General features: G+C 43.0%; 50 protein-coding genes, 6 tRNA genes and 3 pseudogenes (1 of these 59 running past the window's edge). 47 read left to right on the plus strand and 12 right to left on the minus strand.

The annotated features are described in order from the left end of the window. Both H8A87_RS06285 and H8A87_RS06290 read right to left on the minus strand, forming a co-directional pair. Positions 1–280, minus strand: a pseudogene (locus H8A87_RS06285) (IS982 family transposase); the annotation flags it as partial. A 100-nt stretch (positions 281–380) separates the two neighbouring features. Continuing rightward, a pseudogene (locus tag H8A87_RS06290) lies at positions 381–848 on the minus strand (transposase); the annotation flags it as partial. 462 nt (positions 849–1310) lie between these two features. Between H8A87_RS06290 and H8A87_RS06295 the strand changes: the two are divergent. From H8A87_RS06295 to fur, 6 genes are all read left to right on the plus strand, one after another. Then, positions 1311–2417, plus strand: coding sequence for an efflux RND transporter periplasmic adaptor subunit (locus H8A87_RS06295; protein WP_198689136.1), 1107 nt, complete (start codon positions 1311–1313; stop codon positions 2415–2417). A gap of 1 nt (position 2418) precedes the next feature. After that, positions 2419–5502, plus strand: coding sequence for an efflux RND transporter permease subunit (locus H8A87_RS06300; protein ID WP_198689137.1), 3084 nt, complete (start codon positions 2419–2421; stop codon positions 5500–5502). A gap of 156 nt (positions 5503–5658) precedes the next feature. Continuing rightward, a complete protein-coding gene (locus tag H8A87_RS06305; protein WP_198689138.1) occupies positions 5659–6264 on the plus strand; it encodes a TetR/AcrR family transcriptional regulator in 606 nt (201 codons plus the stop codon). 105 nt (positions 6265–6369) lie between these two features. After that, positions 6370–6660: a LexA regulated protein gene (gene ybfE, locus H8A87_RS06310; protein ID WP_198689139.1), complete on the plus strand. Its 291-nt coding sequence runs from the start codon at positions 6370–6372 to the stop codon at positions 6658–6660. A 175-nt stretch (positions 6661–6835) separates the two neighbouring features. Next, entirely contained in the window at positions 6836–7369 is a 534-nt protein-coding gene (gene fldA, locus H8A87_RS06315) for a flavodoxin FldA (RefSeq protein WP_198689140.1), read from the plus strand. 181 nt (positions 7370–7550) lie between these two features. Continuing rightward, entirely contained in the window at positions 7551–8000 is a 450-nt protein-coding gene (gene fur, locus H8A87_RS06320; RefSeq protein WP_198689141.1) for a ferric iron uptake transcriptional regulator, read from the plus strand. 101 nt (positions 8001–8101) lie between these two features. Here the strand turns inward: fur and H8A87_RS06325 are convergent, their stop codons facing one another. The 4 genes from H8A87_RS06325 to H8A87_RS06340 form a co-directional block, all read right to left on the minus strand. After that, complete coding sequence (locus tag H8A87_RS06325; protein WP_198689142.1) at positions 8102–10813, minus strand: beta-N-acetylhexosaminidase; 2712 nt, start codon at positions 10811–10813, stop codon at positions 8102–8104. Between the two features lie 207 nt (positions 10814–11020). Further along, the gene (glnS, locus tag H8A87_RS06330; protein ID WP_198689143.1) at positions 11021–12688 is read right to left on the minus strand and encodes a glutamine--tRNA ligase; all 1668 of its coding nucleotides are present in this window, start codon (positions 12686–12688) and stop codon (positions 11021–11023) included. Between the two features lie 48 nt (positions 12689–12736). Next, complete coding sequence (locus H8A87_RS19820) at positions 12737–12988, minus strand: DegT/DnrJ/EryC1/StrS family aminotransferase (protein WP_332460341.1); 252 nt, start codon at positions 12986–12988, stop codon at positions 12737–12739. Between the two features lie 55 nt (positions 12989–13043). Further along, a complete protein-coding gene (locus tag H8A87_RS06340) occupies positions 13044–13355 on the minus strand; it encodes a phytanoyl-CoA dioxygenase family protein (protein WP_332460342.1) in 312 nt (103 codons plus the stop codon). A 741-nt stretch (positions 13356–14096) separates the two neighbouring features. On the opposite strand from H8A87_RS06340, the gene H8A87_RS06345 reads away from it, so the two are divergent. From H8A87_RS06345 to H8A87_RS06395, 11 genes are all read left to right on the plus strand, one after another. Then, the gene (locus H8A87_RS06345; protein WP_198689145.1) at positions 14097–15395 is read left to right on the plus strand and encodes a glycosyltransferase; all 1299 of its coding nucleotides are present in this window, start codon (positions 14097–14099) and stop codon (positions 15393–15395) included. 340 nt (positions 15396–15735) lie between these two features. Beyond that, positions 15736–17250 (plus strand): N-acetylglucosamine-specific PTS transporter subunit IIBC, encoded by a 1515-nt coding sequence (nagE, locus tag H8A87_RS06350; RefSeq protein WP_198689146.1) that lies wholly within the window; start codon positions 15736–15738, stop codon positions 17248–17250. Between the two features lie 372 nt (positions 17251–17622). Further along, a complete protein-coding gene (nagB, locus tag H8A87_RS06355) occupies positions 17623–18429 on the plus strand; it encodes a glucosamine-6-phosphate deaminase (RefSeq protein ID WP_198689147.1) in 807 nt (268 codons plus the stop codon). Between the two features lie 27 nt (positions 18430–18456). Next, a complete protein-coding gene (nagA, locus tag H8A87_RS06360) occupies positions 18457–19614 on the plus strand; it encodes an N-acetylglucosamine-6-phosphate deacetylase (protein WP_198689148.1) in 1158 nt (385 codons plus the stop codon). Between the two features lie 12 nt (positions 19615–19626). Further along, entirely contained in the window at positions 19627–20850 is a 1224-nt protein-coding gene (gene nagC, locus H8A87_RS06365) for a DNA-binding transcriptional regulator NagC (protein WP_198689149.1), read from the plus strand. A gap of 155 nt (positions 20851–21005) precedes the next feature. Continuing rightward, positions 21006–21082, plus strand: a tRNA-Met gene (locus H8A87_RS06370). A gap of 5 nt (positions 21083–21087) precedes the next feature. Continuing rightward, positions 21088–21172: transfer RNA gene (locus H8A87_RS06375), tRNA-Leu, on the plus strand. Positions 21173–21240: 68 nt separating this feature from the next. Further along, positions 21241–21315 (plus strand) — tRNA-Gln (locus H8A87_RS06380). A gap of 86 nt (positions 21316–21401) precedes the next feature. After that, positions 21402–21476 (plus strand) — tRNA-Gln (locus tag H8A87_RS06385). 41 nt (positions 21477–21517) lie between these two features. After that, a tRNA-Met gene (locus H8A87_RS06390) sits at positions 21518–21594 on the plus strand. 13 nt (positions 21595–21607) lie between these two features. After that, positions 21608–21681: transfer RNA gene (locus H8A87_RS06395), tRNA-Gln, on the plus strand. 316 nt (positions 21682–21997) lie between these two features. Here H8A87_RS06395 and ubiF read toward each other — a convergent pair. Continuing rightward, positions 21998–23185, minus strand: coding sequence for a 3-demethoxyubiquinol 3-hydroxylase (gene ubiF, locus H8A87_RS06400; protein WP_198689150.1), 1188 nt, complete (start codon positions 23183–23185; stop codon positions 21998–22000). A gap of 202 nt (positions 23186–23387) precedes the next feature. On the opposite strand from ubiF, the gene miaB reads away from it, so the two are divergent. From miaB to ybeD, 20 genes are all read left to right on the plus strand, one after another. Further along, a complete protein-coding gene (gene miaB, locus H8A87_RS06405; RefSeq protein ID WP_198689151.1) occupies positions 23388–24818 on the plus strand; it encodes a tRNA (N6-isopentenyl adenosine(37)-C2)-methylthiotransferase MiaB in 1431 nt (476 codons plus the stop codon). Between the two features lie 93 nt (positions 24819–24911). After that, entirely contained in the window at positions 24912–25889 is a 978-nt protein-coding gene (locus tag H8A87_RS06410) for a PhoH family protein (protein ID WP_232370118.1), read from the plus strand. Then, positions 25886–26353, plus strand: a complete 468-nt coding sequence (ybeY, locus tag H8A87_RS06415) for an rRNA maturation RNase YbeY (protein ID WP_198689153.1) — start codon at positions 25886–25888, stop codon at positions 26351–26353. Before H8A87_RS06410 ends, ybeY begins: the two co-directional genes overlap by 4 nt. Positions 26354–26432: 79 nt before the next feature. Next, entirely contained in the window at positions 26433–27311 is an 879-nt protein-coding gene (gene corC, locus H8A87_RS06420; protein WP_198689154.1) for a CNNM family magnesium/cobalt transport protein CorC, read from the plus strand. Between the two features lie 10 nt (positions 27312–27321). Beyond that, positions 27322–28851: an apolipoprotein N-acyltransferase gene (lnt, locus tag H8A87_RS06425; protein WP_198689155.1), complete on the plus strand. Its 1530-nt coding sequence runs from the start codon at positions 27322–27324 to the stop codon at positions 28849–28851. A gap of 446 nt (positions 28852–29297) precedes the next feature. After that, complete coding sequence (locus tag H8A87_RS06430; RefSeq protein ID WP_232370119.1) at positions 29298–30191, plus strand: glutamate/aspartate ABC transporter substrate-binding protein; 894 nt, start codon at positions 29298–29300, stop codon at positions 30189–30191. Between the two features lie 122 nt (positions 30192–30313). Beyond that, on the plus strand, positions 30314–31054 hold the full coding sequence (locus H8A87_RS06435; RefSeq protein WP_198689157.1) for an amino acid ABC transporter permease: 741 nt from the start codon (positions 30314–30316) through the stop codon (positions 31052–31054). A gap of 4 nt (positions 31055–31058) precedes the next feature. After that, positions 31059–31733, plus strand: coding sequence for a glutamate/aspartate ABC transporter permease GltK (gltK, locus tag H8A87_RS06440; protein ID WP_198689158.1), 675 nt, complete (start codon positions 31059–31061; stop codon positions 31731–31733). Next, on the plus strand, positions 31733–32458 hold the full coding sequence (locus H8A87_RS06445; protein WP_198689159.1) for an amino acid ABC transporter ATP-binding protein: 726 nt from the start codon (positions 31733–31735) through the stop codon (positions 32456–32458). The genes gltK and H8A87_RS06445 overlap by 1 nt, the downstream gene beginning before the upstream one ends. A gap of 200 nt (positions 32459–32658) precedes the next feature. Then, positions 32659–35241 carry a leucine--tRNA ligase gene (gene leuS, locus H8A87_RS06450; RefSeq protein WP_198689160.1) on the plus strand — a complete coding sequence of 861 codons (2583 nt, stop codon included), beginning with the start codon at positions 32659–32661 and terminating at the stop codon, positions 35239–35241. Positions 35242–35298: 57 nt separating this feature from the next. Beyond that, positions 35299–35844 (plus strand): LPS assembly lipoprotein LptE, encoded by a 546-nt coding sequence (lptE, locus tag H8A87_RS06455; protein ID WP_198689196.1) that lies wholly within the window; start codon positions 35299–35301, stop codon positions 35842–35844. Then, a complete protein-coding gene (holA, locus tag H8A87_RS06460) occupies positions 35841–36872 on the plus strand; it encodes a DNA polymerase III subunit delta (RefSeq protein WP_198689161.1) in 1032 nt (343 codons plus the stop codon). The genes lptE and holA overlap by 4 nt, the downstream gene beginning before the upstream one ends. After that, positions 36865–37599: a nicotinate-nucleotide adenylyltransferase gene (gene nadD / locus H8A87_RS06465; RefSeq protein ID WP_198689162.1), complete on the plus strand. Its 735-nt coding sequence runs from the start codon at positions 36865–36867 to the stop codon at positions 37597–37599. Before holA ends, nadD begins: the two co-directional genes overlap by 8 nt. A gap of 95 nt (positions 37600–37694) precedes the next feature. Continuing rightward, on the plus strand, positions 37695–38021 hold the full coding sequence (gene rsfS, locus H8A87_RS06470; protein WP_198689163.1) for a ribosome silencing factor: 327 nt from the start codon (positions 37695–37697) through the stop codon (positions 38019–38021). Position 38022: 1 nt separating this feature from the next. Beyond that, entirely contained in the window at positions 38023–38493 is a 471-nt protein-coding gene (gene rlmH / locus H8A87_RS06475; RefSeq protein WP_198689164.1) for a 23S rRNA (pseudouridine(1915)-N(3))-methyltransferase RlmH, read from the plus strand. A 36-nt stretch (positions 38494–38529) separates the two neighbouring features. After that, positions 38530–40455, plus strand: a complete 1926-nt coding sequence (mrdA, locus tag H8A87_RS06480; protein WP_198689165.1) for a peptidoglycan DD-transpeptidase MrdA — start codon at positions 38530–38532, stop codon at positions 40453–40455. An 8-nt stretch (positions 40456–40463) separates the two neighbouring features. Then, a complete protein-coding gene (gene mrdB / locus H8A87_RS06485) occupies positions 40464–41576 on the plus strand; it encodes a peptidoglycan glycosyltransferase MrdB (RefSeq protein WP_198689166.1) in 1113 nt (370 codons plus the stop codon). Between the two features lie 12 nt (positions 41577–41588). Next, positions 41589–42566: an endolytic peptidoglycan transglycosylase RlpA gene (gene rlpA, locus H8A87_RS06490; protein ID WP_198689167.1), complete on the plus strand. Its 978-nt coding sequence runs from the start codon at positions 41589–41591 to the stop codon at positions 42564–42566. Between the two features lie 227 nt (positions 42567–42793). Continuing rightward, positions 42794–44002, plus strand: coding sequence for a D-alanyl-D-alanine carboxypeptidase DacA (gene dacA / locus H8A87_RS06495; protein ID WP_198689168.1), 1209 nt, complete (start codon positions 42794–42796; stop codon positions 44000–44002). A 111-nt stretch (positions 44003–44113) separates the two neighbouring features. Then, positions 44114–44377, plus strand: coding sequence for a DUF493 family protein YbeD (gene ybeD / locus H8A87_RS06500; RefSeq protein WP_198689169.1), 264 nt, complete (start codon positions 44114–44116; stop codon positions 44375–44377). A 218-nt stretch (positions 44378–44595) separates the two neighbouring features. Here ybeD and H8A87_RS06505 read toward each other — a convergent pair. Together H8A87_RS06505 and H8A87_RS06510 are read right to left on the minus strand one after the other, a co-directional pair. Continuing rightward, positions 44596–44850, minus strand: a pseudogene (locus H8A87_RS06505) (SIP domain-containing protein); the annotation flags it as partial. A gap of 549 nt (positions 44851–45399) precedes the next feature. Next, a complete protein-coding gene (locus H8A87_RS06510) occupies positions 45400–46860 on the minus strand; it encodes a TrkH family potassium uptake protein (RefSeq protein WP_198689171.1) in 1461 nt (486 codons plus the stop codon). 170 nt (positions 46861–47030) lie between these two features. On the opposite strand from H8A87_RS06510, the gene lipB reads away from it, so the two are divergent. From lipB to crcB, 3 genes are all read left to right on the plus strand, one after another. Further along, entirely contained in the window at positions 47031–47678 is a 648-nt protein-coding gene (lipB, locus tag H8A87_RS06515) for a lipoyl(octanoyl) transferase LipB (RefSeq protein WP_408646870.1), read from the plus strand. 117 nt (positions 47679–47795) lie between these two features. Then, positions 47796–48761 (plus strand): lipoyl synthase, encoded by a 966-nt coding sequence (gene lipA, locus H8A87_RS06520; RefSeq protein ID WP_198689172.1) that lies wholly within the window; start codon positions 47796–47798, stop codon positions 48759–48761. A gap of 15 nt (positions 48762–48776) precedes the next feature. Further along, positions 48777–49154: a fluoride efflux transporter CrcB gene (gene crcB / locus H8A87_RS06525; protein ID WP_198689173.1), complete on the plus strand. Its 378-nt coding sequence runs from the start codon at positions 48777–48779 to the stop codon at positions 49152–49154. 93 nt (positions 49155–49247) lie between these two features. On the opposite strand, the gene cspE is transcribed toward crcB, so the two are convergent. Further along, positions 49248–49457 (minus strand): transcription antiterminator/RNA stability regulator CspE, encoded by a 210-nt coding sequence (gene cspE / locus H8A87_RS06530; RefSeq protein ID WP_198689174.1) that lies wholly within the window; start codon positions 49455–49457, stop codon positions 49248–49250. A gap of 180 nt (positions 49458–49637) precedes the next feature. Continuing rightward, a complete protein-coding gene (locus H8A87_RS06535; RefSeq protein WP_198689175.1) occupies positions 49638–50126 on the minus strand; it encodes a methylated-DNA--[protein]-cysteine S-methyltransferase in 489 nt (162 codons plus the stop codon). Positions 50127–51419: 1293 nt separating this feature from the next. Here H8A87_RS06535 and proV point away from each other — a divergent pair. From proV to proX, 3 genes are read left to right on the plus strand one after another with little or no spacing between them, the layout of a single operon-like run. Continuing rightward, a complete protein-coding gene (proV, locus tag H8A87_RS06540) occupies positions 51420–52622 on the plus strand; it encodes a glycine betaine/L-proline ABC transporter ATP-binding protein ProV (protein ID WP_198689176.1) in 1203 nt (400 codons plus the stop codon). After that, on the plus strand, positions 52612–53793 hold the full coding sequence (gene proW / locus H8A87_RS06545) for a glycine betaine/L-proline ABC transporter permease ProW (RefSeq protein WP_198689177.1): 1182 nt from the start codon (positions 52612–52614) through the stop codon (positions 53791–53793). The genes proV and proW overlap by 11 nt, the downstream gene beginning before the upstream one ends. Further along, positions 53786–54790, plus strand: a complete 1005-nt coding sequence (proX, locus tag H8A87_RS06550; protein WP_198689198.1) for a glycine betaine/L-proline ABC transporter substrate-binding protein ProX — start codon at positions 53786–53788, stop codon at positions 54788–54790. Before proW ends, proX begins: the two co-directional genes overlap by 8 nt. Positions 54791–54860: 70 nt before the next feature. On the opposite strand, the gene H8A87_RS06555 is transcribed toward proX, so the two are convergent. Further along, a complete protein-coding gene (locus H8A87_RS06555) occupies positions 54861–55049 on the minus strand; it encodes a hypothetical protein (protein ID WP_198689201.1) in 189 nt (62 codons plus the stop codon). Between the two features lies 1 nt (position 55050). Here H8A87_RS06555 and H8A87_RS06560 point away from each other — a divergent pair, with 1 nt between their 5' ends. The 4 genes from H8A87_RS06560 to emrA form a co-directional block, all read left to right on the plus strand. Beyond that, positions 55051–55782 carry an AzlC family ABC transporter permease gene (locus H8A87_RS06560; RefSeq protein WP_232370115.1) on the plus strand — a complete coding sequence of 244 codons (732 nt, stop codon included), beginning with the start codon at positions 55051–55053 and terminating at the stop codon, positions 55780–55782. Further along, a complete protein-coding gene (ygaH, locus tag H8A87_RS06565) occupies positions 55775–56110 on the plus strand; it encodes an L-valine transporter subunit YgaH (RefSeq protein WP_198689179.1) in 336 nt (111 codons plus the stop codon). Before H8A87_RS06560 ends, ygaH begins: the two co-directional genes overlap by 8 nt. A gap of 129 nt (positions 56111–56239) precedes the next feature. Then, positions 56240–56755, plus strand: coding sequence for a transcriptional repressor MprA (mprA, locus tag H8A87_RS06570; RefSeq protein WP_198689180.1), 516 nt, complete (start codon positions 56240–56242; stop codon positions 56753–56755). A gap of 246 nt (positions 56756–57001) precedes the next feature. Next, positions 57002–57671, plus strand: partial view of a multidrug efflux MFS transporter periplasmic adaptor subunit EmrA gene (gene emrA, locus H8A87_RS06575; RefSeq protein ID WP_198689181.1) — the 5' portion only. 518 nt of this gene lie beyond the right edge of the window; 670 of the gene's 1188 nt are visible here — the first part of the coding sequence; the start codon lies at positions 57002–57004; the stop codon falls past the right edge of the window.

Consider the following 57671-nt stretch of genomic DNA (forward strand, 5'->3'; position numbering starts at 1 on the left):
TAATGGCTCTTTTCGTCAATGTAATTATTCGGTTATAGCTCACCAATCCGGGAAAATCAGTGGTAAGGAATGGTTGCACGTGTTCTGCATAAAAGGCTTTGAAATGACGATAATGGCTCATGTGAAATAAAATCAGGATGGTCATCACTTCACTGAGGGACAAGGAGGTTGTGCGATGACGTTTAAGCAGATTGTTTTCGATAATCTGTTGTTCCCAAATCGGAATAAATTTTTGGCAAAAATCATCGACACAGCAATAAAGTTCTTCTAAAGTCATCATAGCCTGAGGATCCCCACGATTTTGTTTTCTAAGCAAAAACTTTGATCGTGCCTCAGGCACTTAGTTCCTTTTTTTCTTTTCTTCCTTATCCAGAGTTCAGGTTAACCATCAAGTGTAATTTGAAACCGTAAAACCCTCCCATCGAGTTCTTCCCTCGCTGCGCCACCTCCTTAAACACTTTATGGCGAGGAATACGGATGTTAGGGCACACGTGCAAACTTGTGGAATCAATAAAAGCAATTCCCGTGGGTTTTCCTTTTAATTGAGTCAGATAACTGCACAGTGGAACTAAAACGGAAGGGGCGACACTGACAAAGCGGGTATAACTGAGCAAGGTTGGAAAATCGTGATGATGATATGTCCAAATATGCTCCAGATAAAAATGTTTAAAATCACGGTAATGCGACATGTGAAAGAGGATCAGGATGGTCATAATTTCGCTGGGATACATGTGACCTTGTCTGCGGCGCAGACGATGCCCCTTAGTGAGACAAAACTGAGCCCATTGAGGAATGAAAAAACGACAAAAGTCATCGACATCGCAGAAAATTTCAATTAGTTTGTTCATTGCCTGTTCCTTTTTAGAGCATTTTTTGGTGTGCACTAAAACTTTGCTCTTGGAACAGGCACTTCGCCAGTTCTTTATCCAGAATTCGGGTTATATACCTAATGTGTTAGTATTCATGATAAGTGAAATCGAAATAAACGAAATAGATAGGTGGTAAATTATTTTTAATCATCTATTTCAATAGATTATGTACTTTTTATTCTGTTTAATGGAGATTTTCCTTACGTTAATTCGTAAGGATAATTATGAGTAATTGAGTGGCGGTAATATTTTATCGCCACGGCTTGCAGTGAATTATCGCCGTTCAGGTAGGACACAATCGCCTGTCTCCTCTGGCTTAGAAATCGGTTAAGCGCACCAGATATCCCTACAAAACACAGTTGCGCTTAAATTATAGATAGACTAATCTATCTAAAAAACTCACCACTCACTTAAGTGTTCATCAGTCAGTAAGGACGATAAATGGCAAGAAACCTACTCTCCCTTCTTGGCTTTAGTTTTTCTATGTTCATTTTTAATACAAATGCCCAGTTACCCCAAGAGCAGATGCGTGTCTCAACCACAACGATGCAGGCAGTTCCCTACGTTCCTACCATTGAAATTTTGGGATCTGTCGTTGCAAGGAATGAGATTGTGATAAGCCCAACGCTTACCCAACATATCATTACTGATGTTTTAGTCGAAGAAGGCGACTATGTAAAACAAGGCGAAGTTTTAGCAACGCTTGAAACACCCATTCAAGATGAAAAAGTCAAAAGGGCCAAGGCAGAACTGGAAAAAGCACTGGCGTTGATAAAACAGAATGAAGCGATGAATAATCAGGCCCAGTCTGAGCTTCAACGGGCAAAACCGCTGATCAATACGGGGGTTATTTCTGTTAGTGAATTTGGAAAATACAAAATGGAGGCAAATTCATCATTATCTGCCTTAAATGCAGCAAAAGCAGAATATAGGCAGTTACAGGCCCAACTACAAGAGGAAAAGACCCAACGGGCAAAAACTACGATACTCGCCCCCAAAGAAGGGGTTATCAGTGAACGCGTCGCCATGAGCGGTATGATTACTGATGATAATTACCTGTTTAAATTGATTGAAAACAATCAATATGAATTCTCAGCCGAAGCCTATATTTCTAATTTAAAACAGGTACAGGTGGGTTCATCTGCGGTTATTTCTCTTACTGAGAGAGATAAAATAACCGGCAATGTGAGATATGTATCACCGAAAATTGATCCTATTACCCAAATAGGAAAAATAAGAATCGCCCTTGAAAATTCGCCCAAAGATATCAAGCTGGGTGACTTCGGCTATGCCCTCTTTCAATTAAAACCCGAAAAAATCAATGCCATTCCTTATAGTGCCGCCACAATAACTGATAAAAATAAAGCGTATGTCTTTGTTGTCGGTAAAAACAATGTTGTCGAGAAAAAGCAAATTACCACCGGGCGTGTTTTTGATAACTGGATTGAAATAAAGTCAGGATTATCATCAAAAGATAAAGTCATTGTTTCCGCATCGCCATTCCTACAGGAAATGGATACTGTTTCTATGACATCACAGGAAAAATAAGATGAAATTCCAATTATCAGAATGGGCGATTAGAAAGCCAATTCCCACGATTGTTATTTTTCTGGCTCTCACTGTGGCAGGGCTATTTTCCTTCTTTAAATTACCCATCAATGCCAACCCAGTGATTAACTTTCCTGTGGTGACTGTCACTGTCACGCAAGATGGTTCATCCCCCTCTGAATTGGAAAATGCGGTTACACAACCTATCGAGCGCGCCGTTTCTGGATTACCCGGAATTCGGCATATTAACTCAACAATAACCGATGGCGTATCTATCACGATTGTTGAATTTAATTTAAAAGTTGACCCTAACGTTGCCATTAGTGATATTCGTGAGCAGATTACCCAGATTCGTGCGGAACTACCCCAGACAATAGATGAACCCATGATAAACCGCATTGATGTCGAAGGTGGGGCGATTCTGAATTATGCCGTTCAGTCAAAAGATAAAGATTTGACCGAATTATCGTGGTTTGTGGATGACACGTTAAGTAAAAAGTTATTGATGGTGCCGGGTGTCCAGAAAATAGCGCGATTAGGTGGCACAAGTCGGGAAATTTTGATTGAGCCGGATCCGGTAAAACTGGCTGCTTTAAAGATTAGCGTGGCGGATATTAACCAGTTATTACTTCAGAATAATGTCAATATCCCTGGCGGAAAAATGACGGTTGCCGGGCAAAGCCACACGATACGTATATTAGGTGCCAAGAATGAAGTGGATTATCTGCGCCAATTAAAACTTCCTTTAGAAAAAAATAATTGGGTCACTTTGGGGAATATTGCCACCGTCAGTGACTCACATAAAGAAACAATCACTATTGCCCGTTTGAATAGTAAACCAGTGATTGGTTTCGCTGTATTTCGGGCTAAAGGTTCCAGTGATACTGTAGTAGAAAAAGGCGTTACACAAACATTGAACGATATTGAGAAAGAGTATCCTAATATCGATATCAAATTGGTCACATCAAACGTGAAATACACAGTATCAGGTTATAACTTGACCATGCAGACCCTCATCGAGGGCGCAATATTGACCGTCATTGTGGTATTTTTCTTCCTGAAAAGCTGGCGTGCGACACTGATTGCCGCAGTTGCCTTACCATTATCTATATTGCCGACCTTTATTATTCTGCATATATTTGATTACACGTTAAATAGCATTACGTTACTGGCATTAACATTGGTTATCGGCATCTTGGTTGATGATGCGATAGTCGAAATAGAGAATATAGAAAAATATATTGAACGAGGTGAAAGACCTTATATTGCAGCCATCAAGGCTTCAAATGCCATCGGGTTTGCCATCATTGCCATTACTATCACGATTGTTGCAGTTTTTCTTCCCGTCAGTTTTGTTGGTGGCTTCGTAGGTAAATATTTTGTCCCGTTTGGCATTACCGTATCCGCCGCCGTATTATCTTCATTGTTGGTTGCCAGATTAGTCACGCCTCTGATGTCCGCTTATCTGTTGCTGCCAAAAAAACATATAAAAGTGGATGAAACTGAAACCCCCAAATGGATCCAGAAATATATATCCATTCTGGATAAGACATTAAAATTTCGCAAAACTGCCTTAGCTCTCGCTGTTGTCTTTCTTTTTGGTTCATTGGGTCTGGTTGATCTATTGCCATCCGGCTTTTTGCCTAAATCGGATGTCAGCATCGCCAAAATAGAAGTTGAAACCCCACCCGGAACACAGGCAACACGAAGTGATGAAATTTTGCAGAAGATTATTAAGAAGCTGCAAGATCGCCCAGAAGTTGTCGATATCTTTTCTGTTGCCGGCGTTGAGGGTTCATCCGGCACTATCAGTCAAAATAAAAGCAATATTCTTATCAATTTAGTCCCCATCGATGAACGTAAAGTGTCACAAAAAGAATTTGAGCAATCATTGACGCCTGTTTTGAATGAAATTCCAGATATTCGATATAACTTTGGCAATAGTGAAGGGAATCGTGACGTTTCGATTGTTCTCGCCAGTGATAATCCCAAAATTTTGTCTCAGACAACAAAACAGTTACGTCGAGAGATGATGAAGTTGAATGGATTGAAAAATATCCAGATTTCACAACCATTACCAAGACGGGAAATTATCATCACGCCGAATATAGCCGAAGCTGCCAGAGCGGGGGTAACAACAGACGCTATTGGGTCGGTGATCAAAACAGCAACAATTGGTGAGATTAATGCCAATGTCTCTAAATTCAATTTATCAGACAGGCAAATTCCGATTCGCGTCTTATTATCCAAAGAAAGCAGAGATAATCTGACCGTATTAAACGACCTCTATGTCAACAGTACATCTGGCACCAATGTGCAGGTCAGATCTGTCGCCGGTGTCTCTTTTGCTTCAGGCCCTGACAAAATAGAACGGATATCCAGACAACGTAAGGCAATAATTGAAGCCGATCTTGATGGTATTGCAATTGGAACAGCATTAGATCAAATCAATGAATTGCCATCATTGAAAAACTTGCCACCAGAAGTCAAAAGAATCGTGTATGGCGATGTTGAATACATGAATGAAATGTTTGACCGTTTCTCCACCACCATGATATTGAGTGTTCTGATGGTACTGGCCATTCTGATTGTTCTGTTTAAAGACTTTTTACAACCATTGACAATTTTAATTGCCCTGCCCTTTGCTATTGGTGGTGCTATCATCGCTCTGCTTCTCTATAATGCCGCAATTGATATGCCTGTTATTATCGGCATATTAATGTTGATGGGGATCGTCACCAAAAACTCTATCTTGCTGGTTGAATTTATTCTCGAAAGAGCTCGTTCTGGTATGTCACGGAATGAAGCGATTATTCAGGCCGGCAGAGAACGTGTCAGGCCGATTATCATGACAACGATTGCCATGATTGCGGGAATGGTTCCTCTCGTCATAACCAGTGGAGCAGATGCCAGTTTCCGGGCTCCCATGGCCATTGCAGTTATTGGCGGGCTACTCAGTTCAACGTTACTAAGTTTGCTGTTTGTCCCCGTTGTTTACAGTTATATGGATGATTTTAAAAATTTTATTACTCCATATCTTAAAAAATTGTCATCAGTAACGAAAGACGACCTCAATTTTCACTGACAGATTATTTTATGTCCGGCATAAATAGATGCCGGACATAAATCATAAATAGATTTTTCCCAGCGGTTGAATCAGAAAAATAAATACTTATAACGTTTTTATATTATAAAAATTAATTAATTTAATTTTATATCCAAAATTTTGGAGGAAGATAAAGTGAAAAAACAGACAGAAAAACAGCGAGCCAAGCGCAAGCATATTCTTGATGCTGCCATTTCCTGTTTTATAGAAAAAGGGTTCCATGCGACGTCAACGGCAGAAATCTGCAAGGCAGCAAGTATGAGTCCCGGAAACCTGTTTCACTATTACCCAACCAAAAATGCCATTATTGAAGCTATCGCAGAAGAAGACAGTCATGACTATGATGACATTTTGTCTGACTGTAATGATGAAAGCTCGGTCATCACAACATCGGCTATCGTAACAATAGAAAACATGATGTCCGCTTTGATCCATCTATATAATGAACCCGGCTATGCACGCCTTAGTATCGAAATTATTGCTGAAGCCAGCCGCAATCCCGCCATTAATAAAATATTTATCGAAAACGAAAAAAAAGTCAGGGAACGTTTAGCGTTATTAATTCACACAGGCATTGAAAACGGTGAGATTGATCAACAGATTAATGCAGAACAAGCGGCATCTTGGTTAATGGCCACCATCGACGGCGCGGTAGGAAGAAAAGGAATGGAGGTAGACTTTGATTGCGTTGAGAATCTTGATTTTCTTACCTATATGATACGAAAAACGTTTGCACCGTAAACGTGGATTCCAACAATCTCTCCCATCAACCAGTAGCGACGCGCGTCTAGCTAAGGTATTATTGCCCGCTATATTATTGGTACACGCCCTTTATCAATTGAATTTATGGCAAAAGAACAAACTGATCGCACCACGCTGGATTTGTTCGCAGATGAACGCAGGCCAGGGCGACCTAAAACAAACCCACTGTCCAGGGATGAACAGCTTAGGATCAATAAACGCAACCAGTTGCGAAGAGATAAAGTCAAGGGACTGCGTCGAGTGGAACTCAAACTCAATGAAGATGCCGTCGATGCACTGAATCATCTGGCAAAGCAGCGCAATATCAGTCGCAGTGAACTGATTGAACAAATGTTGTTAGCCCAACTGGTAGAAAAAAATCACCTTGCCGATTAACGGCTTTTACTCAACAGCAATGAAGCGGCATTACCACACAAATCTGACAGACTTGTCACTGATGTTTGGTCAAAATAACGCTTTTCATGTTACTAAAACTGACATTTTTCCTGCTGATTTCAGCGTGATGTGTATAGCCTTAATACACATATAAAATAAGAGGTTAACCCATTTTATGGCAATAATAGGTATATTCTTCGGCAGCGATACAGGCAACACAGAGAACATCGCCAAAATGCTCCAAAAAAAATTGGGTGGTGCTGATGTTGCTGAAGTCCACGATATTGCCAAAAGTAGCAAAGAAGACATTGAATCCTTTGATATCCTGCTACTTGGCATCCCAACTTGGTATTACGGCGAAGCTCAGTGTGATTGGGATGATTTCTTCCCTACACTGGAAGAGATCAACTTCGAAGGTAAACTGGTTGCTCTGTTCGGCTGTGGTGATCAGGAAGATTATGCAGAGTACTTCTGTGATGCTATGGGCACCATTCGCGACATTATTGAACCTCATGGCGCGATTATCGTAGGCCACTGGCCAACCGAAGGGTATCACTTTGAAGCCTCTAAAGGTATGGCCGATGATAACCACTTTATCGGCCTCGCTATCGATGAAGATCGTCAACCAGAATTGACGGATGAGCGCGTTGAAGCTTGGGTACAACAGATCAAAACCGAGATGAGCCTGTCAGAAATTCTGGGTGCATAAGGATAAAGTTCCCTTTCACGCAGGATTATTCTTGCATAATGTGTCATGATATCGGGGCTGGCATGGTTTTCATTTTGAATATCCATGCCTATAATCATCAACGTGAAACAGAATCATGATTCCCTCACGATACCCCAAGTATCATAAGTTCACTTAACTCAAGTTACAGGACTGAATCCGCATGACCGACAACAATAAAGCATTGAAAAATGCTGGACTTAAAGTAACACTTCCACGATTGAAAATTCTGGAAGTGTTACAGGACCCAGAATGCCATCATGTCAGTGCGGAAGATCTCTACAAAAAACTGATTGATATCGGTGAAGAGATTGGCCTCGCCACTGTCTATCGCGTGCTGAACCAGTTCGATGATGCCGGCATTGTCACACGCCACAATTTTGAAGGCGGTAAATCGGTTTTTGAACTCACTCAGCAACATCACCATGACCATCTGATTTGCCTCGACTGCGGTAAAGTCATTGAATTCAGTGACGAATTCATTGAAGAGCGTCAGAGGAATATCGCTGAACGTTATGGGATTAAACTCTCAAACCACAGCCTCTATTTATATGGTCACTGCACTGTTGGTGATTGTCGCAAAGATAGCTTGCTTCATGATGAAAAAGCATGATAGGTAAGAAGTAATTAAAATCATCCAATTTGGATATCTGATTTAGTCTGAATAAGCTACTGCCGATTAGTTTTGCACTAATCGGCAGGTTGCTTTAAACGTTAAAATTTAACTTCATTTATCCGGCTAAAACGCTTCCCATCGGTACTGGCAGAGCGAATTTTCACATTACCGCTAACATGAGGCCGCTGTCTGTCATCATAAATCTGCCATGTTTTACCATTATCCAGTGAATACTGGATAATAACTCCCGGCAAGGCAATATTGGCTTCGAATGTTTCAGAAACAATTCTGCCACCCGGTACTGGCAAACGATATGAAACTTTGGCCTTATCCAGTTTAGCTAGTTCACGCTGCCCCATCAGATTGGCAAAACGCTCCCAATCATGGCTAAGTGCATCCGTATCGACATAATGCGTTATTCCACCTTTATATTCCCTGCCCTGCTGATAATTTTGTTCCCAATCAGCTTGGTGCCATGCTCGTTCCGCCAATGGTAGTAAACGCGGGTAGATCATATATTCCATTTGGTCATCGGTACGCACAGTTTCACTCCATGATTGACCCGACATTCCATAAGCCCCCGGCCAGCGTTTATTGCTGTGGGTATTGAAGCGATTACCATCACGATCCACCGAAGTTTCGGCGTTTTGTGGCATGTTGTTCGGGGCAAAACTGAAAATTTTAGCCTCATCATTAAACCGAGTTGCCCAATAGTAGCCCCGCTCTTTCGGGCCCACTTCATACGGCATATCGAGGTAGACATAATCAGGACTGGAGACAACAACTCGATAACCCTTATTCGCCCAGTCATTCACGGAATCATAACCTCCCCAATAGAGGGTATCCCAGAAGTTCACCGCAACATGTTTAGTAGCAAAGTCTTCTGCTGATTTGGCATGTTTCAAACCATCCTGCCAAGCCTGCATCGTATCGATACCGTGGGTATTGACGATCTTACTGACCTCAATGGCAAAGTAACTGGAAAGTTCATCAACATCTTTAATGACACCTTGCGCTATCATCTTCTGGCAAACCTGAGATTTAGCCCAAGGCTTGTTTTCGATTTTCTGATTGATAATCCCCTTGCCCGGCACAATTGGCTCGTCTTTATCCTGATATCCTGCACCCAAACGGATATTCTTCGCCTCATCGCCCCCAAAATGCCACGTATTCAACGGTAGCCCGGCTTCCTTGTGCATGGAAACAATTTCACCAATAACTTTGTCAATAAACCGCTTGGAGGAATCCATGCACGGATTAAGGTAACTTCGGTGATCGTAGAACTGCACGGAGGTTGTATTTGAGGTATCTGTCGGATCAAGCAAGCGATATTCATTAGCTTCCTGCTCTTTTCCCTGATCCATTAGTTTCTTATAACGCGCTTCCATCGACACAACTGCAGCATGAGCATGAGCAGGAACATCGATTTCTGGGATCACTTCTATCTGACGAGCTTTGGCATAGTTTAAAATATCAATGTAATCCTGACGGCTAAAATAACCACTGCCCATATTATTGTTATTCGGCCCTGATCCCAGTTGTGGCAACAAGCATTGAGTCTCACTCAAGTCATGGCAACGTTGACTGCCAATTTCTGTCAGTTCCGGTAAACCGGGAATTTCCAGACGCCAGCCTTCATCATCACTCAAATGGAAATGGAATTTGTTCAGCTTATAGTTGGACATTTGATCGAGCAGACGCAGAACAGCCTCTTTGCTATGAAAATTCCGCCCAACATCGAGGAACACACCACGATATTCAAATCTCGGTGCATCTTTTGCCGTCAATGTAGCAATCTTCGGTATGCCGTTGGAGGAAAGTAAGGAGAATAGTGATTGCAGACCGTAAAATACGCCAGATTGATCAAAAGCGACAATTTGTGCTCCTTTGGTGGTAATCTCCAACGAATACGCCCCCTTGACTCGCCAATGACCCGTGAATTTATTTGCATTGACCTGAGTCGCGATCATATAGCCGCTATCCATTAATTCGATATTATGGGCTTTGAAACGTTCCATGATCACCTTAATAGATGCGTCGCTCAATCCTCCCAGTGCCAATTTGACTCCACGGGATAAATCGACATCCTGTGAATGAATGGATAATTCTTTCGGTGTCGGAATAATCTGCCCGCGCAGTTTATCCTCGCTGATTTTTGCCACCTGCTGATTTTTAACAAAGCGATTTTCAGGTGTCATCAAGATATTGTTATCCGTCGTAGTGCGTTTCCATTGCTCACCTTCCAGATCAGATAAAAATTCACTGATATTTTCAGTATCAGTATTCACCAATATCTTAGGCGTAGCATCGCCGGAAGTGGCATACCAGCGAGGCATAAAGTCCGTGCTGTAAATCTGCCAGTATTCCCCAATAATCGGTAAAACGATCTTTTCATTAGCCTTGATGCCCGTGAATTTCTCTGTCGGTTCCAGTTTATGCAAATCACCCGTAATATGGGTGATTTTGTATTGGTCATTATCGAGTTTCAGAATTTGGCGAATGCTGTGAAAATAGATCGCCCAATCAGAAGAGTCGATCACCTGACTGGCATTGCTCAAAATGATATTGACTCGATTACAGACAGCCGAATCCGCACCAAGAATGGCGCAATTTGTGCCATGTGATCCAGCCTGATTATCAATGACTTTGAAATTGACTTTTAACTGGCTCAGTGAATCCACTACCTGTTGTGGTGACATCAGCGGTGACATCAGTGGTGACATTGTTGATGTCATTTCTGCATGGGCATTGCCCATAAATCCAACTGCCGTAATGACTGCTGCCAAGGTACGTAATTTAACGATTTTCATAAATTACCTCGTCCGAATTTATTATTCTTTTCACTGGGCAAATAATATACAAATCTGACTAGGCAATAACCCTATACAATATGTGACTATAAGGCAATTTTTAATCTTAGCTGGAGGAGTTAATTTTCATTACAATGCTATTAAGCATAAAAAAAGCGTGAAAATAATCACGCTTTTTAGTGTATGAGCTAGATAACTTAGGCTACATTAGCCCTGTGAGATTTTTGCCCAAGTATCACGCAGCCCAACCGTACGGTTAAAGACCAGGTGTTCAGCACCTGAGAGACGGCTATCAGCACAAAAATAACCTTCACGCTCAAACTGATAGGTTTTTTCTGGCAGTGCATTTGCCAACCCTGGCTCCACAAACCCTTTACGAACCACCAATGATTCCGGGTTGATAGTAGACAGGAAGTCATCTTCTGCCCCTGGGTTTGCTACGCTGAACAGACGGTCATACAGGTAGAATTCCGCTGGTACGCCATGTGCAGCACTTACCCAGTGAATGACGCCCTTGACCTTGCGACCATCGGCCGGATCTTTGTTCAGGGTCTGTTCGTCGTACTGACAATAAATCGTAGTGATATTGCCTTCCGCATCTTTCTCAACACGCTCTGCCTGAATCACATACGCATTACGCAGACGCACTTCTTTACCCAGCACCAAACGCTTATATTGACGGTTGGCTTCTTCGCGGAAATCTGCACGGTCAATGTAAAGTTCACGGCTGAACGGTACTTCACGGCTACCCATTTCTGGCTTGTTTGGATGGTTAGGCATCGTCAGGATGACTTCACCTTCCGGCATGTTCTCAATTACCAGTTTCACCGGATCAAGAACTGCCATCGCACGCGGTGCATTTTCATTCAGATCATCACGGATACAGGATTCCAATGCGGCCATTTCAACGTTGTTATCCTGTTTGGTCACACCAATGCGACGACAGAATTCACGGATAGAACCCGAAGTATAACCACGACGACGTAAACCAGAGAGAGTTGGCATACGTGGATCATCCCAACCATCAACGATGTTTTCTGTCACCAGCTGGTTAAGCTTACGCTTCGACATCACGGCATATTCCAGATTCAGACGAGAAAATTCGTACTGACGCGGATGGCAATCAATCGTAATGTTATCCAATACCCAGTCATACAAACGACGGTTATCTTGGAATTCCAGCGTACAGATGGAATGAGTGATCCCTTCCAGCGCATCGGAAATACAGTGAGTAAAATCGTACATCGGATAGATGCACCATTTATTGCCTGATTGATGATGCTCTGCAAATTTGATGCGGTAGATTACCGGATCACGCATGACAATGAATGGAGATGCCATATCAATTTTGGCACGCAGACACGCCTTGCCTTCAGCAAATTCACCAGCACGCATTTTTTCAAACAGGGCAAGGTTTTCTTCTACGCTACGCTCACGATATGGGCTGTTTTTACCAGGCTCTTTCAAAGTCCCGCGATATTCACGGATTTCTTCAGCATTCAACTCATCCACATACGCCAGGCCTTTGTTGATCAGCTCAATGGCATATTGATACAGAGTATCGAAATAGTCAGAAGAATAGCGAATATCCCCACTCCACTGGAAACCTAGCCACTGTACGTCAGTTTTGATCGACTCAACATACTCAATATCTTCTTTGACTGGGTTTGTATCGTCAAAACGTAGGTTGCATTGTCCTTGATAGTCTTGAGCGATGCCGAAATTCAGGCAGATCGACTTGGCATGGCCGATATGCAGATAACCGTTGGGTTCAGGCGGGAAACGGGTATGTACGGATATATGTTTACCAGTTGCCAAATCTCCGTCAATAATCTGACGAATAAAGTTTGTCGGGCGGGCATCTGCCTCACTCATCGTTTTTTTCCTCAATGCAAAAAGCGCGTTAACATAACTCCCTATAATCTAATAAGCTGAACCGAGAAACAATACTTTGCTAGTGGGAAATGCTGGAATGGGTAAAGTTAGTGCGGAAAAGCGGGAAGCTGAAGCGCTTCCCGCTACAAAATCAACCAATTCGATGCCCCCTTCTCCACCTGTCGTAAAATGTTTTGACTGGCAAAAACTAAAGGTTCCAATATCCCCAATTGTACCGACTGATTTTCCTTTATCTTTCTTTATAGGAAAGGCCTTATCTATGTCGATGTAGTCGGTAATCTTTGTTTATACGTTTATACGCCAAGATACGCTCTTCAATTTGTTTGTTGCTCATTCAGCTCAATACACGAGAAACAGCAAAATATTGAGTTAATCTAAGCTGGTTAGAAACATTCGGCCTATTTCCATGAGGTAATGAGCTATGAAAAATAAAGTATTCCCCTGCCTGCAATGGGATTGACTCTATTTTCATTCCTGCCGTATCAGGGAATCGGCTATTGCAACCTTCAGGTTGTTCTGCTAACCATTTATCAATCACTTTATGAAAACTAGGTACGTACTGAAATCCATCAGAAGTGTCGTTATCATCTATCAAGCTTAATAAACCTTGTATGTTGGTTTCTAATGGCCACGTTGATATATTAATATCTCAATGGATAAATGTTTCATATTTCCAGTTATCTGTTACAAGTGGTTTTATATTAACCCGATCGATACTCACCAAAAAACATTATATAACATATTATTATGAAAAATATCCAAAATTAACTTTCTTACCGTAATTTTGTAAGTTTTAACCTATCTAATAGTTTAGAAAACACTATTTAGTCCATATATAACCAAACCCCGCATGCAATTTAATTATTTATATATAAACAAAATCAATAATAACACTAATTAAATCAGAGTTTAAAATATCAATGCATTCATACCAGATAGACTAAAAATAAATTAACTTAATCTAAATGAAATTAAACTAAAAAATTTAAAAAATAAATCACACACTGAACAATTCAAATAAAGTCATCTATGGCATTATTTAATATAAAAATTATTATATATCTGAAAAGTAACATATGAGAGCATTTAAAATAAAGCAATAACAAAATAAAATACAGTATTAATATATAATATTATTTAATTTCACTGGTTACATAAGTATACCTTAGAGACATCGACTACTAAGATACATAATTAATAGTATTGATGAGTTGATTTAAAATAAAAGATCATTATCGCTATTAATCTGTTTTAACTTCAGAAAACAAGTGAATTGACGCTTGATTTTTATACCTTTCAGCAGATCCGCGTAACTGGGAATTTCGCCTTTGCTATTGTTACCACCTCAATACCCAAAGAATCACGTATATATTAATAGAGAATGAAAATGAATAGTCTATCATCAAGCAATAAAAAAATGACTATAGCAATAGTCATTAATAAAAAATACATATCAAATAATTATACAGATGGATTTAAAGTAGGAGCTACGTCATTCACATTAAAAATGGCCGATTATTTTATGAAAAAACAGTTGTTTGCTGGATTTATTCTTTATAAAAGAGACGAGTCACTGTTGGTTCCTAGAATCACTCGATTAGAAAAAAATGGCATAAAATATATAAATATGTTTTTTAATTTTTCAATGAATCCAGAAGATATCAGGGACGCCTTAGATAAATGTGTATCATTTCTTTCCAAAGACAATGCCCAAAAATCGAATGTTTTTGCTTATTATCAAACAGATACTCTTCTTACCTATCATCCAACAAGTATACCATGTGGTGTAACACATCATGGGCCTTTTGTGGAAGATTTTCAGAAAAATTATTCACAAGAAGAATCTTATCAAGCATTTGAAAACAAAAATAAAGCAATTCATCTTTATAAACAACAAGCCATAGGTATTAAAACTTTAGTTGACAGAGAATATTTTGTTATACAGCACTCCAAGCTACAAGGTAATTATCTAATGAGCAAAGGCGTTCACCAAGAAAAAATAAAACAGGTAAACCCACCTATGTTCCTCAGCGAAAATTATGAATACAGATTACTAAATCAAAATACCAATGATTTTATAAAAACAAATAAAGATGAAATTCTGTTATTCACAGCCGTTGCTAGATTAGATTATTTTAAAAATATCGAATTATTAATTAATTCCTCTCTTCGTTTATTAGAAGCAGGTGTTCCAGTAAAAACATTGATTTTGGGTGATGAGGAAAAATATAATATTAGAAGAGAAATATTACAATCTATGATCCCTATACAATATAGGAAGTATTTTTTGATCTCACATAAGCTACCGCAAGTAGAGTTATTAAGTATATTTAATGTAATAAAGAAAAGAGCTGTTTTTGTATGTTCATCTCGTTATGAAACTTTAGGTATTACCCCTTTAGAAGCGGGATTAAATGGTGTCTACACAATTGTTCCAAATCTAAATATCGTGGAAGCCTCAACTTATTTCTCTTCGAAATATAAGTATGAATACAACATAATATCACTTACAGAAAAAATCACATCCATATATGCACAAAAATCATTTATATCCAATGAGCAGCAACAACATCTCAATTCTTTACTATCAAGAAATATCTTTGAAGAGAGCATAAGTAAGATTTATGATGAAATTTCAATTAGTTGTATCTTTAATCCAAACTTCATCGCTAAACATGCTTTATAATAACATAAATAAATAATTACTAATAATGAGCACAATAAGGTGCTCATCTCAATTTACTTCAAAAAAAATACGTTAATACACTAAAAAACAACATTAAATATCAAAAAAAACATTTGTAAGAAATTAAACGCTGTAAATTTACATATAACATTTTAATTCAATCGGATAAAAATAGTTTATTTTATATTCTTTCCACTAAATTTCTCACTTCTCACCAATATCGTTACAAAGATCACAATTACTTATTTATCTGTGGCTTTTTGTTATTTTTCAATTAAAAATAAGTCATATTAATCGAGACAAGTCTCCAATAATATTTACTACAATTAAGGTGAGCACCATGGGTATATTTAGTTACTTACAGCGTTTGGGGAAGGCACTAATGCTTCCGATCGCTTCGCTTCCAGTAGCCGCATTACTACTGCGTCTCGGTCAACCAGATGTATTCAACATTGCTTTTATCGCCAGTGCAGGTGGCGGAATTTTTGAAAATTTGCCTTTGTTATTCGCATTAGGTATTTCTGTCGGTCTAGCGAAAGATAATAGCGGAGCGGCGGCGCTAGCGGGTGTCGTGGGGTTTTTTATTCTGACAAAAGCAACAGCCGTTATTGATCCCACAATCAATATGTCATTTTTTGCGGGTATTATTGCAGGTATCGTTGCCGGTCATTGTTATAACCGCTTTTCTGAAACTCAATTACCGGAGTTTTTAGCATTTTTTGCTGGCAAACGTTTAGTGCCAATTATAGCCGGAGTTATTTGTCTTTTCCTTGCATGGGTCTGCGGAAATATTTGGCCATATGTACAACATGGTATTGATAACTTTAGCCTTTTAGTATCAAAAAGTGGTATAGCGGGATGGTTTACTTATGGTGTTCTTAACCGCGCACTAATTCCATTTGGCCTACACTATATCCTTCATTCCGTTTTCTGGTTTAGCTTAGGCGATTGTATAAAAATCACTTACGACCTAGCAGGTTCGATACACAATATTTGTTTGGCTCCAGATGTAGCACGCTCACTCACTATGGGAACAGCTATACCAGGAATAGAAGGTTCAAGCATCACACAAATAGCTAATGATCTCGCCCGTGGTGATCTCAATCGCTTCTTTGCAGGTGATCCCAAAGCGGGTATTTATATGGCATGGGCCTATCCAATCTTTATGGGGGGTTTGCCGGGTGCTGCTTTGGCCATGTACTTGGCCGCCCCGAAATCACGTCGTCCTCAGATTGGGGGAATGTTATTTTCCGTCGCCTTAACATCATTCCTTACAGGTATTACTGAACCAATAGAGTTTTCATTCTTGTTCTTAGCTCCTGCTCTATATGTTTTACATGCAGTTCTTGCGGGCGTGAGCATGGTAATTACTAACTCTTTGGGTGTATTGCACGGTTTCGGTTTCTCTGCTGGACTCATTGATTTTGGATTGAATTGGGGATTGGCAACAAAACCATGGATACTCGTCCCACTTATTGCCCTCTTCTTCCTAATCTATTTTGTTTCTTTTACCTTAATGATCCGCATTTTCAACCTAAATACATTAGGTAGGGAAGAGGCAAATTCGGATACAGCCATTTCTGCATCCCAAGATAAAGAAGCTATCACACATTACATCAATGCCCTCGGCGGAAGTGGCAATATCCGTACCGTTGATGCCTGCATCACTCGACTCCGTTTAACAGTGGAAGATAATACTCGATTAGATGAAGCTCAATTGAAGAAACTAGGTGCTAAGGGGATATTAAAAATAGGTAAACAGAATATTCAAGTCATTCTTGGCCCACAAGCTGAAAGCATCGCTGAACAAGTCAAAGTCCAGTTGAAATTAAGTCACGTTAATAAAACCGAATGATATTGTATACTTAACGTCAAAAAGGAACGCAATGGCGTTCCTTTTCGTTACAAACAATAAACCTAATACATTGTATTAAATCAATAAAATACTCAAAATTACTTATTTATCATTAAAAAAAAACATCTTTTAAAAACCCATTAATCAGTCAACATTCATACCATTCATACTTAAATGCTAGCCAATAAATCCATCTTATTTTATTATTAAAAATATCTTTTATCGAATTGAATGGGACAAGGCTCCACTCAGAACAGGTATGATGTGCAGTTTTATCCTACGGCTATCACGCATGACATTGATATCTCACATATCGCGTATATCGTGCATAGCTCTCATAATTAAACTAACGAATAATTTTAAGAGGTAATCATGAGGCTAATCCCCCTAACTATGGCAAGTGATGTCGGTCGATGGTCTGCTCACTATATTGCATGTAAAATCAATGAATTCAATCCAACTGCCGAACGTCCTTTCTTGCTTGGGCTTCCCACCGGTAGCACGCCACTCACTACTTACAGGGAGCTTATTTCCCTGTATCAAGCCAGAAAAGTAAGCTTCAAGCACGTTGTGACATTTAATATGGATGAATACGTCGGCCTGCCGGAAGATCATCCCCAAAGCTACCACTCATTTATGCACCAAAATTTCTTTAGCCAAATTGATATTCCAAAAGAAAATATCAATTTGTTAAACGGAAATGCGACAGAGATTGATGTTGAGTGCCAGCGTTACGAAAATAAGATCAAAGCCTATGGCAAGATCCATTTATTCATGGGAGGGGTCGGTAATGATGGGCACATTGCCTTTAATGAACCTGCGTCTTCCCTCTCTTCACGTACACGTATCAAGACACTCACCATTGAAACACGGACAGCAAATTCCCGTTTTTTCAATAATGATGTGGAACAAGTCCCCAAATATGCATTGACCGTTGGTGTAGGAACTTTAATGGATGCCGAAGAAATCATGATCCTGGCAACCGGCATGAATAAGGCACAGGCTCTGCAAGCCGCGATAGAGGGAAATATCAACCATATGTGGACAGTGAGTTGCCTCCAAATACACCCAAAATCACTCATCGTCTGTGATGAGCCTGCAACAATGGAACTGAAGGTGAAAACAGTGAAGTATTTCTGCCAGTTAGAAGCTGACATTATCAATGAATTCGCCAGCTAGGACTTATTTAGGAGTTAAAAAACCAATATGTACGCATTAACCAACGGCATTATTTATACCGGATATGACAGGCTTGATAACCATGCGATTATCATTGCGGACGGTTTGATTAAACAAGTTTGTCCGGCAAATGAGTTACCAGAAGAGATTGAAAAACACGATTTACAGGGCGCAAACCTCGCACCTGGATTTATTGATCTGCAAGTCAACGGCTGTGGTGGTGTCCAGTTTAATGAGCGATTGGAAGATATTTCAGAGGATACTCTGCATATCATGCAAAAAACCAACCAGCTCTATGGTTGTACCAGTTTCCTGCCCACCCTTATCACTAGTCCTGATGAATTGATGATAAAAGCGATTGAAGTAATGCGCTCTTATCTGAAAAAAAATCCCAATCAAGCACTAGGGCTGCATATAGAAGGGCCTTATATCAACCCAATAAAAAAAGGGACTCACAATCCGGTTTATATCCGTAAGCCAACACCGGAAATGGTTAACTACCTGTGCCTTAATGCTGATGTCATCACTAAAGTCACCCTCGCTCCTGAAATGGTGGAAAGCAAATATATTCAACAATTGGTCGAAGCCGGCATTATTGTTTCTGCGGGTCATTCCAATGCCACCTATGAAGAAGCACGTCATGGTTTCCAAAATGGCATTACTTTCTCTACCCACTTATATAATGCAATGCCCCCGATTTCCGGGCGCCAGCCTGGGCTAGTCAGTGCCATTTATGATTCATCAGAAGTCTATGCTGGCATTATTTGTGATGGGATGCATGTTTCATGGCCAAATGTTCGCAATTCCAAGAGATTAAAAAATGAAAAACTTATCTTGGTAACGGATGCGATCACTCCTGCTGGACTTGCTCCCGACGCCATGGAGCAATTTACCTTTGCCAGCAAAACAATATATTATCGAAATGGGTTATGTGTTGATGAAAATGGGACACTGAGTGGTTCATCAATCACAATGATTGGTAGCGTCAAAAATAGTGTTGAACATGTTGGTATTGCTTTGGATGAAACGTTGCGGATGGTGACGCTTTACCCAGCCCGAGCAATCGGTGTTGATAAAGACTTCGGCACGATTGAATCCGGCAAGGTAGCGAATCTGACCGCGTTTACTCACGATTTCAACATTTGCAAAACCATTGTTAACGGAAGTGAAGTCAAACTATCGTGAGTATAAAGACTGATGAGTAATGAGAATGCACAGAAGCAAATCGGTAATATTGATCTTATCAAACAGCTAAATGGTGCGGTGGTCTATCGCCTGATTGATCAGCATGGGCCAATATCACGTATCCAAATTGCAGAAGAAAGCCAGCTTGCTCCCGCTAGCGTAACTAAAATTACTCGTCAGCTATTGGAACGTGGCCTGATAAAAGAAGTCGAGCACCAAGCCTCCACCGGAGGAAGGCGCGCGATCTCCATTATTACCGAAACCCGCCATTTCCATACGATTGGGATTCGACTTGGGCGCCATGATGCAAGTGTGGCACTGTTCGACATGAACGGCAAAACGTTAGTGGAAGAACGTTATCCTGTACCGGAAAATACTCAGCAGGCTGTCGAAAAGCGGATTATTTCTGCGATTGAGAATTTCATCGATAAAAACCAGCGCCGGATCCGTGAGTTGATCGCAATTTCAGTCATTCTTCCCGGCCTGGTTGACTCCGATGAGGGTATTGTTCGCTATATGCCACATATCAAGGTAGATAACTGGCCTCTGGTTACGAATCTTAGAGATCATTTCAATACCTTCTGCTTTATTGGACATGACATTCGCAGTCTGGCATTAGCTGAAAGTTATTTTGGGGCAACCCGCGATTGTGAGGACTCCATTCTAGTCCGTATCCACCGGGGGACAGGTGCTGGTGTCATCGTTAACAACAATATACTGCTCAATAAACGCGGTAGTCTGGGCGAAATAGGCCATATCCAAATTGAGCCACTGGGTGAACTCTGTCATTGTGGTAATTTTGGCTGTCTGGAAACCATTTCTTCTAACTCAGCGATAGAAGCCAGAGTACAGCATCAGTTGCGGCAGGGTTTCCCAAGCCAGCTTACCTTGAATAACTGCAACATTCATGCGATCTGCCTCGCAGCCAATGCAGGTGATCCGCTGGCAACAGAAGTCATCAGGCAGGTAGGGCACTATCTTGGCAAAGCTATCTCGATGACGATTAACTTATTTAATCCCCAGAAAGTGGTTATTGCGGGAGAACTCACTGAAGCAGAGCAGGTTTTACTCCCCGCTATTCAGAGCTGTATCAATACGCAGGTACTAAAAGCATTCCGAGAAGATCTCCCCGTTGTAGTTTCTGAACTAAATCACTGCTCTGCAATTGGCGCATTCGCACTAACAAAACGCGCTATGCTTAATGGTGTACTGTTACAACATCTTCTTGAGGGATAATTTCGACCCGTTTTGCCGACAAAGTCAGCAAAGCGATTACAGGACAAGCAAATAAACGATTTTGTGCATATTTCTTTAAAAAAGCAGTTGACGCATTTGTTTGATATACGCATAATGCGCCCCGCACCGCCGATGAAGGCAAAGCGAAAAAAGATGGCTACGTAGCTCAGCTGGTTAGAGCACAGCACTCATAATGCTGGGGTCACAGGTTCGATTCCCGTCGTAGCCACCATCTTTGCGGGAGTGGCGAAATTGGTAGACGCACCAGATTTAGGTTCTGGCGCCGCAAGGTGTGCGAGTTCAAGTCTCGCCTCCCGCACCATTTCTTTGTCGGGTTGTACTTAGAATGTGTTTTAGTAGCAATTTTAAGTTTTAGTATGTTGTTTCAGGTGGGGTATCGCCAAGCGGTAAGGCACCAGGTTTTGATCCTGGCATGCCCTGGTTCGAATCCAGGTACCCCAGCCATACAACTGAAGCAAATACTCAAAACAATAAAAAGTTAGATTCACACTGTCTAAGCATAACAAAAGGTTGCCGTGATAACTTTCAGGTGGGGTATCGCCAAGCGGTAAGGCACCAGGTTTTGATCCTGGCATGCCCTGGTTCGAATCCAGGTACCCCAGCCATATCACTGAAAGTTGTCGCAAGTTTTAAAATTTTTGTAAATGGCTACGTAGCTCAGCTGGTTAGAGCACAGCACTCATAATGCTGGGGTCACAGGTTCGATTCCCGTCGTAGCCACCATTTACAATAAAGTTGGGGTATCGCCAAGCGGTAAGGCACCGGATTCTGATTCCGGCATCCCAGGTTCGAATCCTGGTACCCCAGCCATATTTATCAATGCGTTATATAAATTAACATATTGAAAAAAGGCAGAAAAAGAATATACAGTAAGAATATTCTTTGATGCACAAGGCCACCAAAAGGTGGTTTTTTTGTTTATCTGTCACCAAAATATCAATCCGCTAAACCACACCTTCCCTATAACAATCTCTCTAGGTCAGTGATTTTGTGCTGCTATGATGGCAAAACAAGTCACCATTATAAATATGAAACATCAACGAGAATTAGGTTATTAATGGATTCGTAATATCCTCCTGATATCAATCGACAAATTTTCATCGTATTATCAGGAGGATAACATCAATCACAATCCCAACGCATATTTCAGTGCAAGATTTTTCATGGCACCTGAACGTTGTGCCGCCATCAGTGCCAGATTGCGCACTGTTTTCAATCCCGGCAAATCATTGCTGAATGCTGTGTGGAAAAGATCCATCCCTGCCTGCATCACTAAATTATCTGGCATTCTGCAACGTTGATAACGCATCAAGACCGTCAAAGAATCCCACTCTTCCAACAATTCTTTGGCATTGGCCAGCACTTTGAGCAGAACATCAACATCTCGATATCCCAAATTCACACCCTGCCCCGCCAATGGGTTGATGGTATGGGCCGCATCACCCAGTAAAGCTAGCCCTTCTTGCACATAGTGGCTGGCATGATGACGAACCAGAGGAAACGAACCTGCTGCAATCGGAGTAACTTTACCCAAGCGGGTGGGAAACGTCTGAGAAATCTCTCGCTCAAGTTGCGCCATTGTCATCGATTGCAATTGACGAATACGGGCGGGAGAGTCGTACCAAACCAATGAAGCCCACTGATCAAACAGTGGCAAAAAAGCTCTGGGGCCAGAAGGGAAAAACTGCTGCCATGTTGTATCTTGTTGAGGCTGCTCAGTCTTGACCGTTATCAACATACACGACTGACGATATTGCCACCCACTGCTGCCAATACCTGCCCATTGCCGCACCTGAGAACGGGCACCATCTGCACCAATAATCAAACGCGTGTCGATTTCTGTACCATCTGCCAATGTTACCAACCACGCTTTATGCTCATGCTGACGCTGCATCGATTTCAGAACGACAGGACAAAACAGTGTCAGATTGGGATAACGCTCAAACTCCTGCCACAATGCCAGTTGCAGGATACGATTCTCCACCATGTAACCTAACTCTGGCAGTCCCAGATTTTTGGCATCGAAAATAACGTTGGAATCATTCTGTTCCCACGTTTCCAGTTTCCGATAAGGAGCGCTACGCATTTGCAATACGTTTTCCCAAGCTCCCAATTGTTTCAATAAATCCATGGAAGAACAGCTAATCGCAGATACGCGAACATCTGGTTCACTGTCCGCATCATAAGGCTCTGGTAGCTGGTGCTCCAATAACGCAACACGCCAGCCTTCCTGAGCCAATCCCAGTGCCGTCGCGGCACCAATCATGCCCGCTCCCACGACAACGATATCAAATTTTGGTTGTGGATTATTCATACTCATTACGTCGTTAACTTATTGATTAAACTAGTGTACCGGAATTTTCCCTTTCCGGCTGTGAATATCCGGTGTTACAGTCTGGTCACTGGTGCCTCAAATGACTACAATAGCTAACAATATTATGCTAAATACACTATGTGCAATACATTGCGCTTTTCAGTGTTGAAGCATCATTCCACTGGAAACACCGGATACAAAAATGTCGACGATAAAAAAACTGTACATCAAAACCTGGGGCTGTCAGATGAATGAATACGATTCATCCAAGATGGCCGACCTGCTGGAAACCACTCATGGTTATCAGTTAACCGAAGTCGCCGAAGAAGCTGATATCTTACTCCTGAATACGTGTTCAATCCGTGAAAAGGCCCAGGAAAAAGTCTTTCACCAACTCGGTCGTTGGAAAGGCCTGAAAGACAAAAAGCCTGAAATCATTATTGGTGTTGGTGGCTGCGTTGCCTCTCAGGAAGGGGATTTTATTCGCCAGCGTGCGCCTAGCGTCGATATTATCTTCGGGCCACAAACCCTGCACCGTCTGCCTGAAATGATTAACCATGTAAAAGGCACTCGCAGCCCAATCGTTGATATCAGTTTCCCTGAAATCGAAAAATTCGACCGTCTGCCAGAACCTCGCGCGGACGGTCCAAGTGCATTCGTTTCCATCATGGAAGGCTGTAATAAATACTGCACATTCTGCGTTGTTCCTTACACCCGTGGGGAAGAAGTCAGCCGCCCTTGTGATGATATTCTGTTTGAAATTGCCCAGCTTGCTGCGCAAGGTGTGCGCGAAGTTAACCTGCTCGGCCAGAACGTCAATGCCTACCGTGGTGCCACATTTGATGGAGATATCTGTACATTTGCAGAACTGCTGCGTCTGGTTGCGGCTATTGATGGTATCGACCGCATCCGTTTCACTACCAGCCATCCGATTGAATTTACTGACGATATTATCGCTGTCTACGAAGATACACCGGAGCTGGTCAGCTTCCTGCATCTGCCAGTCCAGAGTGGTTCTGACCGCATTCTGACCCAGATGAAACGTGCTCACACTGCGCTCGAATACAAAGGTATCATTCGCCGTCTGCGCAAGGCTCGTCCTGACATTCTCATCAGTTCTGACTTCATCATCGGCTTCCCGGGTGAAACTCAGGATGATTTTGAAAAAACCATGAAACTGATTGCCGATGTTAATTTCGACATGAGTTTTAGCTTCATCTATTCAGCACGCCCGGGGACACCTGCTGCTGATTTGCCAGATGATGTGAGTGAAGAAGAGAAAAAACAGCGTCTGTACTTGCTCCAACAACGCATTAATCAACAAGCCATGAGCTTCAGCCGCGCAATGCTTGACAGCACACAGCGCATTCTGGTTGAAGGCCCATCCCGCAAAAATATCATGGAACTTTCCGGCCGTACTGAAAATAACCGCGTGGTTAACTTTGAGGGAACGCCTGACATGATTGGCAAATTCGTTGATGTCGAAATTGTTGACGTATACTCTAACTCCCTGCGTGGTAAAGTTATCCTTACTGAAGATGAGATGGATCTGCGCATCCATGAGTCACCTGCATCAGTCATTGCCCGTACCCGCAAGGAAGATGAAATCGGCGTTGGATTTTATCAGCCCTAACAGGCCCTAACATAGAGATAATCAGTGACACAGATAAACCCACAAGTAGCAACACAAGAAATCTTTCTGGAACCCGCAGACAATCAACGTCTGATGAGCCTGTGTGGACCGCTTGATGATAATCTGAAACAACTTGAGCGTCGTTTAGGTATAGAGATCAACCGCCGCGACAATCGTTTCAAACTGGTAGGTAAGCCACTGTATGTTAGTGCGGCAACAGGAATTCTGCGTCACCTTTATATTGCAACCGCCCCTGTACGCGGTGTAATACCCGATCTTGAGCCTGAACAGGTTCATCTGGCTATCACAGAGAGCCGTGTGCTGGAGCAAGCAGCAGAAAGCGTGCCTGACTATGGTAAGGCCGTGAATATCAAAACCAAGCGGGGTGTTGTAAAGCCCCGTACTCCCAATCAGGCGCAATATATTGCCAATATCCTTGCTCACGATATCACCTTCGGGATCGGGCCTGCGGGAACAGGGAAAACATATTTGGCCGTCGCAGCGGCGGTTGATGCATTGGAGCGGCAAGAAATCCGCCGTATTCTGCTGACTCGTCCTGCGGTTGAAGCCGGTGAAAAATTGGGCTTCCTGCCAGGTGACCTGAGCCAGAAAGTCGATCCTTATCTGCGCCCGCTTTATGATGCCTTGTTTGAAATGCTGGGATTTGAAAAAGTTGAGAAACTGATCGAAAGAAACGTTATTGAAGTGGCACCACTGGCTTATATGCGTGGACGTACCCTCAATGACGCCTTTATTATTCTCGACGAAAGCCAGAATACCACCATCGAACAGATGAAAATGTTTCTGACCCGCATTGGCTTTAATTCCAAGGCGGTCATTACAGGTGACGTAACCCAGATTGACCTGCCGAGAGGCCAGAAATCAGGTCTGAGCCACGCAGTAGAAGTTTTATCTGATGTTGATGATCTGAGCTTTAACTTCTTACATAGTGAAGACGTTGTCCGCCATCCGGTGGTTGCAAAAGTTGTTATCGCCTATGAAGCATGGGAAGCCGCAGAGCAGGAGCGTAAAAAAGCGCTCAATGAAAAACGCAAACAGGAAGCACAATGAGTTCAGTCATATTAGATTTGCAAATTGCATGTGAAAATCCAGAAGGGCTTCCTGATGAAGCCCTTTTCCAACGCTGGCTGGAAGGTGTCCTGCCACAATTTCAGGCAGAAAGTGAAGTAACAATTCGTTTGGTCGATGAGGCAGAAAGCCACGATTTAAACCTCACTTATCGTGGGAAAGATAAGCCAACCAATGTGCTATCCTTCCCATTTGAAGCACCACCCGAAGTTGAATTACCCTTGCTCGGTGATTTAATCATTTGCCGTCAACTTGTTGAAAAAGAGTCAGAAGAGCAACAAAAAACTGTCGAGGAACACTGGGCACACATGGTTGTTCACGGCAGTCTCCATCTTCTGGGATATGACCATATCGAAGACGATGAAGCAGAAGAAATGGAATCTCTGGAAACAGAAATTCTAGAAAAAATGGGTTATTCTGATCCCTACCTAATGGAAAAAGAATAACCGTCACCAACATTTTTATGTTAAACATTACAATCTACATCTACGATTTTTATTAATGGGGAATTTTCATTAAAACGCCATGAGCGACGACCATCCTTCAAGTAACGATAGCCCTGGCCCTAAGAAAGGCTTCTTTGCACTTCTTAATCAGCTTTTTCACGGTGAACCGAAAAACCGTGATGATTTGGTTGAACTGATCCGTGATTCTGAGCAGAACGACCTGATCGATCCCGATACCCGAGAGATGCTCGAAGGGGTCATGGATATTGCTGACCAACGCGTGCGTGACATTATGATCCCACGCTCACAAATCGTTACCTTAAAACGCAATCAATCTCTGGACGAATGTCTGGATGTTATTATCGACTCGGCCCATTCACGCTTTCCTGTGATCAGCGAAGACAAAGATCACATCGAAGGCATACTAATGGCGAAAGATCTGCTGCCATTCATGCGTACCAACGCAGAACCTTTCAGCATTGATAAAGTGCTTCGTCAGGCTGTTGTGGTGCCGGAAAGTAAACGTGTTGACCGTCTGCTAAAAGAATTTCGTTCTCAACGCTACCATATGGCGATTGTGATCGATGAATTTGGCGGTGTTTCCGGGCTGGTCACAATTGAGGATATTCTTGAACTGATTGTGGGTGAAATAGAAGACGAATACGATGATGATGAAGATAACGATATTCGTGCTTTAAGTCGCCATTCCTATTCAGTTCGGGCATTGACTCAAATCGAGGATTTTAACGACGTTTTCGGTACTAATTTCAGCGATGAAGAGGTAGATACCATTGGTGGGCTGGTCATGCAAGCATTTGGTCATCTGCCTGCCCGTGGAGAATCCATCACCATCAATGGCTATCTTTTCAAAGTGGCAATGTCTGATAGCCGTAAAATCATTCAGGTCCATGTAAAGATACCGAATGATGCTGAAGTTCCTAGCCTTGATAAACAATAATAGGATCTGGATGAACAAAGCCTCATTAATGAGTTGCCAGCGGCTACGTGCTGTTCTGGCGCTTTTTTTCGGAGCCAGTGGAACACTGGCTTTTTCACCTTTTGATTTCTGGCCTGCTGCACTTGTTTCTCTTTTCGGCCTGCAAATTCTTACCTTAAGCAGAACTACCCGTCAGGCTTTCTTTATCGGCTTATGCTGGGGTCTTGGCTTATTTGGCAGCGGTGCAAACTGGGTTTATGTGAGTATCGCCGATTTTGGAGGTATGCCAACCGCCATTAATCTCTTTTTGGTGATCCTGCTATCTGCCTATCTTGCCCTTTATCCCGCGCTATTTGCTGGTGTACTGAACCGCTTTTTTCCGACTTCCGGTGGTATTAGGCTAATGATTGCCAGCCCAGCGCTATGGCAATTAACAGAATTCTTGCGCGGCTGGGTATTAACGGGGTTTCCGTGGTTACAATTCGGCTACAGCCAGATTGATGGCCCCATGAAAGCCATTGCCCCTATTCTGGGTGTAGAAGGCATTACCTTCATGCTTATGGTGATCAGCGGGCTGCTGGTTTTTACCGCCGTCCACAAAAAATTCTCATCGGCTATCATCGCCATTATCCTGCTGCTGTTACCGTGGCCAATGAGACACTATCAGTGGTACACCCTACAACCGGAAAAAACCACCAATATCGCACTGGTTCAAGGTAACATCCCCCAAGCCATAAAATGGGACTCCGCTGTTCTTGGGAAAACACTGGATATCTATCTAGATAACAGCCGCCCTTTTATTGGTAAGGTGCCAATCATCATCTGGCCGGAATCTGCCATTCCCGATTACGAATATAACCAGAGTGAGTTCCTGACCAAGTTGGATACTCTCCTCAGACAGCATAATACTAGTTTAATTACCGGTATTGTTGATGCTCGACCGACACCGGAAGGTTATAAATTCTATAACAGCATTATCGTATTAGGGGATAAAACACCTTATCAATATCCAGCCCCTACCCGCTACGACAAACATCATCTCGTACCGTTTGGTGAATTTGTTCCACTGGAATCGATATTGCGTCCACTGGCACCTTTATTCAATTTGCCAATGTCTTCCTTCAGCCGTGGTGATTACATGCAACCCCAACTTTCTGTTGCAGGGCACAATATTACTGCTGCTATCTGCTATGAAATTATTTTGGGTGAACAAGTACGTGATAACTTCAAACCTGATACAGAATTTCTGCTAACCGTTTCTAATGATGCCTGGTTTGGGCGTTCCATTGGCCCGTGGCAGCACTTCCAGATGGCTCGAATGCGCGCCCTTGAACTGGGCCGTCCTCTGCTGAGAGGAACAAATAACGGTGTTACGGCAGTAGTCAACTCAGATGGCTCTATTCAGGCTGAAATCCCACAATTTGCCCAACAGGTATTGGAAGCCAAAGTCACACCGACCACAGGAGTGACACCTTATTTTCGTTTCGGCAATTGGCCAATGTGGGGGGCAACCGCACTGTTCCTCATCTTTGCTGTAATGAAAAACCGTCGCAGAATTTAATTTCCTATATGTATTAGCGGAATCTCTAACAAAAAATCAGGGCATATATTCATGCTCTGATTTTATATATCTTTTACACACTTCCATAAATAATTTCCGCAAAACCACAACCACATTTCACTCCAAGATAACCGAAATATTAAAAATATAAGCTATAAATATCATAAAAAAATAAAATATCACACCAAATAGTGCAAACTGTGAACAACATTCAATATTATTCTCTTTTTACCCCGCATAAGTAAAATTGTTTATTTATAGTGCGATACAGGTCGCGAAATCAAAACATTATGGTTTCAAAAAACTAACATTATGAATTATTTTTTTACAGAACATAAACAAAACAATTCAAAAAATCGTTTCTATAACAGTCTTATCTATCAGCGTAGAAACACAAGTATCTGCAAGCAAACCCGATTTCGCAAAAAAATAACCGGATAAAGGAGCTGTATATGCGTAATTTGATGTTAACCATGATGTTACTCAGCGTGGTAGGAACGGCCCATGCGGAGGAATTAACTGGAACACTGAAAAAAATTAAAGATGCGGGCATGATCGCTGTTGGACACAGGGAGTCCTCTGTTCCATTTGCTTATTATGATAGCCATCAAAATGTTATTGGCTATGCTCAGGATTATTCCAACATGATTGTTGACGCCATAAAGAAAAAGCTCGATATGCCCAACCTGCAAGTCAAGTTGATCCCCATTACATCCCAAAATCGTATTCCTCTACTGCAAAACGGCACTTATGACTTTGAGTGTGGTTCCACCACCAATAACCTTGAACGCCAAAAACAAGCCACTTTTTCTGATACCATCTTTATCGTTAGCACACGCCTGCTGACTAACAAAGATTCAGGTATCAAAGGCTTTGATGATTTGGCTGGAAAAAATGTTGTCGTCAGTTCTGGTACAACCTCAGAGATACTGCTGAACAAACTCAATGACGAGAAGAAAATGAAGATGCGCATTATTAGCGCAAAAGATCACGGTGATTCATTCCGTACTCTGGAATCAGGTCGTGCAGTCGCCTTCATGGTCGATGACGCGTTGCTTGCAGGTGAACGGGCAAAAGCAAAAAAACCTGATCAATGGATCATCGTTGGTGAACCACAATCCAAAGAAGGCTATGGCTGTTTGATGCGCAAAGACGATCTACAGTTCAAGAAACTGATTGATGACGTAATTGTGAAAACACAAACCTCCGGCAAGGCAGAAAAGATGTTTAATCGCTGGTTCCAAGAGCCAATTCCACCTAAGCAACTGAACATGAATTTTTCCCTGTCAGATGATATGAAAGCCTTGTTTAAGTCACCGAACGATAAGGCGCTGAATTAAAAAAGAAGCTGAATACTTTGATTTCATTGGCACGACGGGTGTGAGGTAGTCGTTCCCTACCTCATTTTTTTCTCGTCTTAACGCGATGAATGACAGCCCACCCCATATCAGGGAGTTCGATTATGTCTGTTGATTGGAATTGGAGCATCTTTTTACAAGCTGCCCCTTTTGGTAATACCACCTACTTGGGGTGGCTCATTTCTGGGTTTCAAGTAACGCTCGCACTTTCCATCTGCGCTTGGATCATTGCATTTTTTGTTGGGTCACTGTTCGGCATCCTCCGCACTGTCCCGAATAAATTTCTTGCTGGAGTGGGAACTTGCTATGTCGAACTTTTTCGCAACGTTCCCCTCATTGTTCAATTTTTTACGTGGTATCTGGTGGTACCCGAATTCTTGCCCAAAAACTTGGGCGATTGGTTCAAAATGGAACTGGATCCCAATATTCAATTTTTTATTTCCTCAGTCATCTGTCTGGGATTATTCACTGCCGCCCGTGTATGCGAACAGGTTAGAGCCGCAATTCAATCACTCCCAAGAGGGCAAGAAGCCGCAGGATTGGCAATGGGCTTAACTCTGCCACAAACCTACCGTTATATTCTGCTGCCAAATGCTTACCGAGTGATTATTCCTCCAATGACTTCGGAAATGCTCAACCTAGTGAAGAACTCTGCTATTGCCTCCACGATCGGGCTAGTTGATATGGCTGCACAAGCTGGCAAATTGTTGGATTACTCCGCTCATGCTTATGAATCATTCACAGCGATCACGTTGGCTTATGTGGGTATCAATCTCGTGATCATGCTTGCCATGACCATACTTGAGAAAAAAGTGCGTTTGCCGGGCAATATAGGAGTGCGATAAAGAAATGTATCAGTTTGACTGGAGTTCGATTATTCCTAGCTTGCCCTTTCTCCTGAATGGGCTGCTGATAACGGCCAAAATCACCGTGACAGCCATTATCATTGGCATTGTCTGGGGAACCATTCTGGCAATGATGCGCCTCTCATCCATCAAGGTATTGAGTTGGTTTGCCACTCTGTATGTTAATCTCTTTCGCTCAGTTCCACTGGTAATGGTATTGCTATGGTTCTATCTGATTGTGCCTAACTTATTACAAAATGTTCTAGGCATATCACCAAAAACCGATATCCGTTTAATTTCTGCGATGGTAGCGTTTTCGATCTTTGAAGCCGCTTACTACTCCGAAATCATTCGAGCGGGGATTCAGAGTATATCCCGTGGGCAATCTTCTGCTGCTCTGGCTCTGGGTATGACACATATGCAAAGCATGCGTCTGGTCATCCTGCCACAGGCATTCCGGGCGATGATCCCATTACTGCTAACGCAGGGCATTGTATTATTCCAAGATACTTCTCTGGTATATGTACTGAGTCTGGCGGACTTTTTCCGTACGGCAACGAATATTGGCGAGCGCGACGGTACTCAGGTTGAGATGATTCTGTTTGCCGGCTTTGTTTATTTTGTGATTAGTTTTGCCGCTTCCATGCTGGTTAACTATTTGAAGAAAAGGACTGTTTGATGATTTCCCTGAAAAATGTATCCAAGTGGTATGGCCAATTTCAGGTTCTTACTGATTGCTCGACTGAAGTCAAAAAAGGCGAAGTAGTCGTGGTCTGCGGGCCTTCTGGTTCCGGTAAATCCACACTGATAAAAACGGTCAATGGCCTTGAACCTGTCCAGCAGGGTGAAATTCTGGTAAACGCAACGAAAGTCAATTGTAAAGGCACCAATCTGGCACAATTGCGTTCCAAAGTGGGTATGGTGTTCCAACACTTTGAACTGTTTCCTCACCTCTCTATCATTGAGAACCTGACACTGGCTCAGGTTAAGGTGTTAAAGCGCAATAAGAAAGCCGCTACTGAAAAAGGCTTAAAACTACTGGAACGTGTTGGATTAACCAGTCATGCCAATAAATTCCCCTCGCAACTTTCCGGTGGTCAACAACAACGTGTCGCCATCGCCCGTGCACTCTGCATGGATCCGGTTGCTATGCTGTTTGATGAACCCACTTCTGCACTCGATCCCGAAATGATCAATGAAGTGCTGGATGTCATGGTTGAGTTGGCAAATGAAGGCATGACCATGATGGTCGTGACCCATGAAATGGGATTTGCCAAAAAAGTGGCACACCGTGTTATTTTCATGGATGAAGGCAAAATTGTCGAAGACAGTAAAAAAGAAGATTTCTTTGCCAACCCTAAATCAGATCGTGCCCGCGATTTTCTAGCCAAAATTCTACACTGATTTTTCCTCGTCGGCGGATGGCAACGCTACCGCCGATCTTAAATTCCCCCTCATAAATAAGTAATTTTCGGCATTCCTCCTGTAACAAGAGTTGTTGCGCCTATCCCTTATCAGCTATGCTATGGAATCTTAGATTTCATAAACAAACCACGCACACTAAAAGGCGTAGCTTTATTACTCACCATAGGATTATCGGTGCCATGCAAGAACAATATCGTCCAGAAGACATAGAGCAACAAGTCCAGCTTCATTGGCAAGAGAAGCAAACTTTCAAAGTGACAGAAGACAGCAACAAAGAAAAATACTATTGCTTGTCCATGCTACCTTACCCTTCTGGACGACTACATATGGGCCACGTCCGTAACTACACCATTGGTGATGTAATTTCACGTTATCAGCGCATGCTGGGCAAAAACGTACTGCAACCTATCGGGTGGGATGCATTCGGTCTGCCAGCAGAAGGTGCCGCGGTCAAAAATAATACCGCCCCTGCTCCGTGGACTTATTCCAACATCGAGTATATGAAAAACCAGTTGAAGATACTGGGTTTTGGTTATGACTGGGATCGTGAAGTCACTACTTGTACACCCGAATACTATCGCTGGGAGCAGTGGTTCTTCACTAAATTGTACGAAAAAGGTCTGGTGTACAAAAAAACCTCCGCAGTTAACTGGTGTCCACATGACCTGACCGTTCTGGCAAATGAGCAGGTTATTGACGGCTGCTGCTGGCGTTGTGATAGCCAAGTTGAGCGTAAAGAGATCCCACAGTGGTTCATCAAGATCACTGATTATGCTGAAGAGTTGCTGAACGACCTGGATAAACTGGAAGATTGGCCTGAGCAGGTCAAAACCATGCAACGTAACTGGATTGGCCGTTCTGAAGGTGTCGAAATCACTTTTGATGTCGCTGATAGCCAAGAAAAGCTCACCGTTTATACCACTCGCCCAGATACGTTTCTGGGAGCAACCTATGTCGCAGTGGCGGCAGGTCATCCTCTGGCAAAACAAGCAAAGGAAAATAATCCAGAGCTGGCAGAATTCATCAACGAATGCCGCAATACTAAAGTTGCCGAAGCTGATATGGCAACTATGGAGAAAAAAGGCATGCCAACAGGCATGTTTGTTATTCATCCATTGACCAACGAAAAAATTGCTATCTGGGTCGCTAACTTTGTTCTGATGGAATACGGCACTGGCGCTGTTATGGCTGTTCCAGCCCACGATCAACGCGATTGGGAATTTGCTACCAAATACAATCTGCCCATGAAAGCAGTTATTCTGGACAACGACGGCAATGTGCCAAACGTTCAGGATGCGGCAGCCACAGATAAAAATGTACTGGTCAATTCCGGTGAATTCAGTGGCCTGAGCCATGAAGAAGGCTTTAATGCCATTGCAGACAAGCTGGTTGCGATGGGGGCTGGCCAACGCAAAATCAATTACCGCCTGCGCGATTGGGGTGTTTCCCGTCAACGTTACTGGGGTGCTCCAATTCCAATGGCAACATTGGAAGATGGTACAGTCGTTTCCGTTCCAGAAGATCAACTGCCAGTCATTCTGCCAGAAGATGTCGTAATGGACGGTATCACCAGCCCAATCAAAGCCGATCCAGAATGGGCAAAAACAACCATTAACGGTCAATCTGCGCTGCTTGAAACTGATACCTTCGATACCTTTATGGAATCCTCATGGTATTACGCACGTTATACCTGCCCAGATTATGATAAAGGCATGCTGGATCCAGCTGCGGCCAACTACTGGCTGCCTGTGGATCAATACATTGGTGGTATTGAACACGCGATCATGCATCTGATGTACTTCCGTTTCTTCCACAAATTGATGCGCGATTCAGGCATGGTCAATTCCGATGAACCAGCCAAACGCCTGCTGTGTCAAGGCATGGTTCTGGCTGATGCTTTCTATTACACCGGCAACAGCGGCGAAAAAGTCTGGGTATCCCCAGCTGACGCTATTGTTGAGCGTGATGAGAAAGGCCGCATTGTGAAAGCGACAGATGAAGAAGGTCATGAACTGGTTTATACCGGCATGAGCAAAATGTCGAAATCCAAGAATAACGGCATTGACCCACAAGTTATGGTCGATAAATACGGTGCTGACACCGTTCGCCTGTTCATGATGTTCGCTGCACCACCAGAACTGACTTTGGAATGGCAGGAAACTGGCGTAGAAGGCGCTAACCGCTTCCTTAAACGCGTTTGGCGTCTGATTTATGAACACAGCAACAAAGGGGCAACCCAGCCGCTGGATATCAGCAACCTGACCACTGAACAGAAAGATCTGCGCCGTGACCTGCACAAAACCATTGCAAAAGTCACCGATGATATTGGCCGCCGTCAGGCATTCAATACCGCTGTTGCTGCAATCATGGAGCTGATGAATAAACTGACTCGTGCTCCACAGGAAACTGAACAGGATCGCTCTCTGATGCAGGAAGCGCTGGCCTCAGTTGTACGTATGCTTTCACCTATCACTCCACATGCTTGCTTCGTAATGTGGAAAGAACTTGGTAACGAAAACGACATTGACACTGCGGCATGGCCACAAGCCGATGAGCAGGCAATGGTGGACGATACTAAACTGGTCATCATCCAGATTAACGGTAAAGTTCGTGGTCGCATTACCGTACCGGCAGATGCGACAAAAGAGTATGTTCAGGAGATGGCGACACAAGAATACAGCGTGACGAAATATCTTGAAGGCGTCAGTATTCGTAAGGTCATCTATGTTCCAGGTAAATTACTGAACCTGGTTGTTGGCTGATAACAGGAGACCCTGTTTGTGGTAAAAAATGTGGTAAGAAATGTGGTAGGAAATAATCTGCGACATCGTATTTTCACGTTGTTGCTCGGGTTAGCGGTGCTCGTCACCGCTGGCTGCGGTTTTCACCTCCGTGGCACAACACAAGTACCAAAAGAGCTTCAAACGTTGCAATTGAGTTCAGGTGATCCTTACGGGCCGCTAGCACGGGCAGTACGTCAGCAGCTTCGTCTGAATGATGTCAAAATTGTTGAACGGGGTGATGCTTCAGCACCTATACTGAAACTTCTGGGCTCTAATGAAAACAAAGAGACTGTTTCTGTTTTTCAGGATGGTAAATCGGCTGAACGGCAGCTCGTGCTGTATGTTGACGCTCAGGTGTTGATGCCTGATGGCAGCATCTACCCATTGCAGGCAAGGGTTGATCGTTCTTTCTTCGATAACCCGTTGGAAGCACTGGCAAAAGATGCAGAAAATGAACTGGTTCAGCAGGAAATGCGTGAACAGGCTGCCCACCAGCTTATGCGTCAATTGTTGACCGTTCATAGTGCAGAATTGCTGAAGGCTGAAGAAAAACAGAAAGCCGCGACTGCACAAAAACAATGATCAGACTTTATCCTGAACAACTTCTTTCGCAGCTCAATGAAGGGCTGCGAAACAGCTACCTGTTATGGGGCAACGAACCATTGCTATTACAGGAAAGTCAGGACAGCATCCGAGGAGTGGCTGAACAACATGGCTTTTTGGAGCATTTCACCTTCGCGTTGGATAACCATACCGATTGGGATGAAATATTCAGCCAATGTCAGTCACTCAGTCTGTTTGCCAGCCGTCAGTCACTCATCCTGCTGCTTCCGGAAAATGGCCCAAATGCCGCCATGGCAGAACGGCTGACCAAGCTGTCGGAGTTACTCCATTCAGATATTCTGCTGATACTCCGTGGGCACAAACTCACCAAAGCGCAGGAAAACAGTCCGTGGTTCAAAGCCATTGGGCAAAATGGCGTATACGTCAGTTGCCTGACACCGGAGCAAAATCGTTTGCCCCAATGGGTGGCACAACGTGCCAAAAACATGGGGTTATCACTGGAAGATGAAGCCAATCAGCTACTGTGCTATTGCTATGAAGGAAACTTATTGGCGCTGGCTCAAGCACTGGAACGTCTTTCCCTGCTTCATCCCGATAATCGACTGACACTTCCTCGCGTTGAAGAAGCCGTCAACGATGCAGCTCACTTTGCCCCCTATCATTGGGTTGATGCCCTGCTGGCAGGAAAAATCAAACGGGCATGGCATATATTGAAACAACTTCGGCAAGAAGATACCGAGGCTGTCATTCTGCTTCGTACTATACAGCGGGAGCTGATGCTGCTACTGGTACTTAAGCGTCAGGGTACGCAAGTTCCCTTGAAGACATTGTTTGATCAGCACAAAGTTTGGCAAAATCGCCGATCATTGCTGACAGCCGCATTACAGCGCCTATCACAGCAAGATTTGCAATCCGCCATACATTTGTTGACCCAGATGGAACTGCGTGTCAAACAGGATTATAGCCAATCCATTTGGGCTGACCTGGAAACGCTTTCCATGCTGTTATGCGGAAAACCATTACCAGAGAGCTTCTTGAATGCTTGATTCTATTGACCCAATAAATAACATTGACCCAATAAATACCATTGATTCGACAGATACTCTGGGTTCAACAATTGATGCGGGTTCCCCAGTGATTCAGGCACTATTTGGTGGCACATTCGATCCCATCCATTATGGTCATTTGCGCCCTGTGGAAGCACTGGCACAACTAGTGGGGCTCAAGCAGGTTATTTTATTGCCTAATCACGTTCCACCGCATCGCCCTCAGCCAGAGGCAACCTCCCAGCAACGGCTGGAAATGGTTCGTCTGGCTGTGCAGGATAATCCACTTTTTATCGTGGATACCCGCGAGCTGGAGCGCCAAACGCCGTCTTATACGATAGAAACATTGAAATCCTTTCGTCAGGAAGTCGGCGAACAACGCCCATTGGCATTCATTATCGGGCAGGATTCATTACAAACCATCCATACATGGTATCAATGGGAAGAACTGCTCGATGTCTGCCATTTGTTGGTCTGTTCCCGGCCGGGTTATCAAAGCCAGCTTTCAACCCCAGAAATGCAACAATGGCTTGAAAAACATCAAGTTGACACTCCGTTCTCATTGAGTCAAAAAACACATGGTTATATTTATTTGGCTGCCACTCCGTTATTAAACATCTCTGCAACTGATATTCGCCAACGTCACCATCAAGGTCTAAGCTGTGGTGATCTGCTTCCTCCATCGATACAAAATTATATCGATTCGCGGGGGCTATATAGACAATAGCGAAATCATGCGGTGATTTGCCGCTAAGTCGCTTACTTTTACAGAGATTGGCATGCTATTATTCCGCGCTACTCAACCTATTTTATGAAATAAAGGTGATCCTTTTGCAAGGCACAGAACTACAACAATTTGTTATTGATAAACTTGAAGACTCCAAAGCACAAGATATTGTTTCTATAGACGTTCGCGGAAAATCCAGTATTACTGATTGCATGGTTATCTGCACAGGAACATCAAACCGCCATCTGATGTCTGTGGCAGATAATCTAGTTGATGACTGCCGTCAGGCAGGAATCATGCCTATGGGTGTTGAAGGGCAAGGTATTTCAGACTGGATAGTCGTGGATCTCGGAGAAATCATGGTCCATGTCATGCAGGAAGACAGCCGTCGCATGTACGAACTGGAAAAACTCTGGAGCTAGTTTGAAGTTACAACTGGTCGCTGTAGGAACAAAAATGCCGGACTGGGTTCAGACCGGCTTCATGGATTACTTGAACCGTTTTCCCAAAGACATGCCTTTTGAGCTAATTGAAATTCCAGCGGGAAAACGGGGCAAAAATGCTGACATCAAACGCATTCTAGAAAAAGAAGGCGAACAGATGCTAGCCGCTGTTGGTAAAGGCAACCGCATTGTGACGCTAGATATTCCAGGCTCTCGCTGGGATACGCCACAATTGGCACAGCAGCTTGAACGCTGGAAGCAGGATGGCAGAAATGTCAGCTTACTGATTGGTGGCCCAGAAGGTTTGGCCCCTGCCTGCAAAGCGACGGCGGAGCAAAGCTGGTCACTTTCTCCCTTGACCATGCCACATCCTCTTGTACGGGTTCTGGTTGCGGAGAGCCTTTATCGAGCGTGGAGCATCACAACTAACCACCCTTATCATCGGGAATAAATTGGGTAATCTATCACCGTGAATTCTGGCAATGGGATGAAGAATAAACGCCCCCCTTTTCGCGATCATTCGGCTGAATCAGCCCTATTTATACGCCGCGCACTTGTGGCGTTTATAGGTATTATTATTTTAACGGGCACCCTGATTGCCAATCTCTATAATCTCCAGATCACACGCCACGAAGATTACCAGACCCGCTCAAATGGGAACCGCATTAAGCTCGTTCCCATCGCCCCAAGCCGGGGTATCATTTATGACCGCAATGGCACACCACTGGCGACTAACCGAACCATTTACCAGTTAGAAGTTGTGCCACAAAAAATCGCTAACCTTGATAAGACACTGGAGGAACTACGTTCCGTTGTTGGGCTGACTGATGAAGATATCGAAGTTTTCAGAAAAGAACGTCAACGCGCACGTCGTTTTACCCCTATTCCCCTGAAAACCCCGCTGACCCAAGTTCAGGTAGCTCGGTTTTCTGTCAACCAATATCGCTTTCCGGGGCTGGAAATCAAAGGCTACCAGCGTCGTTATTATCCTTATGGCTCCGCCCTGACCCATGTGATCGGCTATGTTGCCAAAATCAACGACAAAGACATAGAGCGGCTCGATAAAGACGGTATTTTGCCAGACTACGCGGCCACCCATGATATCGGAAAACTAGGCATTGAGCGTTACTATGAATCCGTTCTGCATGGCAAACCGGGTTATGAGGAAGTGGAAGTCAACAACCGTGGCAGAGTCATCCGCCAGTTACATGAACAACCTCCACAGGCAGGTAAAGATATTTACCTGTCAATCGATCTAGAACTGCAAACCTATATTGAAAAGACACTGACAACCAGCCGTGCCGGTGTTGTTGTCACCGATCCCCGTACTGGGGAGGTTTTGGCCATGGTGTCCAACCCAAGCTATGATCCGAATCTATTTGTCGATGGCATTTCCAGCAAGGACTATAAATCCCTGCTTAGCGATCCTAACCGCCCCCTGATTAACCGGGCGACACAAGGAGCTTATCCACCCGCATCAACGGTGAAGCCTTTTGTTGCTGTTTCTGCCCTCAGTAGTGAGGTCATCACAAAAAACACCACAATAAACGATCCCGGCTGGTGGCAACTCCCAGGCTCAGAAAAGCGTTACCGTGACTGGATACGCTGGGGGCATGGCAAACTGAATGTACATAAATCGATTGTTGAATCATCGGATACTTTTTTCTATCAAGTTGCCTATGATATGGGTATCGATAGGCTATCCGAATGGATGTCAAAATTTGGCTATGGTCAATTTACAGGCATTGACTTGAAAGAAGAAAATCCGGGTAACATGCCAACCCGAGAATGGAAGGTCAAACGCTATAAAAAACCGTGGTATCAAGGCGATACTATTTCTGTTGGCATCGGTCAGGGATACTGGACTGCGACTCCCATGCAGATGGTAAAATCCCTAATGACGTTGATTAATGATGGAGAGGTGAAAACTCCGCATTTCTTGATGAACACTCGGATAAATGGCGAAATCCACCCTTATCAGCCTCCCGTCAGTGCTCCTATTGGAGATATTCACTCTGGGTACTGGGAAATTGCCAAAGATGGCATGTATGGCGTTGCCAATGCCCCCAATGGCACTGCACGCAGATTCTTCGCCGGTACACCGTACAAAGCCGCCGTTAAGTCAGGTACTGCTCAGGTTTTCAGCTATGAAACCTATAATGCAAGCAAACTTGCTGAACACCTGCGTGACCATAAGCTGATGATCGCCTTTGCACCCTATGACAATCCGACAGCTGCCATTTCCATCATTCTGGAAAATGGTGGCTCTGGGCCGCCAGTCGGCACTATCGTTCGCCAAATTCTGGATCATATCTTACTCAGGGATGACAATACCGCCTCTCCTGCCGCTGCTCCGGCTACGACAGGAGCACAGGCCACCAGAACACAAGCGACCGGAATACAAGCTAATTGAGTAAAGCCATGACAGACTTTCAAAACAAGGTTCCTTTCTGGACCCGAATACATATAGATATTCCACTGCTGCTGTGCGTTCTGGCACTACTGGCCTACAGTCTTTTCATTATGTGGAGCGCCAGTGGACAAGACATCGATATGATGGAACGTAAAGTCGGGCAGGTTATCATAGGCCTCATAGTGATGATCGTCTTGGCTCAAGTTCCCCCACGCCTATACGAGAGTTGGGCACCTTACTTCTATATTGTGTGTGTAATACTGCTGATCCTAGTTGATATTTTTGGACAAATCAGTAAGGGAGCGCAACGCTGGCTAGATCTAGGTATCGTGCGGTTCCAGCCGTCAGAAATTGCCAAAATTGCCGTCCCTTTGATGGTGGCTCGTTTTATGAACCGTGACCTTTGTCCACCCTCGTTGAAGAACACAGGCATAGCGTTGTTCCTGACCTTTTTACCGACTCTTCTGGTTGCTGCCCAACCAGATTTGGGCACTTCCATTCTGATTGCTGCCTCTGGCTTATTCATCCTGTTTCTGGCGGGAATGAACTGGAGATTAATCGGCATTGCCGTTTTATTGGTTGCCTGTTTCATCCCGATATTGTGGTTTTTCCTGATGCATGATTATCAGCGCGACCGCGTTATGATGCTGCTGGATCCTGAAAGTGACCCGCTGGGCAAAGGCTACCACATCATACAATCCAAGATTGCCATTGGCTCAGGCGGTTTGTTTGGAAAAGGCTGGCTACAAGGCACACAGTCACAATTGGAATTCCTGCCCGAACGACATACCGACTTTATTTTCGCCGTTCTATCTGAAGAGCTGGGGATGATAGGCATTCTTGTTTTACTCGGGCTTTATCTGCTGATCATTATGCGTGGCTTGGTTATTGCTGCCAAGGCACAGAATACCTTCGGCCGGGTGATGGCCGGAGGGCTGATACTGATTTTATTTGTCTATGTCTTCGTAAATATCGGCATGGTGAGCGGTATCCTGCCAGTAGTCGGTGTACCCCTGCCGCTGATTAGTTATGGGGGTTCAGCATTGATTGTCTTAATGGCGGGGTTCGGCATTATCATGTCGATACATACGCATCGTAAGTTATTGTCCAAAAGTTTATGAGGAAGAAGTTTCATGCGTCAACAATGGCTTATATTTGGCATCGTAGCGGTACTGATATCAGGTTGTACAACAACAGGCAATGAGCGGGCATCTTCTCTTCCCTCTGTCCCAACTCGTGACATTTTGGGGGCAGAGCCTCAATATGAGCCTTATCATCCAAGCGCCAATCAAGATTATCAGCGGGATGGGCAAACGTATCGTATTGTGCAAGACCCCGCTCACTTCACCCAAACAGGTTATGCTAGTTGGTTCGGTGAAGAATCCAATGGAAAACTGACCGCAATTGGTGAACGAGCTAGTCCTTATGCCTTAACAGCTGCTCACCCGACATTACCTATTCCAAGTTATGTGCGCGTCACTAATCTAAGCAACGGACGCATGATGATTGTCAGGATCAATGATCGAGGCCCTGACAATAAACCAGGGAAAATCATTGAATTATCGCGTGCAACGGCAGAACGGCTAAATTTGATGCCACAAAGCAGAGTGAAACTGGATGGTATTCAAATTGCACCTGATGGCTCGCTTTCGGGTTTGGGAACAAAAGGATCGACGATCGTCAAACAGAGTTATGCTTTACCTGACAGACCTAATATTGGTTCCCAGCCATCGCCTAAACCAACAATGTTAGGCAATTCTACTGAACAAAATACCGTGGAGCAGTCGCCTGCTGAACAAAATCTGCCTGTAAATACAGAAGAGCAGCCTGCTACCCCACCTCCTGCGACAACATCATCTGCTTCAATATCATCTGCTGCAATATCAACGGGCAGTTACATGATACAGGTAGGTGCTGTCAGCGCTGAACAAAAAGCTAAAGAGTGGCAACAATCATTGAGCCAACATTTTAATGTGCAAGGCCGTATAACTCAATTTGGTAATGTCTATCGAGTCCAATTGGGGCCATTCGACAGCCGCCAGAAAGCTATGGAGCTACAAAAAAAATTAACGGATCAGATGCATCAATCTTCTTTTATTGTTGCTCCCTGATTGCTATACCGATTCGCTATACCAATCGAGATGAATAGCATCATCGCCTGCTGATATTGGATTATCTCACTCTTATCAGCAGGCAGGTAAAATCGCTGTGAACAGAATTCGGGTAAAAAAGTGTAAACCTTCAACTCGCTCAATTTTGTTTAATGTCAGCTTTTTTTTCATTTGTTATTATGTCGCTTATTATTAATCCTTCTCTCACGGATGTTATCTAATCAATCATGAAATACATAGTTACTCCCCGTTTTATTAAAAGTGCCACCTTAGGCATCACGCTGGCTATCAGCGTTTCTGCGTTCGCCAACACGGATGATAATTTCAAGACCATGATCCCCGGTGTTCCCGAACTAGATTCAGAAGCCTATATTCTGATTGATTACAACTCAGGAAAGGTATTAGCTGAAAAAAATGCGGATATCCGCCGCGACCCCGCCAGTCTGACAAAAATGATGACCAGCTACGTCATTGGTCAGGCCATCAAATCAGGAAAAATCGGCCAGAATGACATCGTTACCGTAGGCAAAGATGCTTGGGCAACGGGTAACCCGATATTTAAAGGTTCCTCTTTGATGTTTTTAAAACCCGGTGATCAAGTTTCGGTTACCATGCTGTCCCGTGGTATCAACCTGCAATCCGGCAATGATGCTTGTGTCGCAATGGCAGACTACGTAGCAGGCAGTCAAGATGCGTTCGTCAGCTTGATGAATAAATACGTACAGAATTTAGGACTGCAAAATACACATTTTCAAACCGTTCATGGTCTGGATGCCCACGGCCAATACAGCTCTGCCCGTGATATGGCACTGATTGGTCAGGCACTAATCCGCGATGTACCGGATGAATATTCTATCTACAAAGAGAAAGAGTTTACTTACAACAATATTCGGCAGCCTAACCGTAATGGCTTGTTGTGGGATAAAAGCCTGAACGTCGATGGCATTAAAACCGGTCATACTAACGGTGCGGGCTATAACCTCGTTGCTTCTGCTACCGAAGGTAATATGCGCCTGATTTCGGCTGTAATGGGCAGCCCAACTTTCAAGGGACGTGAAACCGATAGCAAAAAATTGCTGACTTGGGGCTTCCGTTTCTTCGAAACTGTTTCACCACTGCAAGTAGGTAAGGAATTCGCATCAGAACCAATTTGGTTTGGTGACACCGATAAAGTCCAACTGGGTGTTGACAAAAATGTTTACCTGACGATCCCTCGTGGCCGTTTAAAAGACCTGAAAGCCAGCTATGTATTGAACAATACCGAACTGCATGCACCGTTCGCCAAAAATCAAGTTGTTGGCACTATCAACTTCCAACTTGATGGTAAAACAATTGAACAACGTCCATTAGTCGTGATGCAGGAAGTGAAAGAAGGAGGCTTCTTCAGCCGTATGATCGATTATATCCGACTGATGTTCCATCACTGGTTTGGTTGATCGCTTGAAAGCCAGGTATTGAGCCTTATATTAGTTACACATCGTTAGAAAATGATCACGCCACAGCAAATTATTAACTATTCTGCCGTGGCAAATACATGAGGAGCGCCCATGAAAACGAAATTAAATGAACTGCTTGAGTTCCCCTGCTCATTCACTTACAAAGTGATGGGTCTAGCTCAACCTGAGCTGGTGGATCAAGTCGTTGAAGTGGTTCAGCGCCATGCGCCGGGCGATTACTCTCCAGTAGTGAAACCAAGCAGCAAAGGCAATTACCACTCTGTCTCCATTACCATCAACGCTACACATATTGAGCAAGTTGAAACACTGTATGAAGAATTAGGAGCACTGGAGCTGGTGCGCGTTGTGTTGTGATGGTGCAATCGTAATGTGACCTTTATTGAAAGGTTTTGCATATCTGATATAACTCTTTTGACAAGACGCTGATTTTTAAGTCAGCGTTTTCTTCTAAGTTAGATTCCGTTCCTTCAATCCTCATCCATTCTGTTGATTTTGACCAAGTGACTCAAACTCATGAGCTGCTATCGGATAAAACAGCAGCAGCTAATAGTTTGTTCGTGAATTGGTTCAATTCAAGCGTGATTATCTCTAGGAGCTTTGGCCCAGTACGCCATGAAATTAATCAACATTCGATCCAAATGACGTTCTTGGAGCAGATAACGACGTAGATTTTTTACAGCAGATGATTCCGCTGCGACCCAAGCATAAAAATGACTGGCCTTATTCTCATTTTCAGCCCTCTCCCATAATGTCCCATCTGGTGAGGTCGTTTCAGCTAAAGACTGTTCCTCAATAAACGCTGATTCTGGAAAAGTCACGTACTGCCTCTACTGTGATCCGTTCTTTCAAGAACAGGTTAAAAATAGAGTAAGTTGAAGACATATTATTATATTAACAAACGGATTTGTTATTCTCTTTATTGATAAAATGTTACTCAATCTAGATCAAATAATAATGCAAATAAATGTAATAATGATAATTATTACCAACATTATTGATAATAGCCATTTATGCTAAATGACTTCTTGAGATGATCGCTCATTTGAAGGGAACTCAGCAACTCAGCCCGTTTTTTGTGATCTGAACAATTACCAACCACAAAACGGACTGAGTAAACTATTTCCATCATACGGGCCATATACGGCGCCATTAGACCAACAAAGGCTCAGTAGGCCAGCCATCAAAGTCGCTGCTGCGTGACAACCAGCCCACCTAAAATAACCGCCTATGTCAATGGGATAGCTATAAGGGACGTGGCCGACAAATTTGGGCTAAGCTATTCCGTTACCTTCTAACATTAAATATTAATATGGATAGTAGAATGATGGATAGTAGAATGCAGGAAAACCGGGTTTGACTATCCATTCACCTCCCGGTCAAAAACGCCAAAACGCTTTCGAACACAGAATCAGTATTGGGTAAATTTCCAGTCGCCCCAATAACATCGCGGCACACATCATCCACTTCGCTACAGGATCAAGATCACCAAAGCCTTGTGCCGTGGCCCCATATCCGATCCCCATGTTATTGATACAAGCCGCAACAGTGGCAAAAGAAGTCACCAAGTCATAACCGAGTAAGTTCAATGCCCAGATAAAGAAACAACTAAAAAAGACATAGAGAAAGAAGAAGCCCCAGACAGAACGCAGCACTCTTTCCTGAACTGCGGATTTGCCTATTTTAATCGTGGAAATGGCATTCGGATGAATAAGCTGGTTAATTTCACTGAAGCTCTGTTTTGCCAGAATCATAAAGCGAAGTGCTTTAATCCCACCACAGGTTGATCCCACGCAGCCACCAAAAAAACTGACCGCCAGCAGCATCAAGATAGTATGGGGCGGCCATTGGGCATAATCAGAAGTCGCCAGACCGTTATCGGTCATCATAGAGCTGGTCATGAAAAAGCCGTGAACAAAGGCATCTTTCATCCCATACATGCCTGAACGGTATAATTCCAGCCAGATAATGCCAACTACCACTGCAAGTACCAGCAAGAAAAATTGCAGTTCGGCATTTTTTAGTAATGGTTTTAGACTTCTGCGTGTTAGAGCAACAAAATAGAGCGTGAAGTTGACTGCCGACAGTATCGAAAAAATCCCTCCCACCATTTCAATGGATACGCTGTCATAATAACCAAGGCTTTCATTGCGAGTCGAAAATCCCCCCAAGGAGACGGTTGAGATACCATGACAGATGGCATCAAACCACGACATTCCCGCAGCCCAGAAACTTACCGAACATAATCCGCCCAGTAGCAGATAAACGACCCAGAGGCTTTTGGCACTGTCCGCAAGGCGCGGAGTCAATCGTTCTTCTTTAAAAGGGCCGGGCATTTCTGATTGATAGAGTTTTGCTCCACCAATCCCCAGTAATGGCAGGATGGCAACAGCAAGAACAATCACCCCCAATCCACCGATAAAATTGAGTTGGGCGCGATAATAGAGTACAGAATTAGGCAGTGCAGACACATCATTTAGGACAGTTGCTCCTGTAGTCGTGATACCCGACACGCCTTCAAACATTGCATCCACTAGGTTGATATTCAGGCTTTTGTCGAGCACGAAAGGCAATGCACTGAGCAACGAGAACAACAGCCAGAATAGCACAATGATAAGAAATCCATCTTGCGTACTGGGTTGTGCTTTGGTTTTGCGGGTAAAATACCAGCCTGCTCCTCCGGCAACTAACCCAATGATAAATGTCTCAAAAAAAGCAAAAACGCTTTTTTCTTTATAAAATAGAGCCACAAAAATAGGCAGCAACATTGAGACGCTGTAAAGGAGCACCAGAAAACTGCAAAGATGCCCAACAATCAGGAGTTGGTTTTTTTTGACCATCTGTTAGCTCAAACAGAGATTAAAGGGAAAATCATCAAAATATATAACCATGATAATATAAAATAAAAATATATTCGTCTAATTAACAATATTATTGCGTTAAGGCATTCTCAAACTGGTGGGAATCATCTTAGGACGTTATACTGGCGGGCACTTTTTGTTAACGAATGATGAAGTTCCCATTGCAACATAACACCGTTATTTTACGCCAGTTAGGTATTCAGCCTTACGAGCCGGTTTCTGATGCCATGCACCAGTTCACCGAGCAGCGTACTGCGGAAACACCGGATGAAATCTGGCTTGTCCAACATGAAAAAGTGTTTACGCAAGGCCAGGCCGGTAAAGCTGAGCATGTACTTGCAGCAGGTGATATCCCCGTCATCCAATCGGATAGAGGTGGTCAGGTCACCTATCATGGCCCCGGACAGCAGGTCATGTATGCCTTGATTGATTTGAAACGGTCAAAAATTGGGGTTCGCCAGTTGGTAACTTCAATCGAAAATACCGTGATCGAAACTCTGGCTCATTTTGGCGTGGAAGCGAATGCCCGTCCAGATGCCCCCGGCGTTTATGTCTCAGGCGACAAAATATGTTCCCTTGGGTTGCGTATCCGCAAAGGATGCTCTTTCCACGGTCTGGCACTAAATATTGCAATGGACTTACAGCCGTTTTTACGTATTAATCCATGTGGTTATGCGGGCATGCAAATGATCCAACTCAGTGACCTCGTCACCGGAGTGACCATTGAAGATGTACAACCCATTCTGGTGGAAAAATTCTGTCAGATCTTGGGATTCCAACTACTCGATGAAAGATGATATAATTTTTTAACATTTTTCAAAAAAATTTGAATGGATCTATTGCCTCGATATCTCTGTCATAACCATCAGGCAGTAAGTCAAAATCTGAAGAATATAACTGGAACCAGCACGATTATGAGTAAACCAATTCAGATGGAACGTGGAGTCAAATACCGCGACGCAGACAAGATGGCTTTGATCCCTGTGAAGACAGTCGCCACAGAACGTGAAGCACTCTTGCGTAAACCTGAGTGGATGAAAATCAAACTTCCTGCGGATTCCAGCCGCATTCAGGGCATCAAAGCTGCAATGCGCAAAAATGGGTTGCATTCCGTTTGTGAAGAAGCCTCCTGCCCTAACCTTGCTGAGTGTTTTAACCACGGAACCGCCACCTTTATGATCCTTGGCGCCATCTGTACCCGTCGCTGCCCATTCTGTGACGTAGCACATGGCCGTCCGAATACACCTGATGCAGATGAACCCATCAAGCTCGCGCAAACCATTCAAGATATGGGGCTGCGTTATGTCGTTATCACTTCTGTTGACCGTGATGACCTGCGTGATGGCGGTGCACAGCACTTCGCTGACTGTATCACTACGATTCGTGAAAAAAATCCATCGATTAAGATCGAAACTTTGGTGCCGGATTTCCGTGGCCGCATGGATCGTGCGCTGGAAATTCTGACCGCAACACCACCCGATGTGTTCAACCACAATCTGGAAAACGTACCACGAGTTTATCGTCAGGTTCGTCCGGGTGCTAACTATGACTGGTCATTAAAACTGCTGGAAAAATTCAAGGAAGCTCATCCTAATATCCCAACCAAGTCGGGTTTGATGGTGGGATTGGGCGAAACCAACGAAGAGATTTTAGAAGTTATGCGTGATTTGCGTCGTCATGGTGTCACTATGCTGACCTTGGGGCAATATTTACAGCCAAGCCGTCATCACCTGCCAGTCCAGCGTTATGTTAGCCCTGCTGAGTTTGAAGAAATGAAAGAAGCCGCATTGGAAATGGGCTTTACCCATGCTGCCTGCGGCCCGTTTGTTCGTTCTTCTTACCATGCTGACTTGCAAGCTAAAGGTATGGAAGTCAAATAATCTGTCGCCACCATCATGATGAATATTATTTTTGCTGTATTTATCGGTGGTGGCTTGGGTAGCGTGTTACGCTGGCTCATCAGCCTCCGCCTAAATAGCCCCGCTTCCCCGATTGCCGTTGGTACGCTGACGGCAAATTGTATCGGCGCATTCATCATTGGGTTGGGATTGGCTTATTTCAATAAAACCACACACCTTGGTCCAGTTTGGAAACTCATGCTCACCACAGGTTTCTGCGGCGGGCTGACCACCTTTTCCACCTTTTCTGCTGAAGTAGTTTATCTATTACATGCAGGAAAAATGGGTTGGGCATTGTGCGGTATTCTGGCGAATGTGATAGGTTCGTTAGTGATGACAGTACTTGCTTTTGCAATTATGAACAAACTTCAATAACCTTCCCCAGATTAAAGACTGACAAAAGATTAAAGACTGACAAAATAAAAAACCCGCCACCAAGGACGGGTTTTTAGAATACGAGATTCGAAATTAGATTGCGACAACGTTCGCAGCAGATGGACCTTTCGCACCCTCAGTAATTTCAAACTCTACTCTTTGGCCTTCAGCTAGAGTTTTGAATCCGTTAGAGCTAATGGCGGAAAAGTGCACAAAAACATCTTTACTACCATCTTCTGGAGTGATAAAACCGAATCCTTTGGATTCATTAAACCACTTAACGTTACCTTTAATTTTTGACATCAAACTTACCTTTAATAAAAAGACACTAACTCAGCGTCGCGTACAGTACAACAAATAATATAGCCCACTGTCTGCAACATAGATCACGAAATATATAACAAAATGTAAAAAAACGCACGTTTCGTTTAAGAAAAATTTTATACGCCAATAGTGATTTCACCAATAAATTAGCGTTCTATTTTAACTTTGTTTACTTTTTGCCTTACTACTCTTCTTTTCGTGCTCCAGCAACCATCCTTTGATATCGAGCCCGCCGGTATAACCAACTAACTTACCATCATGACCAATTACTCGATGACAGGGCACAATCAATGAAATGGGATTGCGTGAATTTGCCATACCCACCGCACGACAATAATTTACCGATCCCAACGTTAATGCCAATTGTTTATAACTCCACATTTCACCATAAGGGATGTTGCAGAGCCGCTGCCAGACGCGCTTCTGGAATTCAGTTCCCAGCATGCTTAAAGGAACTGTAAACGTCAGCCGCTTCCCTTTGAAATATTCCTGCAACTCTTTTACACACTGCTTAGTAATCGCGCTTTTGGATTCTGATTCTTTCTTTTCGTTGACGAAATAAATGCTGGTTACTCCTTCATCGTCCGCAGTGATATGCACATAAGGCTTAGGAAATCCTTCTGGGGTATTCAGGTAATGATGATACATAAACTACCTCCATTTAATTTATTATTAAAAATTTCTGTACTAGCCTAAATCCCTCGTTCATCAATTTGCAATGATGAATTCGGTTACACATCTGACAATTTGATAAAGAAACCATCGCGCCCTCTGACAATTAAAATTATGCTTCTGCCAATAAGTTATGACACCTTATTTTTAATGACGTCCATTTAAAAAAGATAAAAATACCATATATAGATAAAACACCATTAATTACAACCAGATATAGCATTAATTTCAAAAATAAATTATCTCAATATAATACACAATTGTTAATTTTTATTATTGTTAATAATATATACCACAAAGAAATTTTACCAGAAGCGTTATCATTTATGGCAAACACTGTGGTGTATACCTACAATAGAATTCAGCTAATAAAGCATCAAATTGGAAGATGAAGGATATACACTACACTGCTGACAGTGAATCAATGATGCGAAAAACCCTGTTATACCCAGTCATTAAAGGCTTTCACCGCAAACTGTGATGAAGATCATTAATCAATGAAACGAATGCCCGTCTTCCTTTCGTAATTGTTAATATCCAGCATTTACTCCATTCTGGGAGATACGATCCCTTAACGTCGCGCTGCAACGTGAAGTCCATTGGGCATATAATGAAACATTGACAAAGAAATCACTTACTACTTTCACTATTTTTCTAAAACCTTCGTCATTGAGTTTTATTTTACCTAACCAATTGTTTAATATAAAAAATCACTCATTTACTGACGATAATCAACCAAATGACAGTAATAAAATAGTTGTTGGATGTTAACTTCATCTTTCAAACTCAAGAGACAAGAAAATATAACCAACAACAAGCGATCAAAATACTCATCTCATTGTTATCGCAATATTTATATGGAGAAAAACACCATTTATAACTTTATACTATAATTATATTGAATAAATCCTATAACTCACATTGTTATGAAAAGTTAAAACTATTATTTCATTATTATTGTTCTCTCTTCAATTCTGGAAAACATATCCCTGATTAAAAAATTAATTTAAAAATCAATAAAAACAAAGAGATAAATAAAACGATCATTTCTATATCATTATTATTTAACAAGTTAATTTTCGTTGAATTATTTCCAAAAACATCATCCATCACTCCAGTTGCATACTAGAAAAAAACATCAATTTTTTATTAATCATTCTAAATAAGGGGTTGTCAGTGTATTACAGTATGTTAGGGTATATGTTGGCAGAAATAGTATTGGAGCAATCAAAGACAATATATCATCGACCACAGGAAAATATTTATTTCATGGCTATTAAACTTGAAGTTAAAAACCTTTATAAAATATTTGGCGATAATCCTGAACCGGCATTTAAGTTATTAGGATCGGGTCTCAGTAAAGAGCAAATATTTGAAAAAACAGGGCTAACCGTCGGCGTGCAAGATGCCAATCTGGCCATTGAAGAAGGCGAAATATTTGTGATCATGGGGTTATCTGGTTCAGGTAAATCCACGCTAGTACGTCTTCTCAATCGTCTGATAGAACCGACCAAAGGTCAGGTACTCATCGATGGCGAAGATATTTCCACTATTTCAGAAATCCAGTTACGGAGTGTTCGCCGCAGTAAAATCAGCATGGTTTTCCAGTCATTTGCGCTCATGCCACATTTGAATATTTTGGAGAACACTGCGTTTGGGATGGAACTTGCGGGTATTTCCAAAGAAGTGCGCCATCAAAAAGCACTTGAAACTCTGAAACAAGTGAATCTGGAACATTACGCCCTATCATATCCCAATGAACTTTCCGGTGGCATGCAACAACGAATTGGATTAGCCAGAGCACTCTCCAATGATCCCGACATTCTATTAATGGATGAAGCTTTCTCTGCTCTCGATCCTCTAATCCGCACTGAAATGCAAGATGAACTACTGCGTCTACAAGGAGAACATCAACGTACCATTGTTTTTATTTCCCACGACTTAGATGAAGCAATGCGTATTGGCGATCACATTGCCATCATGCAGGGCGGCATTGTTGTTCAGGTGGGCACACCTGATGATATCCTGAATAATCCGGCTAATAATTATGTCAGGACATTCTTCCGCGGCGTGGATATCAGCCATGTCTTCTCAGCAAAAGATATTGCCCGCCGTCGACCAGAATCTCTGCTCCATGTCGCCGCAGGTTTTGGCCCTCGTTCTGCCCTGAAAGTGCTGGATAATGAGGATAGAAGCTATGGATATTTGATTGAAAAGGGTCAGAAGTTTATTGGTGTGGTATCTGTCAACTCCCTGCAACAAGCGCTAGCAGAAAGAAAATCTATTGAACATGCCATATTGGAAGAACCAATTGCCGTCTCAGCTGATATACCACTGAATGAATTGATATCCACCGTGGCACAATCTCCCTGTGCTATTCCTGTCGTGGGTGATAATGGCCGTTACTTAGGTGTTATTTCCAAAGGAATTCTGTTACAGGCTTTAGATAAGGAAGCACCCAATGAGCAATAATCTTCCACAATCAGGCTCTGATTCGGCAACCGCCAGTGATCTCTGGATGGATAGTGCCACCACCTCTCCATCATCAAATTATGATTGGCTAAATACACCGACAACCGATATCCCACCAGAACACTTTAATATCATGTCTCCTTTTCAGCAAAAGCTGATTCCATTTGATTCATGGATGACCAATATTGTTGATTGGGTTGTCGTGCATTTCCGGCCTGTGTTTCAAATAATCCGTGTCCCCGTAGATTTTATCCTCAATGGCTTTGAACAGTTCCTCACCACAATGCCTGCCCCCATCACTATTCTATTTTTTGCATTACTGGCATGGCAACTTGCCGGATCTGGAATGGGATTAATCTCCTTTATTTCACTGATCCTGATCGGTGCGATTGGAGCATGGTCAGAAGCCATGATAACAATGGCATTGGTGCTCACCGCTCTACTGTTCTGTATTCTGATTGGGCTGCCTCTCGGGATCTGGTTAGCCCGCAATGATCGAAGCGCCAAAATTGTTCGTCCCTTGCTGGACGCCATGCAGACCACACCCGCTTTTGTTTATCTAGTCCCGATCGTGATGTTATTCGGCATCGGTAATGTGCCTGGCGTCATGGTCACGATCATTTTTGCTTTACCCCCCATTATTCGCCTGACAATTCTGGGGATTAAACAAGTTCCATCTGATTTGATTGAGGCCGCTAGATCATTTGGCGCAAGCCCGCGGCAGATGTTATTCAAAGTGCAGCTTCCTCTGGCCATGCCCACGATTATGGCAGGTGTGAACCAAACATTGATGTTGGCACTTTCCATGGTTGTCATTGCCTCTATGATCGCTGTTGGCGGTTTGGGGCAGATGGTCCTACGTGGTATTGGTCGTCTTGATATAGGCTTGGCATCTGTTGGTGGCGCAGGAATCGTCATTCTTGCCATTATCCTTGATCGTCTAACTCAATCGCTGGGAAACAACAAGCGAACCAGAGGAGGCCACTGGTATCACTCTGGGCCAATAGGGGTACTTATCCTGCTTTTATCCCTAGTAGTAAGACAAAAAACCTCTCATCAAAATGAAAACGATACCCATCACAACAATACCCAAGAAACGATATCCGATCAGACACATAACGGAGGAGATAATCATGCAAATAATCGTCTTATGCAAAAAGATCATGAATAAGGGGATGATTTTCGGAGTAGCCCTATCAGCATTCATGAGCTTTCCCTCATCTGCTACTGAACTTCCGGGCAAGGGCATCAGCGTACTACCACTCCAAAGTACAATCAGCGAAGAAACATTCCAGACATTGATTGTCTGCAAGGCATTAGAAAAACTCGGCTATGACGTCAAACCAATCAAAGAGGTCGATTATAACGTCGCCTATACTTCCATTGCTTCCGGTGATGCCACATTTATGGCCGTCAATTGGGAGCCGCTTCATGACGCCCAATACAAAGCTGCGGGAGGTGATGAAATATTCTATCGCAAGGGAAAATATGTCGAAGGTGCGGTTCAAGGGTATCTCATCGATAAAAAAACGGCAGAAAAATACCAAATCACCAATATTGCCCAACTCAAAGATCCTAAACTTGCCAAGCTGTTTGACAGCAATGGAGATGGCAAAGCAGATTTAACCGGCTGTAATCCTGGGTGGGGATGTGAAAAAGCAATTAACCACCAGTTAAAATCTTATGGGTTGAAAAATACTGTGGAACACAACCAAGGAAATTACGCTGCCATGATGGCTGATACCATCGCCCGTTATCAGGAAGGCAAACCTATTTTCTATTATACTTGGACGCCTTACTGGGTCAGCGATGTGCTGAAACCCGGTAAAGATGTAATCTGGCTTCAAGTGTCCTTCTCTACTCTCGGCGATGACGAGACAATTGATACCCAATTGTCCAATGGACATAACTATGGCTTCCCACCCAATACTATGCACATCGTGGCAAACAAAACATGGGCAGAAAAGAATCCCGCTGCTGCAACACTTTTTGCTGTCATGAGATTACCTGTTGATGATATTAATGCGCAAAATCAGCTTATGCACAATGCTAAAATTTCTGAAGCGGATATTGAACGTCATGCTGAAGGCTGGATCAAAGCACATCAGAAAACCGTAGACAGCTGGCTCAGAACTGCCAGAAAAGCAGCTCATCAAAGCATAGACTAACCTTTCACTTACCCTATATACATAGCCTAGCCGTGAAAATATTAACAAAAATTCACGGCTTTCTACCTTCCTAGCCCCAGCCCCCACCAAACCCTTTGTTCTTAATGATATTAATTAAATAATTTAGACATTTCATATTTTCACTTTCCTCATATTTTGTTAATGTTGTTTTATCTATTAATAAAAAAACAAAATGCTCCATGCAAACACCTGATAAATCTGCACCTGATATACCAATATCTGATGCATCGCTACCCAAAATGCCTCCGCCAAACAAGGTTTCTTCATTTAAAGAAGGTATTGTTGATAGTCTTCCTATTGCCATTGGCTATATTCCCATCTCTTTTGCATTTGGCCTCAGCGCAGTCAAACTGGGATTTACTCCCTTAGAAGCTATATTTTTTTCCTGCATCATTTATGCAGGAGCCAGTCAGTTTGTCATCACCGCCTTACTTAGCGCCGGCATGTCATTGTGGGTTTCTGCCTTAACCGTGATGGCGATGGATATCCGCCATATCCTGTATGGCCCAGCCTTACGCTATCGCATTAAACAAACTTTATCGAAAAAGAAAACCGCGATTTGGGCTTTTAGCCTGACAGATGAAGTTTTTGCCGCAGCAACAACTAAACTGATTAAAGACCAGCGTAGTTGGAGTGAAAACTGGATGGTCGCCATTGCCATATGTTCTTGGCTCTCTTGGGTATTCGGTACCGTGGCAGGAACGATATTAGGCAATGGTTATCTGGATTCATACCCAGCCGTTGAAGCCGCAATGACGTTTATGCTTCCGGCTCTGTTCTTAAGCTTTTTATTAGCGTCTTTCAAAAAACAAAACACCTACTGTGTTACTGCTGCCTTATTGGGAGCCCTGATAGGTATTACATTTTTTTCAATACCCATTGCCATTCTTGCAGGAATTATGGGCGGATGTTTAGCCGCACTTCTGCCAGCGAAAAACACACAGTTGAATAACAATACATCACATGATTGATAATAAAATACTCTTTATCGGCCTTGTTGTGGGCGCGGCTAATTTTTTATTCCGCTATCTTCCTCTGCGTTTGGATGCCAATCGCTTACCTTCTGGAAAAGCGGGAAAAATGGGAATCATACTCGACAGCATTGGTATTGCATCGATTTGCTCACTTCTCATCGTTTCAAGCATTCCTGACGTGATGAAAGAGCACCCTAAAATTTTTCCCAGCCTAATCGGGTGCCTGACTATCTGTTTGTTCTTCTATAAAACACGAAGCATCATCATTGCAACACTATCTGGTGCTGCTGTTTTTGGAATAATATTCAAGGTATTTATGAATTAGGTATCAATATTTAAAGAAATATGATGATAATAAATAACTATAATTGCTAAATTTAGCTTTTAATATAGTATTTGTATGGTTTTTAACAGAAGTTACTTTACCGGTTGAAACTAATAAGGTATCTAAACAATGGAAAGTTCATTCACTCCCACAGAAGAGTTGCTTAATTGCCGTGTAGCACAGCAAAAAAGTTTACCCTATCAAGAGATATTACTCACTCGCTTATCGATGCATGTCCAGAGCAAAATTCTGGAAAATCGTAACAACATGCTGAAAGCACAAGGAATCAATGAAACCTTGTTTATGGCTCTGATGATTCTGGATACCAAAGAAAGTCGTAGTATTCAGCCATCAGAACTCAGTGCAGCATTAGGCTCTTCCCGTACAAATGCAACCCGAATTGCAGATGAATTAGAAAAGCAAGGCTGGATAGAGAGAAAGGAGAGCCATAACGATCGTCGCTGTCTCCATCTTCATTTAACAGATAAAGGTTCAAGTTTCTTGAATAGTTTACTCCCGCCGCAACATGAGTGCCTGATTAAACTTTGGTCTGTTCTTGAGCAGGAAGAGCAAAAACAGTTAGAGAAATTGATGAGAAAAGTATTGAATCGATTAGATAACATCGGAGATTGTTTCAACAAGTGATTGTTTCTTACCCTAGGCAGTTTTGAGTCAAGAAAACATGTTATGGCAACATGACCTAAAAAAACTTTTCTGCTAGCCAGTATCATCAGATACTTCATATGGCTGACTATTATCTTCAGATAATATTTAAACCCATATCGTTCGCCCTTCCAGTAGTGTAAGCACTCACTACTGGAGGCGTGTTTTATCCAATAATTACCACATACAGCAAGCAATATAAGCTAAGAACAAATACGGAGATTCTCTATGAGTACTAGTGAGAAAACGCAACTTCCGTCGAGCGTAAAAAATAGTGATAAGAAACAACAGCGCCGAAATATCATCGTATTCCTGACGTTGATCTTCCTTATCCTTGGCGCGATTTATACCGTTTACTGGTTTCTCGTTTTACGTTCCCATCAAGAAACCGACAATGCCTATGTGACAGGCAATCAGGTACAAATCATGTCGCAAGTTGCGGGAAGCGTCATTACTGTCAATTCTGACAATACTGATTTTGTGAAAAGTGGTCATGCCTTAGTACAGCTCGATCTCCGTGACGCTGAATTGGCCTTTAAAAAAGCCGAAAATGAATTAGCCAACACTGTCCGAGCCACACATCAGCACATAATCGACAGCAAAAGATATCAAGCGGCCATTGAACTGAAAAAAATTGCGCTCAGAAAAGCCCAAAATGATCTCAGCCGGAGGGAAGTACTGGGTGCTAAGGATTTGATCGGTAAAGAAGAGTTACAGCATATACGCGAAACTGTTGCTACTGCTCAAGCAGATCTGGATGTCGCAATAGCTCAATACAAAAGTAACCAAGCCATTATCCTAGATACCCCGCTGGAAAAACAACCTGCTGTCGAAAAAGCAGCCTCTGGTGTTCGTGATGCCTGGCTCGCCTTACAGAGAACCAAAATTGTCAGTCCTG

The sequence above is a fragment of the Xenorhabdus lircayensis genome, from assembly GCF_016306625.1.
In the GTDB taxonomy this organism is placed as follows: Bacteria; Pseudomonadota; Gammaproteobacteria; order Enterobacterales; family Enterobacteriaceae; genus Xenorhabdus; species Xenorhabdus lircayensis.

Bases quoted from the DNA above. Each gene is read 5' to 3' on its own strand.
- H8A87_RS06295 (WP_198689136.1), top strand. From the start codon at position 1,311: ATGGCAAGAAACCTACTCTCCCTTCTTGGCTTTAGTTTTTCTATGTTC.
- H8A87_RS06300 (WP_198689137.1), top strand. From the start codon at position 2,419: ATGAAATTCCAATTATCAGAATGGGCGATTAGAAAGCCAATTCCCACG.
- ybfE (WP_198689139.1), top strand. From the start codon at position 6,370: ATGGCAAAAGAACAAACTGATCGCACCACGCTGGATTTGTTCGCAGAT.
- fldA (WP_198689140.1), top strand. From the start codon at position 6,836: ATGGCAATAATAGGTATATTCTTCGGCAGCGATACAGGCAACACAGAG.
- fur (WP_198689141.1), top strand. From the start codon at position 7,551: ATGACCGACAACAATAAAGCATTGAAAAATGCTGGACTTAAAGTAACA.
- H8A87_RS06325 (WP_198689142.1), bottom strand. From the start codon at position 10,813: ATGAAAATCGTTAAATTACGTACCTTGGCAGCAGTCATTACGGCAGTT.
- glnS (WP_198689143.1), bottom strand. From the start codon at position 12,688: ATGAGTGAGGCAGATGCCCGCCCGACAAACTTTATTCGTCAGATTATT.
- H8A87_RS06345 (WP_198689145.1), top strand. From the start codon at position 14,097: ATGAATAGTCTATCATCAAGCAATAAAAAAATGACTATAGCAATAGTC.
- nagE (WP_198689146.1), top strand. From the start codon at position 15,736: ATGGGTATATTTAGTTACTTACAGCGTTTGGGGAAGGCACTAATGCTT.
- nagB (WP_198689147.1), top strand. From the start codon at position 17,623: ATGAGGCTAATCCCCCTAACTATGGCAAGTGATGTCGGTCGATGGTCT.
- nagA (WP_198689148.1), top strand. From the start codon at position 18,457: ATGTACGCATTAACCAACGGCATTATTTATACCGGATATGACAGGCTT.
- nagC (WP_198689149.1), top strand. From the start codon at position 19,627: ATGAGTAATGAGAATGCACAGAAGCAAATCGGTAATATTGATCTTATC.
- ubiF (WP_198689150.1), bottom strand. From the start codon at position 23,185: ATGAATAATCCACAACCAAAATTTGATATCGTTGTCGTGGGAGCGGGC.
- miaB (WP_198689151.1), top strand. From the start codon at position 23,388: ATGTCGACGATAAAAAAACTGTACATCAAAACCTGGGGCTGTCAGATG.
- H8A87_RS06410 (WP_232370118.1), top strand. From the start codon at position 24,912: ATGAGCCTGTGTGGACCGCTTGATGATAATCTGAAACAACTTGAGCGT.
- ybeY (WP_198689153.1), top strand. From the start codon at position 25,886: ATGAGTTCAGTCATATTAGATTTGCAAATTGCATGTGAAAATCCAGAA.
- corC (WP_198689154.1), top strand. From the start codon at position 26,433: ATGAGCGACGACCATCCTTCAAGTAACGATAGCCCTGGCCCTAAGAAA.
- lnt (WP_198689155.1), top strand. From the start codon at position 27,322: ATGAACAAAGCCTCATTAATGAGTTGCCAGCGGCTACGTGCTGTTCTG.
- H8A87_RS06435 (WP_198689157.1), top strand. From the start codon at position 30,314: ATGTCTGTTGATTGGAATTGGAGCATCTTTTTACAAGCTGCCCCTTTT.
- gltK (WP_198689158.1), top strand. From the start codon at position 31,059: ATGTATCAGTTTGACTGGAGTTCGATTATTCCTAGCTTGCCCTTTCTC.
- H8A87_RS06445 (WP_198689159.1), top strand. From the start codon at position 31,733: ATGATTTCCCTGAAAAATGTATCCAAGTGGTATGGCCAATTTCAGGTT.
- leuS (WP_198689160.1), top strand. From the start codon at position 32,659: ATGCAAGAACAATATCGTCCAGAAGACATAGAGCAACAAGTCCAGCTT.
- holA (WP_198689161.1), top strand. From the start codon at position 35,841: ATGATCAGACTTTATCCTGAACAACTTCTTTCGCAGCTCAATGAAGGG.
- nadD (WP_198689162.1), top strand. From the start codon at position 36,865: ATGCTTGATTCTATTGACCCAATAAATAACATTGACCCAATAAATACC.
- mrdA (WP_198689165.1), top strand. From the start codon at position 38,530: ATGAAGAATAAACGCCCCCCTTTTCGCGATCATTCGGCTGAATCAGCC.
- mrdB (WP_198689166.1), top strand. From the start codon at position 40,464: ATGACAGACTTTCAAAACAAGGTTCCTTTCTGGACCCGAATACATATA.
- rlpA (WP_198689167.1), top strand. From the start codon at position 41,589: ATGCGTCAACAATGGCTTATATTTGGCATCGTAGCGGTACTGATATCA.
- dacA (WP_198689168.1), top strand. From the start codon at position 42,794: ATGAAATACATAGTTACTCCCCGTTTTATTAAAAGTGCCACCTTAGGC.
- ybeD (WP_198689169.1), top strand. From the start codon at position 44,114: ATGAAAACGAAATTAAATGAACTGCTTGAGTTCCCCTGCTCATTCACT.
- H8A87_RS06510 (WP_198689171.1), bottom strand. From the start codon at position 46,860: ATGGTCAAAAAAAACCAACTCCTGATTGTTGGGCATCTTTGCAGTTTT.
- lipB (WP_408646870.1), top strand. From the start codon at position 47,031: ATGAAGTTCCCATTGCAACATAACACCGTTATTTTACGCCAGTTAGGT.
- lipA (WP_198689172.1), top strand. From the start codon at position 47,796: ATGAGTAAACCAATTCAGATGGAACGTGGAGTCAAATACCGCGACGCA.
- crcB (WP_198689173.1), top strand. From the start codon at position 48,777: ATGATGAATATTATTTTTGCTGTATTTATCGGTGGTGGCTTGGGTAGC.
- cspE (WP_198689174.1), bottom strand. From the start codon at position 49,457: ATGTCAAAAATTAAAGGTAACGTTAAGTGGTTTAATGAATCCAAAGGA.
- H8A87_RS06535 (WP_198689175.1), bottom strand. From the start codon at position 50,126: ATGTATCATCATTACCTGAATACCCCAGAAGGATTTCCTAAGCCTTAT.
- proV (WP_198689176.1), top strand. From the start codon at position 51,420: ATGGCTATTAAACTTGAAGTTAAAAACCTTTATAAAATATTTGGCGAT.
- proW (WP_198689177.1), top strand. From the start codon at position 52,612: ATGAGCAATAATCTTCCACAATCAGGCTCTGATTCGGCAACCGCCAGT.
- proX (WP_198689198.1), top strand. From the start codon at position 53,786: ATGAATAAGGGGATGATTTTCGGAGTAGCCCTATCAGCATTCATGAGC.
- H8A87_RS06560 (WP_232370115.1), top strand. From the start codon at position 55,051: ATGCCTCCGCCAAACAAGGTTTCTTCATTTAAAGAAGGTATTGTTGAT.
- ygaH (WP_198689179.1), top strand. From the start codon at position 55,775: ATGATTGATAATAAAATACTCTTTATCGGCCTTGTTGTGGGCGCGGCT.
- mprA (WP_198689180.1), top strand. From the start codon at position 56,240: ATGGAAAGTTCATTCACTCCCACAGAAGAGTTGCTTAATTGCCGTGTA.